A 55,528-nucleotide genomic window follows, 5' to 3' on the forward strand; every position below is an offset into this window, starting at 1 on the left:
CCGCCAGCGTGACAACGGTAATTCCATCCGTCACCTGACGCCCCCGGTCAGTCATCCCGGAAAAACCCCAGTGGCGCAATGCAAAGCCAAATGCAGCCGCCGCCAGAATGACGGCCAACAGACGACCTGCGGCCTGCAGCACCGACGCCAGCGCTCCAAACTGGGGCAGCAGTGTAAAAACCGGAATACAGGTCAGCGGCAGGATGGCAGTACCGAGGATCAACAGACGTAGGGCCGGGGAGGGATCATGGTTGAGCAGGATCGTCAGATTCGCAGACGCGGTGACCGACGGGGCCGCCAGCATCAGGGCAACAGCCAGCGCAAGCGGCGACAACGGCAGGTCGAAAATCGCCAGCACAGCGAGAAAAACCAGCGGCATGACCAATTGCAGAACCAGCGCCGTTGCCGAGGTCCTGGCCATTGCATGCAGGCTTTCCACAGTGTCGCGTGGACCGATGCGAAACGCCGTCAGAAACAAAAGCAGCGCCACCATCTCGGGGATCCACGCCCGCAGGGTGCCTGCAAGGCCCGGCAAGGCGATCCCCGCAACCAGGCCGCAAATCAGGGCCAACTTGCCGTGACGGGCAACGAATGAAAGTGCGGAATGAATCATGGGAGCTGGGACTTGGGGCTTGGAAAAGTCTGGAGTGGGCCAGACGGCCCACTCCATGCTCTCGCAGCAGGTTTATCCGCCACCCGGCGCCTGCCGGATATTTTCAGGCAACCACGTTGCGATCTCGGGGAAGGCGATCAGCACAAAGACCATCAACACCATGATCAGGAACATCGGAAACGCCGCGCGCGCGATGAAGCCCATTTCATGATGCGTCATGCCTTGCAGCACGAACAGGTTGAACCCGATCGGCGGCGTGATCTGCGCCATCTCGACGACAACGACGATGAAAATGCCGAACCAGATCAGATCGATGCCCGCCTGCCTCACCATCGGCTCGACCACAGCCATGGTCAGCACCACCGACGAGATACCGTCAAGGAACATGCCCAGGATGATGTAGAATACCAGCAAGACCATCAGCAACTGGAATTTGCTGAGTTCAAGCTGAGCAATCAGATCCGCCAATCCGCGCGGCAGGCCGGTAAAGCCCATCGACAGCGACAGAAAGGCGGCTCCGGCCAGGATCAGCGCGATCATCGCGCTGGTGCGGGTGGCCCCCATCAGGCTTTCAGTAAATGTCTGCCAGCTGAGCGAGCCCTGGCTGGCAGCCAGGATCAGCCCGCCGATGACGCCGAATGCTGCGGCCTCGGTCGCGGTGGCATAGCCCAGGTACATCGATCCGATCACCACCAGGATCAGGCAGATCACTGGCAGAAGAAATCGCGAATTTGCAAGCCTTTGCCCCAGTGTCAGCGGCGGTTCCTGCGCCGGGTTCCATGTCTTGGACACCCGCGAGGAGATTGCCACATAAGCCATGAACATCGTGGCCAGCACCAGACCGGGCAGGATACCTGCGAAAAACAGTTTCGAAATCGACTCGTTGATGGTCACGCCATAGACGATCAGCGTCAGCGACGGCGGTATCATCAGGCCAAGCGTGGCCGCGCCCGCCAGCGTGCCGATTATCATCGGTTCGGGGTATTGCCGTTTTCGCAGTTCGGGGATCGACATTTTGCCCACCGTTGTCAACGTTGCAGCGGACGACCCCGACACGGCGGCAAACACGGTACAGCCCACGATATTGGTGTGCACCAAACCGCCGGGCAGCCCGGCCATCCAAGGGGCCAGCCCCTTGAACATATCCTCGGATAGCCGCGTTCGATACAGGATTTCGCCCATCCAGATGAACAGTGGAAGTGCGGTCAGCGTCCACGAGGACGATGCTGTCCAGATCGTGGTCAGCATTACGTCGCCAACCGGGCGGGTGGTGAACAGCTCCATCCCCACCCAGGCCACACCCATCAGCGCAAGGCCGACCCAGACGCCGGTTCCCAGCAGAAGGAAGAGCACAAAGAGAAAGAGAATGATGATCGAGAAATCTTCCATTACCTTACTCCCCAAAGCTCTGATCGACGAGATCGCGTTTGATGCGGTGCTCGCCGCTGATGATCAGGCTGATCAGGTGGTCCGTCAGAGCGATGGCAAAGATTACTGCGCCCAACAGCATGACGGATTGCGGTATCCACAGGGCGGTTCTGTCTTGTCCCTGACTGATATCGTTGAACTTCCACGACCAGTAAACGAATTTGACGCAGTAGCGGACGAAGAACCATGCAATTGCCGTGCCGATTGCAAAACACCATATGTTGACCACGCGTTGCATGGTCGGGCCAACCGCATTCAAAAGGATCGAAACACGGATATGCGCACCGCGGTTCAGCGCGTTGGCAAAGGCCAGGAACGAGGCCGCCGCCATGGCGTAGCCCGCATAATCCGGTGCGCCGGGAAATACCTCGCCCGTCCAGCGGGCAATCATCTGGATCACGATCAGCACAAGGATCGCGATCAGGCAAAGCGCGGCAAGAATACCAGAGCCGAGGTACAGGAAATCTAGGGCGGAGCGAAGCCGCTGGGCCATTGTCATGATGCCCCCCTGTTTTTTGCTGATTGGGAATGGGGCAGGCACCATCGCCCGCCCCGGTCCGGAGTCATTCCGACTTGGACGCCTTGAAGGCTTCGACGATCGCCGCACCGTCGGCACCGGCGGCCTCCAGCCATTCGGCTGTCATGGTTTCACCGATCTGCTGCAGCTCGCCCTTCAGTTGATCGCTGGCCTTGGCCACGGTCATACCGCCGTCGCTGAGACCCTTCAGGGTAAAGTCGGTGTATTGGACTGCGCGCCAGGTACCCGCGTATTCCGCCAGTTCCGCACAGCCCTGGATCACGGCCTTGTTCGCGTCCGAAACGCCCGACCAGGTGTCCGAATTCACCATGACATAGTTGCGCGGCAGCCAGGCATCCACTTCGTAGAAGTAATTCAGGCTTTCCCAGACTTTGCGGTCATAGCCGGTTGCGCCCGAACTGACCATCGAATCCGCAACGCCGGTGGCGAATGCCTGGCTGATTTCGGCCGCCTCGATGGTGACCGGCAACATCCCGGTCAGTTCCGCCAAACGCGCGGTGGCGTTGTTGTATGAGCGGAACTTGATGCCCTTCATGTCAGCGACCGAATTCACTTCGTCCCGGAAGTAAAGGCCCTGCGGCGGCCACGGTACCGAATAGATCAGGGTCAGGTTCTGGTCGGCAAGTACCTTTTCAAGAGTTGGCTTTGCCGCCTTCCACAGTTTTTCAGCGTCGTCAAAGGACGTCGCCAGGAACGGGATCGAGTCGACGCCGAAGATTGCGTCTTCGTTCTGGTGACCCGACAACAAGCGTTCGCCGATCGGCACTTGTCCGGTCTGGATGGCGCGCTTGATCTGTGCGCCGGGGAACAACGAACCCGACGGGTGCGTCACGATCTCGATTTCGCCTTGGGTGCCGGTCGTCACGCATTTGGCGAATTCCGCGCCGGTCACCGAATGAAAGTTCGAGCCGGAATAGGCCATTGGCATGTCCCATTTCTCGGCCATGGCCGGCATCGCCGCAGCCGCAGTCAGGGCAGTTGCCGTCATCAGTTTCGCAAGTGTTTTCATGGTTTTCTCCCTGGTGTGAAGTGTTTGATTGCGTGGTTGTTAATGCCCGGCCTTCGTATAGCGTGCCGGTGAATAGACGCTCAGGTCAACATTTGGCTGTCGCCCCGAGATGAGTTGGGCCAGCAAACGGCCCGTTTTGGGGCCGCCTGTCAGCCCAACATGATGGTGTCCGAACCCGGTGAACGCGCCCTTGATGTGCGGCAACTCTCCGATCACCGGGATTGAATCCGCCGGGGCAGGGCGGTGGCCCAGCCATTCTGTCACCTCGGCGGCTTTCAGGTCTGGAAAGACCGCTTTGGCGCTTTTTCGCAGCAACTCGATGGGACCCTCCGAAGCGCCCGCTTCAAGACCACCGAATTCGACCACACCTGCCAATCGCAAGCGCCCATCCATCGGGGTTGCGACGATTTTCCGGGCTGCCACCATAACGGGGGCCTTCGGCATGATCGACGGTTCCCAGAATTCGATGTGGTATCCGCGCTCCGCCTCCAACGGGATGTTCAGACCCAGTTTCCTGGTCAACGGACCCGACCATGCGCCGGTAGCGATGACCGCTGCATCGCAGGCAATGTTCTGCCCGGCGGCACGTACTGCGATGACATGCCCGTTTTCATGCACGATGTCCTCGGCATCCGCCCTTACCAGCTGTCCGCCTTGTGCCTGAAAATGCCCGGCAAGGTCCTTGACATATCGGCCCGGGTCGGCGATTCGGCCATGATCCTTCAGGCGCACCGCAAAGGTCAGGTCGGAGGCGAATATGGGATCGTAGGCGTGGAACTCCTGCGCGTCGAACTCGTCCCAGGTGAAACCGTGTTTGCGCCGCAAGCCCCAACCGAACGCATCTTCCCGGAAATGCGGGCGATCATTGTAGACGAACAGGTAATCCGACGGCTTGATCCATTTCTCGGCCCCCGTTCCCTGTGCAAGTGCCAGATGGTCTTGCAGGCTGTCGCCCACGATCGGAGCCAGAGCCGCCGCCGCCCGTTCAGCACCACTGGTATTGGCGTTGCCCAGGTACTTGAGCAGCCACGGCGCCAGTTTCGGCAAATAGCCCCATCGCAGAAACAGCGGCTGATTAGGGTCGAACAACATGCGCGGCGCCTTGGGCAGCAGGCCGGGAACGGTCACCGGCACGATCGAGCAGGACGCCAAAATGCCGCCATTGCCGAACGAGGTGCCCTCGGCCGGGCCTTTCTTATCGATCAGGATGACCCTGTGGCCATCCCGCTGCAGCCATATTGCGGTCGAAACCCCGACGATGCCGGCGCCGACGATGGCAATGGTTTTGGGCGTTTCAGTCATGATGCCCTCCACGGGTTCGCTGCTGAACGGACCGATTCGATTGGACATAGAGTGCCACATAGGGAAAAAACGTCAACAAAATGTTGACAAAGTGACGGTGAATAATATTCTGACGTCATGTCAAAATCCATTCTTGGCCCCATTGTATCTTCTGCTCACCTGGCCGAAGGGAGCTTTCCGGAAGTATCCGAGTTTGAATTCGGGCTGATCATCGCCGGACATGCCTTTGCCCGCTGGACGGTGCGCGCCATGGCCGCCGCCGGTTATTCCGGCCTGTCCTCGCTGGACGTATTGGTGCTGCACACGGTCCGCCATCGGGACCGCCCCAAAAAGCTGGCCGATATCTGTCATGTACTGAACGTCGAAGACACGCATACGGTCAATTACGCGATCAAGAAACTCAGCGCGGCAGGGTTGGTCAAACAGGGCCGTCAGGGCAAGGAAAAGACTGTCGAAGCCACGCCAGAAGGCGCCGCTGCCTGCACGCGATATGGCGAGATACGCGAGGCGCTCTTGCTGGAAGCGATGCAGGAAATCGGTGTCGAAGCCGAACAGCTTAGCCGGGTGTCCGCGCTGATGCGCCTGATGTCCGGGCAATACGACCAGGCCGCGCGTGGCGCCAGCGTGTTCTGAACACCGCGCGTTCATGTCGATTTCCGAACGCTGTAGTGATCAAGCTTGTCCAGATCGGGTCGCCCTCCCAACCCCGGACCGTCCGGGACGACAACCTGGCCATCCTTGACGGCAAATGGCGTCTCCAGAATGTCCTCTTTCAGGAAATACAAAGCCTGATAGAACTCGCAGCCCAGCGTTATCTCGGGCGTCGCGGCGATCATGTGGGTTCCGGCCAGATGCGCCAGCCCGGCCTCGAACATATCACCGCCATAGGCCGTCAACCCGTGTGCCGCTGCCATCCGCGCAACCGTCTGAGCGCGGGACAAACCGCCTGATTTCATGATCTTGACCGACACGCCGTCGCAAATGCCCTCGCGCGCGGCGCGCGCCATGTCTTCCGGCCCGAACACGCTTTCATCCGCCAAAAGGGGAACATTGGTCAAGCCTCGCAGCTGCGCCATCATGTCGAAATGGTGGTACCTGACAGGCTGTTCGATGAAATCCGGGGTAAAGCGGGCCACATCCAGCACGCGCGGCACCGCTTCTTCGATCTCAAGCCCCTGATTGTAGTCGACCCGCACGCGGAACTCGGGAAAGTCCTGAGCGATCCGTTCAAGCCGCATGATGTCAAAGGCATGGTCCTTGAACCCGGTCTTGAGCTTGATAAGCCCGACCTTGTCGGTACGCAGGCGCTCCATCAACTCGATATCCGCCCCAAAATCCGGATTGGCGATAGAACAGCTTAGCGGAATCGTGTCGCGACACTTGCCCCCAAGCAGGGACCAGACCGGCTGACCGCTGATCTGCCCGGCCAGATCCAGCAACGCGGTTTCCAGCGCTGCCTTGGCCTCGGTGCAATGGGCCACCGCGCGGGCGGCTTGGGCCATTATTGCTGCCCTGTCACCAACACTCCGGCCAACCACCAGTGGGCGAAGGTACCGGTCCAGCGCGGCATAGCTTGCCTCGGGGGTTCCGGTGAAAACCGACCAGGGTGAGGCCTCGCCAAACCCTTGAGCACCACCCTCGGCGGTCAGGCGCAAAACGACGATTTCACAGGTTCCCTCGACCCGTCCGATGCCATGATCCCTTGCGGAAACGACGGGCAATTTCAGGTGCCACAGATCAAATCCGGTGATGGTTTGCAAAAGATCCACGCTGTCCTCCCCCAAGGTCAAGAACAGTGTGCGGCGTCATTTTCATCATTTCAAATACTAATATTTTTGCAATGCATCAGCAAAAATGATGTATAGTGTTATATGGCCTCCTTCTTTCGCCACTATCAGGCTTTTCACGCCATTATCGAAACCGGGACCGTGACACGCGCGGCCGAGCAGCTTGGCGTCTCGCAGCCGGCCATTTCCAACCTTCTGGGGCAACTGGAGCGCCACTCCAAGCTCAAGCTCTTCGAGCGCAGCAGGGGCCGCTTGCTGCCGACGCCCGAAGCGATGGTGCTGTACGAGGAAATCGATACCGTGGTCCGGGGCCTTGACCATGTGAATCAAGCGGTGGTGGACTTGCAGAACCAAAAGGCCGGCCAGTTGCAGGTGGCGACCAGCCACGCCATGGCCTTTGGGTTCATGCCAGGAGAAATCGCGCGGTTTGCCGAGGACAAGCCGAACCTGACCATCGCGTTTCAGTCTCAGTACTCATCGAAGATACAGGAATGGGTCGCCGCGGGCCTGTTCGAGATAGGGATCTGCGAACCCCCTTTGCGCCAGGACGGCCTGGACTATACGCCCTTCTTCTTCGAGATCCTTTGCGCGGTTCCGCAAAATAGCCCACTGGTCGAACATAAAGTGCTGACCCCGAGGCTGCTGGATGATATCCCGTTTATCGTGATGGGTGCGGATCACATGGTCACCCGGCGTGCGCGCGAGGCGTTCCATACCGACGGGGCCAACATGAAAACGAGATGCCACACTGATCTGTTCCGAAACGCGTTGAATCTGGTCAAGCAGGGGCTGGGAGTGACCTTTGTCGATCCCTTCACCCTGTCCAGTGACGACCGCGAAGGATATGTGCTGCGCCGTTTTGTGCCGCAGATCGTGCTGGACGTGGTCATCGTCACCGCGCGCGGGCGCCCGATTTCGGCGATCGGGGAACAATTCCTGTCGCAGGTCTCGGCCAGTATGAGTCGCCTTGCAATATCTCCTGCCGTCGCCAGGTTGTGACAGTTCATCGGCCATCTGATACGCGACTTATCCTGAGAGCACTGGACGTTCTGGCGATCTTGCCAGAGAAAGCATGTGCGCCAGGCAAGAGTTGAACCTTGCACGACATTGCCCGCCAGCCTGCCGCCGATCACATGATCGGCCAAGACACAGAGGGAAGACAGACAGATGACCAAACACAGCCATTCCACTCACGATGCCCAGGCAGACGATCGCAACGAGAACATTCTGATCTACGTCGACGGCAAATTGGTACCCAAGCGCGAAGCAGTGGTTTCGGTCTATGACAGCGGATTCATGCTGGGCGACGGCATGTGGGAAGGGTTGCGCCTGTATGACGGCGAATGGGCCTTTTTCGACGACCACATGGACCGGCTGTTCAATTCGCTGAAATCGGTCTCGATAGACATCGGCATGGGGGCCGAAGACATCCGCAAGATTCTTGATGATACCGCCACGGCCAATGGCATGACAGGCGATGCCCATTGCCGCCTGATGATCACGCGCGGGCGCAAGGCCAAACCGTTCCAGCATCCGGGTCTGTCGAAATGGGGGCCGACCATCGTGGCCATCGTCGAGCATTCCACGCCCGCCGATAGCCTGCAATCGCGCGGTATCAGGCTGGCAACGGTCCCGCAGGTGCGCGGCTTGCCGATGAGTCAGGACGCCAAATACAACAGCCACTCCAAGCTGAACTGCGTGATCGCCTGCCTGCAGGCCGAGCAGGCCGGCGCGGATGAAGCGCTGATGCTGGACCCGCACGGGTTCGTCAACACCACCAACGCCTGCAATTTCTTCATCGTGCGCCGCGGCGAGGTTTGGACTTCGACGGGCGATTACTGCATGAACGGGGTCACCAGGCAAAAGGTGATCGACCTGTGCCGCGCCAACGGCATTCCGGTGCAGGAAAAGAACTATTCACTTTACGAGGCCTATGGCGCGGACGAGGCGTTTCTGACCGGCACCTTCGGGGCGCAGACGCCAGTGGCGGAAATCGACGGCAAACCGATCGGCGACCATACGGGCGCAGGCCCCATGACCTTGCGCCTTCGCCAACTCTACAAGGATCTGGTTGCGCAAAACGTGGTCGAGCAGAAGGCATCGAAAACGAAATAAGGGGCAGTGATGGCGGATTGGCCCGGATTACACGCCGGAACGTGGTTGAAATACGCGACGCGCCCGACGGGTAGAATATTCGTGGGAGCGGGCGGGGTCGACCCTGCGTGGCCGAACTCCGAAACTCCGTAACTGTACTGCCAGATGCGATGTTTGATGCCGGATCTCGGTTCAGCAAGAAACAGTCCCATTTCATATCGGCGGCAGTAACAGAAAATACTGTCGACCAACTGAATCTCGCCGGTCCGAGCGGCGCACATCGGGTGCTGGCGAGCCGACACCGCATCAGACAGACGACAAATCCGTGCACGAAATTGCCGCTCGCCTCCGCCTTTCCGTGCTATTTCAAAGGGTTCGAGTGGTTCCGTAAAAAATTCCCAAAGCTGCCGAATTGGCCTTGAATTTCCGTTGCTTGCGCGGATATACCCGTCGGCGGAGACGTGGCCGAGTGGTCGAAGGCGCTCCCCTGCTAAGGGAGTAGACGGGAAACCGTCTCGAGGGTTCGAATCCCTTCGTCTCCGCCATTTCACGGCTAACCTGCTGATATAAAACGATACTGGTTTTCGGGAAGGCCGAAATCCGCGCCCTGGTACAGTCAACTGGTACAGTGAGGGCACCGAATGTGCTCAAGCTCAGCATGGACACAGGCACATCGCTTGTCGACTTGGCCGCGAACAACATCGCGGGGAAGCGGCTCGCACCCCGGACACAGGAAAAGCGGCTGCGTTTCTTCTTGTCCATGCTCCGCTGGGCGAAAAAGCGCGGGCTGATAAAACAGGTTCCCAGTGAAGGTGTGAGCACCATGGTCGAGCCGAAGTCAGCCAGGGACGCAGGGAGACCGTGTTGGCTAATGGGCAAGGCGCGAAAAAGAGCCACCACTTGCCCGCACCGCGAGTGCTTGTGCAGCATCGACTGGCGAAAGCGGCACGAGTATCGCTGCGTTGCAGCTAATGTCGTCAGACCGGTTATTCAAAGCATCGAAAAGCCGTAGTCTTAAATTGCACTTTGACCGCATTCAGGCGCGACAATTGAGACGCGGATTTAAGTTGCCGTTCCCTGCAGGTCCGACCCTAAATCACCACAACGGCAGATTGACGCTGGACAGAACATTTCGGTGTTTCACGAGGCAACTTGGCTACTGGCAGTCTCAAAAACTATCTGTCTTGGCGGTGCCAGCACAGCGACTGGGCCAACTTCCTTGACTCTATGCTGGCTAAGAACCACAAGAGTGTATTGGTGAAAATTACTCGTTGCCGCGATGCTGCCGGCTTCGATGATCCAATGGCCTTCAGACCAATTGTAGCATGTGCCCCAGCATAGGAACGGGTTTGGCTGGGGTCTTCGCTATGAGCTCGTTCCTCGCAAGCATTCGCAACTGTCACCTGACAAGCCCCAGTCATCGCGTGACTCATGAAAGAAGGCGCCGTATGAACAGCACATGGCCAATAAATAGCGTGCTTGATGCCCGATAGATCAGGTCTCAGGCTCCGTTTCAATCAGTCATTCATCGTGTTTTCGCACGGCGTTCTTTGTTTAATCCCGGCACTCTTGTTGTTGTTCACAGGAACGCAGCTTCCTGCCCAAGCCACAGGCAATGCCGACGGATCGGTTTGTGACGAAGGTTTCGAAAACAAGAATGGATCGTGTCAAAGAACAGACGTACCAGAAAACGCATATCTGACGGGCAGTTCCTATGGCAGTGGCTGGGAATGCAATCATGGTTTCCAGCATGTCGGGGAGTTTTGCGAGGAAATCAATGTTCCTGAGAATGCCTATCTTGCATCAACCGGAGATCGATGGGAGTGCAATCGGCTCTTCCGCCGAGTCGGAGAAGAATGTGAAGAACTGATTGCGCCTCAAAATGGGTACGTCGAAACCCGGTTTGGCGCACAGGAAATACACTGCAACTGGGGATTTCGTAAGGAGGACCAGGAATGTGTTGCAATTAATGTCCCAAGCAACGGCCGTCTGACTGACAAAAACAGCGCGGATGGTTGGGTATGCCTCAGAGGTTACAGGGCAGCAGAGAGCGGCTGTGAGCCTGTGGCTATTCCAAAGCATGCATATCTAGCATCTGGAACTTTTTCCGGATGGAAATGCGAACGCGGTTTTCGCGCAAACCGGGACAGGTGCGTTGCGATCCTTGTCCCTTCAAACGCTCACTTGAATCGAAGAGGTGACGGATGGGAATGCAATCGGTCGTTCACACGACAGAACGACAAGTGCACCGAAAATGTGCCGAGACAATAGGTCGGTGGAAATCAATACCTCCTGACATATCCGGAAGGACGAAGCCGTGAACCATAACTCGATTGATGAAAATCTGGGTAAAAGCCTCAAAGCCGAAAAGGCTCGTCGCCGGTCCCACGGGATTAAGATATCTATTGCGTCAGCGGTGTTTGTTGCGGCGATAATTGTAGTGGTGTTTCTCTGATGCGTAAAAATGCCCCTCAAGTAACACTTCCGGGCTCAAAGATGTCAGCTCGTGGTCTGGAACAAAGAGCATTTCAGGACCGCAATGTTCGTAAGACGCGGAACGCTGACGTATCGGGAGTGATTGAAGAAGAGTTCGGAAAGTACTTGATTAAGGCAGGAATGCTGAGCGGTAACAGCGTTGCGCGCGCATTCCCCAAGCCGCCTGCTAAAACGCAGGCAATGATCGCCGACGCAGTTGGTGAAACACCCGCATTGGCCATTGAAGCACTAAAAAACACTCTCAAAGAGCGAGACAGAAAACGAAGCGGTCAACGCCGTTTGGAGGGAAACTCTGGCACCTTCGTTCCCAGTGAAAGAGAATATGCCGAGGCATTGCGCCAGATCAGGCTGACCCCTGCACAGGTTACAATGCTCAAAGCACTGACAATAGCAGGCAAGGAAGGTCTGACCATTGGTCACTTGTCTCAGGCGGCCGGTTACAAATCGCGCGAGGCGTCCGTCAAGGTCTTCAAGAAAATCGGGTTTTTGATCGCAGAATATCTGGAACTCGAACTTCCCGAAGGCGGGTCTGCTCAGAATGATGGCGCTGCTCAAGTCCTGGCATTTTCTCACGTCGAAAATGACGATAAACCAGCCACTTGGATCATGCATCAGGAACTGCGCGACGCCGTGCGTTCTATTCTATGACGAAAAATCAAGCACCTAAATACGAAGAGAGTTCCTGACCGCTCCAAATGCACGAAAGGTTGCACGCATAGCTTATGCTGAAGAAAAAATCATACCCGCTCGACCTGATCTATGTACCTGTGAAACGTGCAAAAACACTTGATCAGCAAAAAGTCCTGTCGCTGGCCGAAGATATCCTGAAGAACGGCCAGAAAACCCCGATTCAGATACGCGCGGACAACAAAAGGTTCGTACTGATTGAAGGCCTTCACCGACTAGAGGCCATTCGCGCCCTCGGAGGAGACACTGTCGAAGCCTACTTGGTGCGCGCCAGGCTACACTAAATTTTTGTTGGGATTGGCGTTCGACAAAGCCTCGGAAAACGTCAGCAGGCGCTGACTTTCTTCATCCCAAAGATGCAATCGCGCGCAGTGAAAGCTCTCATACAGAGTAATACGCTGGCAGTTTTCCAACTCGGAATGGTCACGCAAAACCTCGTTTAGCCGATAAAACGGTATGCGGCTGGCAAGGTGGTGAACATGGTGCACACCAATATTGGCAGAGAACCATCGCAGGATGCCTGGCAGGGCATAGTGAGAACTTCCATAGAATGCGGCGTTCTGAAGATTCCACACTTCTTCCCGCTCCCAGGTCGTGTGTTCAAACTGGTGTTGAATATAGAATAGCCAAATACCAATCGATGATGCGACAATCATGGTTGGCAGATAAACATACGCCAACACGTCAAAGCCTCCGGCCCAAATAACCAGAGGCAATAACCCTGCAATCGCGGCGTTTGTTCCCATCGCACTTGCCCAATACAGCCAGCCCGACCGCATGAAACCAAGAGGTAAGCGGTTTTGAAGAAAGAACGTATAGATCGGCACAATACCCAAAAGGAAGATGGGATTCCGGGTCAGACGATAAGCGGCACGCCCGAACCATTTCCGCTTCAGGTATTCCTCAACAGTCAATGTAGGGATGTCACCCATGCCACGTCGATCAAGGTTACCCGTTGAGGCGTGGTGAATCGCGTGGCTTTGTCGCCAAACGTCGTAGGGTGTCAGGGCAAGAATACCCAGAACCCGGCCTGTCCAATTGCAAACGGTTCGGTTTCTAAAGAAAGATCCATGACCACAATCATGCATAATGATGAAGATACGGACCAGAAACGCGGCATTCAGGATGGACAGTAATATTGCGACCCAGACACTAAAAGATAACGCAAACCACGCTATAGCCCATAGCGCAAATAATGGGACAACAGTGACCGAAAGTTCAAAAACACTGCGCTTCGCATCGGCCACACGATATTGCGCGAGTACCCGCGTCCAGTCTTTTGGTTGCAACTTACGTGTTCTCCAACGGCTTTTAGTAGCCCATTGTGCAAACGGGCACCCCCAAAAGGGTGCCCGAAAAAGATCAAGCCAGTGCCAGATTGGCGGCGCTGTCGCGTCCGTCACGGCCGGCTTCAACGTCGAAGGTCACCTTCTGGCCATCCTTCAATTCGCTGATGCCGGAACGTTCAAGTGCCGAGACATGCACGAATACATCGCGCTTACCGTCTTCAGGCTCGATGAAGCCAAAACCTTTGGTCGAGTTGAACCATTTTACTGTGCCATTTGCCATGGTGGAAGTCTCCTAATAATTGCCGCCCGCATGATTGCGGCGACTCGGCGTGGTCGGTCTGAATCGAAAGACTGAACGCCGAATTGAGGAGACAGCAGGTCGAAAAAGAAAAACGTAAGCCTAATGTATATGGACTTCGAGTACGCACGATACAAGCCTTGATTCAGTGGAGTAAAACAGAGGATTTGAATCTCCCTGGCTCAAGTCAGGATAAAGAGCACCAGAGCCGTTGCTAAAGCACGCTTTGTCTGTGTCCTGCTCATTGCCGGACAAACGCTTGCTGCGCCCGGAATGAATGGTCCGTCTTCATGCCGCAGTGCCGCGCCAACGATGATGCACATGTGATAAAACCTATGCTGCGAGCGCGCGCAGCGAAAATCTCCAAGGTACAGTTTGGGCTCACGGACTAACCCGCTCTCGCGGCAAGGGGCAGCGTCACGGCCCTTGTTGAAACTGGTTGGAATCAGTCTGACAGCACCCTTCTTTCCACAAGCCCCTGTTCTTGCGGATCGGAAAGATTGGAACGGCATCGCGCTCGATGATGGCATTGTTACAGCGGCGCGTGTCGCAGGCGCCATCGGCGATCACGGTGCCGATCGGCTCGTCCGGCGGGGTCTGGCTGGGCAGGTCAGATAGTACTGGGCTGGCCGCCCCCAGGCCTGAACACCTAACCCGGAATGATCGTCAGCCGGTCGTTCAGCCACGGCAGCCGCGCCACCGCCGGATCGATCATATGCGCCTGCATCAGGCGGCGCATCATCTCGGCCACGTCGCGCGGCACCTGATCGGACCAGTCCGACCGGGTGTACAGGGAAATCCGGCGCGAGAAATCCCCGAACGGCACCGGAAACACGTCGATATCGTCGTGGAACCGTTCGGCGCGCATATATCCCAGCGGTGTCGTCAGCGCCCAGCCCAGCCGCCGCCCCACCATCGCCATCAGCGCCAGATGCGAGCCGATCTCGAACCGCTCCTCGAATTCCAGCTTGTGCCGCGCCAGTTGCGCCTCGATCTGGCGGCTGATCAGCTGCTCGCGCGCATAGCGCAGAAACGGCAGGTCCGCCAGCGCCCCGGCCACATCGCCGCCCTCGGGAACCGCCCCTTTGGGCGCCACCAGAATGAAGGGGTCGTTGACCAGCGGATATTCCACCACCCCTTCCAGCATCTCGCCGCTATGGGCCGAGACCGCCAGATGCAGCCGCTGCGAGGCCAGCGCCTCGAAGATTTCGAGGCTGGGCAGGGTGACCAGCTTGAACTTGCTGCGGGTCAGGCTGTCGGCCAGCAACGTCGCCAGCCGCGGCGTCAGGTCATTGTCGAAATCGTCGATCAGCCCGATCGACAGCATGCTCAGGTGGCCCAGATCCATCACCATCAGCTCGCTCTGGGCCTGTTGCAGTTCCGACAGCACCGCCTCGGCGCGGGTCTGGAAACCGCGCCCCGCCTGCGTCAGCCGCATCGGCCGCCGCGTGTGATCGACCAGATCGACGCCAAGCGCCTGTTCCAGATTGCGCAGCTGCTGGCTGACCGATGGCTGGCTGAGCCCGGTGACCTCGGCCGCCTGCGCCACCGAGCCGGTGCGCGCCAGCGCCGCGAACACTTCCAGCCCCCGCAGGGTCACACCCTTGATCACCATTCAACCGTCCCTTTCCGCTGCGCCATTTCTGAAAGGCCCCCGGCGTCAGGTCAAGCACTCAAACCCGGCACACCGCACTGGGGTGGCCGGGCAAACCCGTCAACACTGGGATCAAACCTTAGCGGCAGGCGGCCTGCGCCAGCTGCCCAAAGACCTCATACCGCTCCCACAGTGTGTCGTCCTCGGCGGTTTTCGACATCTTCACTTCCTGCGCCTGATGCGGGTCGGTGAACCACTTGGCCACGGTGCGCTGGTCGCCGCGTGACAAGGTGTCGTTGGCCACGCCCTGAATACAGTTGCACCGCTGACGCGTTGCCGCCTGACTGCCCGAGGCCATGCAGGCCCGCTGGATGTCGCCGCGCGCCGCAGAGGCGGTCGGAATCGCCGATGCCAGCAAGGCTGCGCCGAATGCGATGGTAAAGAGATGTTTCATGACTCTGCTCTCGTTTTGCCTGCCCGGAGGAATCTGTGCCCCTCTCGGCCGTGGGCAAAGTATGAATTAAACGGTCGCGTGGATCAATCATACGTTGCGAAAAAGTGATTACTCGATCCGGAAACGATACATTCCCACCATCCCCCGTAGGCCGGGCTTCAGCCCGGCACCGGTCAGGACAGGAAGGGGAGCCACCTTTCAATCGCCTTGATTAACGCTTCGATTTTTTCCGGATACGTTGCAGCATACCCCGCTCCGGTCGCCGGAATACCCCACTTGATCAAAGTATCGACCGCAAGATCGCCTTTGCCTGCGCACCATTTGAGAAAGCTTGCCAACCCAGATTTAAGCTTAGCAAGAATAGCCTCAATCCGCTCACGAGCAGGGCGTTCCTCTTCCAAAGCCGTCGAGAGTTCTTCGGTGGCTTCCCAGATCAAGGTTATCGCGCCGGACAAACGTTCATCTTCGATGCTCTCAGGAGGGTTGTTGCCTCCGATACCGTGGCGCGCAGACGTTCGAACCGTCAGGCTGTCTTTCATGTCCGATAAGGCTTTTTCGACGTCCCACCGCGCCTGAATTTGTTCGATTTCGCCAGCGACAGCTTCGGGACCGGCCTCCCAAACGGCATCGTCGATCAGCGCAACACGGCGCTGCAAGTCCCAGTCGAGGGGTTTGCCATCAAGGAAACCGGCGTACCAGTTCTGAAACCAGTCGGTCCCGATTTCACGTGCGACAATGTCGAAGAAAAATGCTGCGCGTTTGGACGCATGAGGGCTTTCCAGCAACCACAGTTTCAGAAGGAAAGGATTGTTTGCGTTGAAATCGTCGTTGAGCGCGTGATGCAGGTATTCTGTGGCCAGATTGCGAAGATCACCATCGGCATTGGCCGCGCCGCGAAAGTAGTTGTTCAATCTGCTGATCGAAGCACGACAGCAAGGCTCCGGCGCGCGCTCGCCGCTCAGCGCCAAAACGGCCTCGCCAATCGCGCCGAACCGAAAATCAAACGCGCCGACCTCTTCTCTAAAGGCGCGGTCGAATTCTTCGCCACGACGCCCCAACGTCTTTGGCAAATCCTTGCCCTCATACCCCACCACGCTGACCAGAAGGCGCAGGTATGAGCAAAGAAAATCATTCAGACGCTGCACCTTGTTGTCGCCCGACAGGTGCAACGCAACCGCAGCCGCCGCAGGCACCGACCGGAGGGCATTGCGCCTCAGAACATCGCGCAGCTTGATTTCATCGGCGCTCAGCAGCCAAGTATCAATCGTTTCGTTGCTCAGGGTCGGTGCGCCGTCGTTCTCCACCTTGACCGCCTTAAAAAACCCGCTAATACGCGGAACATGACAGACCTCGCTCATATCCGCAATTTCTCCATCGTCGCGCATATCGACCATGGCAAATCCACCCTTGCCGACCGGCTCATCCAGGAGACCGGGACGGTGCAGGATCGTGACATGAAGGAACAACTGCTCGACGCCATGGATATCGAGCGCGAGCGGGGCATCACCATCAAGGCCAACACCGTCCGCATCGACTATACCGCCGACAATGGCGAGGCCTATGTGCTGAACCTGATCGACACGCCCGGCCATGTCGACTTCGCCTACGAGGTCAGCCGCTCCATGCGCGCGGTCGAAGGCTCCCTGCTGGTTGTGGACAGCACCCAGGGGGTCGAGGCGCAGACGCTGGCGAACGTCTATCAGGCCATCGACGCCGATCATGAAATCGTGCCGGTGCTCAACAAGATTGATCTGCCCGCCTCCGATTGCGACCGCGTGGCCGAACAGATCGAGGACGTGATCGGCATAGACGCATCCGGCGCCATCCGGGTCAGCGCCAAGACCGGGCAGGGCATCCACGAAACGCTGGAGGCCATCGTCGCGCATCTGCCCGCGCCCAAGGGCACGCTTGATGCGCCGCTCAAGGCGATGCTGGTGGATTCTTGGTACGACAGCTATCTCGGCGTCATCGTTCTGGTCCGCATCATGGACGGCGTGCTGAAAAAGGGCATGCGGGTCAAGTTCATGTCGAACGGCACCCTGCACCATGTCGACCGCATCGGCGTCTTCCGCCCCGCGATGCAGGTGGTCGACCAGCTTGGCCCCGGCGAAATCGGCTTTCTCACCGCCTCGATCAAACAGGTCCGCGACACCCGCGTTGGCGACACCATCACCAATGACCGCAACGGCACCGAAAAGGCGCTGCCCGGCTTCAAACCGGCGCAGCCGGTGGTGTTCTGTGGCCTCTTCCCGGTGGATTCAGCCGAATTCGAAGACCTCCGCGACGCGATCGACAAGCTGGCGCTGAACGACGCCTCCTTCAGCTTCGAGATGGAAACCTCCGCCGCGCTGGGCTTCGGCTTCCGCTGCGGCTTTCTGGGCCTTCTCCACCTCGAGGTGATCCGCGACCGCATCGAACGCGAATACGATATCGAACTGATCACCACCGCGCCGTCGGTGATCTATCACGTCTTCATGAAGGACGGCGAAAAGATCGAACTGCACAACCCCGCCGACATGCCCGACCTGTCCAAGGTCGACCACCTTGAGGAACCGCGCATCAAGGCCACCATCCTTGTGCCCGACGAATTCCTCGGCGACGTGCTGAAACTCTGCCAGGACCGCCGCGGCATCCAGATGGACCTGACCTATGCGGGCCAGCGCGCCATGGTCGTCTATGACCTGCCCCTGAACGAGGTCGTCTTTGACTTCTACGACCGCCTGAAATCGGTGACCAAGGGCTATGCCAGCTTCGACTACCAGCTCACCGGCTACCGTCAGGACAATCTGGTCAAGATGTCGATCCTTGTGAATGACGAACCGGTCGATGCGCTGTCGACCATGGTTCACCGCGACCGGGCCGAGATGCGCGGCCGCGCGATGTGCGAAAAGCTCAAGGACCTGATCCCGCGCCACATGTTCAAGATCCCGATCCAGGCCGCCATCGGAGGCAAGGTCATAGCCCGCGAGACCCTGTCCGCCCTGCGCAAGGACGTGACCGCCAAATGCTACGGAGGCGACGCCACCCGGAAACGCAAACTGCTGGACAAGCAGAAGGCGGGGAAGAAGAAGATGCGCCAGTTCGGGAAGGTCGATATCCCGCAGGAGGCGTTTATTTCAGCGTTGAAGATGGATAGTTGACGCGTGTCTGATTTTCTTTGCCCTATTTGGGGAACTAAAGCGGAGCCTCGCATCAGCCACGGCGACAATAATGAACTTGTGTCTTTCCGAGCCGGGGGTCATTACAAGATAACTGGCACCGCTCTTGCGATGATGCGAAGCTGGGGTGAAGATAAGGATCAAGAAAGAGCCGCCTTGTCTCAGGCAATCTTGGAAGCAAACATCAATGGTGGCATATTTCTAATCACTTCTAATGATCTTAAGGTGGGGGCGAGCGTACTTAAGCCACGCACTTACCGAGATAACCTAAATCTACTTCTGAAAGCGGCGGCACATAAAGTCCCAATCCTGGGTGAGTCCGTTTTTACCCATGGCTTTGTAAACTACGATCCAGATTGGGACTATGTTGTCGCCCTAGCTTGGCAGGAAACTCGTCCCGATGAGAGGTTTGAGCCATATGTTTTGGAGTATTTTGATTTTGCCGCAAGGCATGGCTTAGCTCGCATCGAAAAGAATGAATGCTACCTGACGCTCGAAGGCTATGAATTCATCGAAAGCTTGGGGATAAGTAGCAATTCCGGCGACTCGATATTTGTTGCGATGTGGTTCGGAAGCGCTGAGGTAAATTCATTCTACGAGAATGCTGTAAAACCCGCGATCGAAGGCGCTGGCTACAACTGTGTAAGGATTGATCAAACTCATCACAATGAGCGGATTGATGAGATGATTCTGGCTGAAATTCGAAAGTCAAAAGCCGTATTAGTCGATGTGACTTGTGGACTTGCTAAACCTCTAGAGTGGTCAAAATCCGACACGGTCGGAGCGCCAAGAGGCGGAGTCTACTTTGAAGCTGGTTTTGCGGCGGGGTTGGGACGTCCAATCATCTGGTGTGTGCAACAAGAAGTTGCTGACACGGAAAACGTCGTTCATTTTGACGTCAGGCAATACAATCAAATTCGATGGCAGCAAGACCACGAAAGCAATAGAGAATTGATCAAAGCCAGAATAGAAGCCACGCTTGGGCGCGGGAACGCATTTCCACATTCTAGCTAAGGACCAGTTGCTTAAGCTCCACTTGGTCCTCTAAACCCACATTTCAACCCACCCGCCCGGCGGCACCGCCGGGCCGCGTCATGCTGAAAGCATGCCTCCGGCATGACCCGCCCGTCGAACCGAAGGTTCGCCTTTGGCGAAACAAACCAAAGGTTTGCCTCCGGCAAAACGGGCGGCGCGTTTGCGCCCCGGGGCTCCGCCCGTTCGCGGCCTTCGGTTCCGATCACACCCGTTGCATTTATCTCCGTAGGGCGGGCTTCAGCCCGCCATCCAACCCGGGCAACAGGCGCCAATCCGATGCATTGGCGGCACATATTGGCGGGCTGAAGCCCGCCCTACGCTACCGGATCACTGACGGGCCTCCGCCCGGTCGGCCCTGAAACGGTCCACTGGACCGTTTCCAAGACGGGCCTCACCCCCTCCGCCCGGTCGCGGCCCTCGGTTCTGCCCACGCCCGTTGCATTTTTCTCCGTAGGGCGGGCTTCAGCCCGCCATCCAACCCGAGCAACAGGCGCCAATCCGATGCATTGGCGGCACATATTGGCGGGCTGAAGCCCGCTCTACGCTACCGGATCACTAATGACGCTCCGCCCGTTCGGCCCTGAAACGGTCCTCTGGACCGTTTCCAGGACGGGCCTTACCCCTCATAAGCCAACCACCGCCGATCCCAAACCCTCCGACCAAAGTCCGCAGTACCGCCCGCCGGAAAAGTGGTATCATTCCGACACCTTTGTGGGAGGATACCCTGATGAAACATCTGACAATCGCTGCCGCCTTCTGCCTGCTGGCCATGCCCGCCCTTGCCGGGCAATGCCCCACCGACATTGCCGCCATCAACGCCGCGCTGGATGCGGGCACCGACCTGACCGACGAGCAGATCGTACAGGTCGAGGCATGGCGCGACGAGGGGCAGCAACTGCATGACGCGGGCGATCACAGCGCCTCGGTCGAGACGCTGGCCCAGGCCAAAGAGATGCTGGGCCTCAACTGACACCGGCATCATGGGGGCGTGCGGCGTCACCCCGCCGCGCGACCCATCAATCGGCGCCACCACCGGATCTGGTCGCGCTGCATCACCTCTCCGCCCTCCACCGGGTCCAGCCCGCCGCGCTGCAGGATGCGCCGTTCCTCGGCGCGGGTCATCTGCACCTCGCGCACCCGCAGCGCCGCCTCGCGCGCGGTGACATAGGTGCCGTCCGGCCCCGGCTCCATCCCCGGAATGCCCCTGCCGCGCGACCACCAGCCGCGCAGCCCGCTCAGCGGGTGCCGCCAGCCGATCTGTTCGTTGTCCGACAGGTCCCAGATGCGCTCTGCCTCGGGGATCGAAACCAGCGCCGCCAGCGCCCGCCCGCGCCGGGTCAGGATGATCACCTCGCGCGGGTCCTGGGCGCGGGTCACAAGCTGGCTCAGCTCGGCGCGGGCGCGGGAAATCGGGATGAGCATGGGCGAATCTCCTTTGTACGATTCGGACAACCGGGGGTCTGAAACTGGGACATTTCGGTAAATTCGGCCCTGCCGCGGCGTACGATCGCCTTTGCACCTGCAGAAAGACGCGATTTTCAGGCGCAGAAAAGGTGCCCCGGTTTTTCCAGTTTTAACCGCGCGTGGCAGCACCGGTTTTCAGGTTGTCCACATATTCGTACAAGTGGATATCAACACGTTATCCCCGTCTAATTTTCATGCTGCAGTGCTATTTTCTTGTCTGGCGGCAGGGCCGGTGCAACAGTTGGTCCATCGCAAGGGTTCTTAGGAACCGGAGCGGGACGCACAGGCCAAGGGGGTCGGAGTTGACGGAAGGCAGGTCTTAGGATTTGCGTTTCATCGCAAAGGCTTACCGGGAACAGGTCGGTCGCGAGGGGTCTTCGGGCTCATGGCGAAGGATCGGTTTTTCATAAGGGTTGTGCGGGTCGTGTGGGGGCCCTCGGGTCTCATGCGGCGGCACCGGTCCTTCGGGATCGGGGCAAACGGTCAGGTGTACTTTTCGGAGGAAGCCAGGCCACTAAGGCGTCAGGGGTATCCGTCTGGATGCATGCGAAGACCGCGTCTGAGCACCTGACGCCTTTTCCTTTTTCAGGTCGGGATCATACAGGCCACCACTCGTAACCCATTGAAAAGAAACGGGGATCAACTGCATGAGCAGTCAATCCCCGTCGTCAGCGTCTGCTGATGCATTACCGCGTCCATGCACCTGTGATGCCATGGCTACCCGGTTTGCGGGACTGGTACAACCACATATTGCGGGCCATGCGGTTTTGGTGACCATATTTTGTTGAATGAGGCGTCAGGGCAACAGGCCGTCCGGTTGCCCGGAGCCGGGGTCAGAATTTCTTCTGAATATCCTCGGCCACATCCTCGATTGCGTCCCCGGCCTTCTGTACATCACGCCCCGCCCCCTTGGCGGTCTCGCAAGCGGCCAATGAAATAAGGGCAATGCCAACCAAAATCGCGCGGATCATGCTGCTCTCCGTTTCTTCTGTTTGCCGATCCCGTAGCACCTCTTGTACAACAAATCCAGCTTTGTCGCGCTGCCGTCACTTCTGTCGAAACAACGGCGCAAACAAAGCTGTCAAAATGAACAAAAGCGCCGCAGCACAAACAATACTAGGCCCCGCCGGAGCATCACCAAGATAAGCTGCGCCTAGCCCACCCACGGCAGCCATACCGCCGAGGAGAGCTGCGGTCATGGCCATGGCCTCTGGCGTTCTGACCAAGGGCCGTGCACCCGCTGCCGGGATGACAAGCAAAGCGGCGATCAACAAGACCCCAACGACCTTTATTGCAACAGCAACCGTCAGGGCGAGGGAAAGCGTCAGCCACAGCTCCTCACGCCTTGGATTCACACCCGAAGCGCGGGCGAGGTCCGGGTTTAGCGTGGACACCAGCAGAGCAGACCAGCGCCATGCGGTTCCTCCGACGATCAGTATTGCCCCGCCCCATATAGCGGCGAGGTCGGCGCGGGTTACGGCGAGAATGTCGCCGAACAGGAACGCGCTAAGGTCCAGGCGGACATCCGAAAGCAAGGTCACCGCTACCATTCCCGCTGCCAGCGCGGTATGGGCCATAACTCCCAGCAACGTGTCCATCGCGTATCCGCGGCCGCGGAAAGCAGTAATTGCAAGGCCCATTGCAAGCGCCGCCGCGATCACTGAGGGTAAAAGTGGTAAAGAAAAGCTGAGCGCAAGCGCCACGCCCAGGATCGCGGCATGGGCCGTTGCTTCTCCAAAATAGGCCATCCGGCGCCAGACAACGAAACAGCCCAAGGGGGCGGTCGCGACTGCGACGCCCAATCCGGCGAGAGTTGCGCGAACCATGAAATCATCGAGCATCAGTGCGTCTCATCATGCGAGTGCGGGTGGTCGTGATCATGCGAGTGGCTGTGCTCGTGCCGATAAAGTGCCATGGTTCCCTTGGTGCCACTTCCGAAAAGCGCGCGGTATTCCGGCGCGTCGGCAACCATCCGCGGAGAACCTTCGCAGCAGATATGGCCATTCAAGCACAGAACGCGGTCTGATGCGGCCATGACGACATGGAGATCATGACTGACCATCAAAATCGCGCATCCCAAATCGTGCCGAACCTGCTCGATCTGCTCATAGAACGCGGCGGAACCGGGTTGATCCAGGCCTTGTGTTGCTTCATCCAACAGCAACAGTTGCGGCCTTTCCAGCAGGGCGCGCGCCAAAAGAACACGCTGGAACTGGCCGCCGGAAAGATCTGCCATCTGGCGGTGTCGGATGTCCGAAACTCCGGCTCGTTCAAGCGCATCCAAAGCTATCGTGGACGCGATGCGCCGGGGCAGGCTCAGGAAGCGCTCTACGGTCATCGGCAGGGCCGCATCCAACGCAAGTTTTTGGGGTACATATCCGATGCGCAGCCCAGGTGCCCGGACAATGTGTCCTTGCGCCAGGGGTACCGCGCCAATCAAGGCCCTCAGAAAGGTGGATTTGCCCGACCCGTTTGGTCCCACGATGGTGACGATTTCACCCGCCGAAATTGCGACGTCGATATTGTCAAGGATCGTGCGGCCCTCCAACTCGATCCTGACGCCCTCGGCGGCAATGACCGGAGGGCTCATGCCACACCTGTTGCGCAAGTGGGGCAAAGACCCTCGGCTTCGACAACGACACGTTCGATGACAAACCCGGTCTTGTCCGCAGCGGTACCCAACCGGCCTTGTTTCAGTTCCGTTTCAGCTTCGGCTACAGCCTTGCATTCTCGGCAGATCAGAAAGGCCGGGATGTGGTCATGGGTGGGGTGGGCACAGGCGGTGTAGGCGTTCAACTGTTCGATTCGGTGGACGAAGCCGTTTTGCACAAGGAAATCCAGTGCCCGATACGCGACTGGCGGTTGCGAACCCAACCTCTCAGACGCGAGGATTTCGAGGATGTCATAGGCCCCCATCGCACGGTGCTTTTCCAGCAGGATTTCCAGTACGCGACGCCTGACGGGGGTCAGTTGTAATTTTTGTTGCCGGCATTTCGCTTCCGCTTCATGCAACGCGGTCGCAATGCAGGTGCCGTGATCGTGGTTGTGAAATCCTATGGCGGTCAAGGGGCTCTCCGTCATTTTAGTGGTTGATATGTTATAACGTCGGAACTATCAAGCTGACCTGAATGTAATAACATATCAACTGAGGCGCCATGTTTAGATTCCCGATCCTGGTGACGTTGCCCTTCTATGCCGGTTCCGTAGCGGCTGAAGTGCCGGTCGTCGCAACGGACATAGCACCGGTTCATTCTTTGGTTGCGCAGGTTATGGAAGGCGTAGGAGAGCCAAAACTGATCATCCGCCCCGGAGTATCGCCTCATGCCTATGCGCTGCGCCCGTCAGAGGCGCGTGTGCTGCAGTCGGCAGATCTGGTGATCTGGATCGGAGAGAGCCTGACGCCCTGGATGGAGAAACCATTGGCGGCACTGGCAGGTGATGCGGAGCAACTGGAATTGCTGGAAATGGATGGAACCATCCTGCACGAGCTTCGCGAGGCGCACGAAGAAGATGACGGGCATGGTCACGAAGGGATAGACCCCCATGCCTGGCTGGATCCGCGTAATGCGCAGGTTTGGGTGGACCACATCGCCAGAGCGTTGGCCGAGGCCGATCCGGAAAACGCGGAGACATATCAGCGTAACTCGGCGGTGGCCAAAAAACGGTTGATACAATTGGAGACGGATATTTCCTTGCATCTTGCCCCGATGCAGGATCGCCCATTTGTGACGTATCACGATGCTTATCAGTATTTCGAACAACGGTTCTCGCTCAACCACACCGGATCGATCACCCTCGGAGACGCCGGTTCTCCCGGCCCCGCGCACCTGGCGGAAGTTCGGGAACATGTGCAAGGAAATTCCGTGACTTGCGTATTTTCCGAGCCCCAATTTGACACACGGTTGGTGGATGCCGTGGCCGAGGAAGCTGAGGTGAGTGTGTATATCCTCGACCCGTTGGGAACAAAGCTTGAACCCGGCGTGGGGATGTATTCCGCTATTCTGAACCAGATGAAAGACAGTTTTTTTGCTTGCGCCAATGGCAACTGACTGGCTGTCAGGCGATCCGGAAACCTTCGATCAACTGCCGCAGTCCAAGCGCTGCCCCTGCGAAGATCGCGGCAAACGTGACCGGTGCGCTGAGTGACAGCACGCTGAACGCGGACATGCCTTGACCGACGGTACAGCCGATTGCCAGCACCGCTCCGATCCCCATGATTGCGGCACCGAGAATTTGCCTGCGCAACTCACGCGGATCTTCACAGGCTTCCCACCTGAAATGGCCCCGGATCATCGATCCAATCAACGCACCGGTCCAGACACCCGCCACCGATCCCACAGCAAAGGAGAGGGGGCGCAAACTGCCGGTCATGGCGAAGAGAATTGTTTCCCCAAGAGGGGCCGAGAAACTGTGTGAAACGACGGGAAGTGCCTCGAACCCGTGCTGAGTAACCCAGAAAGTTCCGGCCCAGCCGGACACAATGGCAAGCGCCACAATCAAAGACCAAAAGATGGATTTCGGGTTTTGCCGCAGCGACGGCGCCCACAGGGCGGCGATGCAAATCGCTGCACCCATCGCTAGACCGATGGTATTTGACGGCAGACCAGTCGCGTTGGCTGCGTGATGGGCAAGGCCGGGCAGGGTTTCACCAGACACCGGGATTTGGGGGAACAGGAAGTTTCGGATCGGGGCCAGTGGGCCGCTAAGTGTGACATAGGTAAATACCCCCATGACCAGCACGATAACAAAGGCGCGCAAGTCACCCCCGCCCAACCGCGCAATCGCGCCGAAACCGCAATTGCCGGACAGCGCCATGCCGTATCCGAACATCAGACCGCCGACAATGGACGCCAAAGGATTCCAACGGATAGACAGGTAGTAGCTGTTGCCAGGGTCAAAAAGACCGAGTGCGGCCAGAGCAAAACTTCCCATCACGGCGCTGCCGATGGCCAGTGCCCACATCCGCAGTCGCAGGTCAGAGCCGCCATAGAGCAGGTCTTCAATGGCGCCCAGTGTGCAAAACCGCCCCAATCGGGCGGCCAGACCCAACAGAATGCCGCCGCCGAAACCGATAGCGGTGACGATTTGATGGTCGGTCAGTAACTCGAACATGGACCATCTCCCCTTGATCGCATGTGGAATTGACTTGGAGCATGCAGAAATAGCCCGGCCACCGCAAGCGGTCACAAAAGCTGGGTGCGCTGGCAGAAACCGAGTTTTTCAGTCAGTGTCTTTGCAAAAAAGGTCATAAACCGTTTCCAGCATGCGCCGGGGGCGGTCGTCAGCAAGACGGTAATAGATTGCCTTGCCATCGCGGCGCGGTACAACCAGCCCTTCAAGCCTCAAGCGCGACAATTGCTGAGAGACTGCTGCCTGACGGGCCGCGAGCAACTCTTCCAGTTCCGTGACGGATTTCTCGCCGGACACCAGATGGCACAGGATCATCAGCCGCCCCTCGTGGCTGATTGCCTTTAGAAAATTCGACGCCTTGGTCGCATTATCGACCATCTTGTCGAGTTCGTCTTCGGCCATATCGCTTGAAAACTTTGGCAGCGCCATCTTTCGAGTTCCCTACATTCCCAGTGGACGCTTCGAGCGGCTCCCCTCCGCCTCGGTCCAGTGGTCAAATCCGTTACACTTCTTGTCCAGACATTTCCAGCTACAAGTCCAATATTGTTGCAAATGCGCGACCGTTCGGGCTCACCCACCTGCCAGGGATGCGATTCGGAACTCCGTGTACTCGACCAGCAACCGTTCAAGCAGCGGCCAGAAGAAATCTTCACCAGGGTATCCTTCGAGCCGCGCCAATTCGCGGCCTTGGTCGACCAACAAAAAGGTGGGGGTAAAGGACACGGGGCGATTGATCTGCAACTCATCAGTCACGGTGCGGATGTCGATACGGCGCAATGGAGCAAACTTGCCCTCGTGCGTTTTTGGATAGATCGGCGCGATTTCGGCGTCCCAACGGGCGCACCAACTACACCCTTTCTGTTCGACCATCACCAACTCAGCGGCCGCTGCGGGAAGGACCCACAGCAGAGCAAAAGCAATCGAAAGCAAGAGGCGGCGTATCAGCATGTGCAGTTGTTGACCTGATCTTTCCCATAATATAATTTGAATGTATGAATTTTGCAACCTGCCGTTTGGCCTGCCAATTGCTTGGATGGTGCAATGCTTGAAATTTCTCTGGTCGGAGCATTGACCGCAGGATTGCTCAGCTTTTTTACGCCCTGCATTCTGCCAATGGTCCCGTTTTACCTGTCCTATCTTGGTGGATTGAGCATTGCAGAGTTGCGCGGCGATGGCAGGATTGCCTCTGGCGCGCAGAAGAGGCTGCTTGTTTCTGCTCTGATGTTTGCCCTTGGCGTGACGACTATATTCATGCTGCTGGGGATGGGGGCCACTGCGCTGGGCAAGCTGTTTGGGCAGCACATCGACGCGCTGTCTTATATTGCAGCGGCGGTTCTACTGGTATTCGGCCTGCATTTTCTAGGAATAATCCGAGTTCCCTTTCTCTATCGCGAGGCAAGGCTGGAAAGCTCGGCCGAGGCGTCCACTGTGTTCGGGGCCTATCTGATGGGGCTGGCCTTTGGGTTCGGCTGGACGCCCTGCGTGGGGCCAGCACTGGCATCGATCCTGATGATTGCCTCGGGGATGGGGGATATTTGGCGCGGCGCGCTTTTGTTGTTCGTCTACGGAGCGGGCATGACGGCGCCATTTGTAATCGCCGCGTTGTTCGCCAAACCGTTTCTGGCATGGGTGCAGCGTCACCGCGCCGCGTTTGCCTGGGTCGAAAAGGCGATGGGCGCGATGCTGATCCTGTTTGCTGTGCTGATTGCAACCGGCGGGGTCAATTTGATCGCCGATGCAATGATCCGGTGGGTTCCAGGATTTGCCAGCATAGGTTGAATTAATAGGAGAGAGAAATGACAAGACTGGTTGCCGTGTTTTTTGCCGCCCTGCTTGCTGTACCCGTGTTGAGTGCTGAACTGGGTGATGACGGTCTGCATAAGGCAGACTGGATGCGGGATACATTCAAGGACCTGAGCGAGGATTTTGCCGAGGCCCAGTCCGAAGGAAAGCGCTTGCTGCTGCTGGTAGAGCAGCGCGGGTGTCTGTATTGCAAGGATATGCACGACAATACTTTCCCCGACCCGCGGGTGATGGCGATGTTGGAGGACACCTATTTCCCGGTGCAGATCAACCTGCATGGAGATACCGAAATCGTCGATGTCGATGGTGAGGTTTTGTCGGAAAAACAGGCAACCCGCCGATGGGGCGTTTTGTTCACGCCCACAATGATCTTTTTGCCAGTCGAGATGGACGCCGAACGCTCGGCAGCGGAACAGGCGGTTGCCGTTATGCCCGGGGCGTTTTCTCCGGGAACCACGCTGGATCTTTTGACCTGGGTTGCCGAGGAGCGCTATCTGGATCAGTCCGAGGAAGATTTCCAGCGCTATCACGCCCGCATGATTCGTGAACGAAACGATGGTGATACACGCTGAGATGCGCGGGCTGAAAGAACTCTGTACAGAATTTTCAATCGAATTCACGGCTGAGGCGTGAAATAAAACAAAAAATTCACAAACATGAATTTGTTGTTGCGTTCCATCTGTTCGGTGGCCTACGGTATGCAAAGCGAGTTTCGCCGCGCCCTGCGCGGCAGCCAAGGGGAGGACACATGAAAACTGCTTCACTGACATTGGCCGCAATTGTGGTTGCAGGCGCCGCGCTTGCAGAAACCGGCCCCAACGACGTTGCTTTCACAGAGGATGGCGCTGTCGAGGCTTCGTTGACCGGAAAGCCCGGCGACGCGTCCAACGGTGCGATGGTAGTAGGCGAAAAATCCATGGGAAATTGCGTTGCCTGCCATCAGGTTTCAGCCCTGCCCGACGTGCCTTTCCAAGGTGAAGTTGGCCCGTCGCTTGACGGCGTAGGGGATCGTTGGACCGAAGCCGAGCTTCGCGGTCTCGTCTCAAATGCGAAGATGACCTTCGAAGGAACGGTCATGCCTGCTTTCTATAAAACGGACGGCTTCGTTCGGCCAGGTGACGCCTATACGGGCAATGCGCCAGAAGGGCCGCTGCCGCCTATCCTGGCCGCGCAGGATATCGAGGATGTGGTCGCATTCCTGGCGACCCTGAAGGAAGAGTGAGGCGCGTCGCCTGTGTCTTTCAGCATGCAAAGGAGAATAACGATGGAATTCACACGTCGTGACACCTTGGGCCTTGCCCTAGGCGCAGCGGCCCTTTCGGTCCTCCCGTTCCGCGCAAATGCGGCGGCCGAGGATTTGATTGCGGAATTCACCGGAGGCGTCGAACTTGCGGATGCCGGAGTAACCCTGACCGCACCGGAAATCGCAGAGAATGGCAATACCGTTCCGATCGAGGTGTCGGCGCCGGGCGCATCGGCGATCATGGTTCTGGCTACCGGCAATCCGACACCGGGCGTGGCGACCTTCAACTTTGGGCCATTGGCCGGGGCGCAAGCGGCATCTACGCGCATCCGTCTGGCGGAAACGCAGGATGTTGTTGCAATCGCCAAACTGGCCGACGGCTCATTCGCCAAGGCCAGCGCGACCGTGAAAGTGACCATCGGGGGGTGCGGCGGTTGATTGCCGTCCATCCGATAAACAGGAGAATTCACAATGGCATCTGGTGTTAAACCCCGCGTCAAGGTCCCGAAAAGCGCGGCTGCGGGCGAAGCAGTGACAATCAAGACTCTGATCAGCCACAAGATGGAAAGTGGTCAGCGGAAGGACAAAGAAGGCAACGTCATTCCGCGTTCGATCATCAACCGCTTCACCTGCGAGTTCAACGGGCAGCTTGTGATTGACGTTAAAATGGAACCGGCAATCTCGACCAATCCGTATTTCCAGTTCGAGGCGACCGTGCCGGAGGCAGGGGAGTTTGCCTTTACCTGGCATGACGATGACGGCTCGGTCTACGACGAGAAAAAGTCGATCGCCATCGCCTGATACATGGCGCGAGAACAATGGCCATGCCGCACGGAACCGGCGCGGCCGACCACCCAAGGGAGGATATTGAATGAATTTCAAGGCAATGAGTGCGATTGCCGCATTGGTCGCCGCGCCGCTGGCAGCGGGTGCCGGTCCTGACGAGGACAACCTCGTTGTGAATGGCGAGATCGAGATGGTCACAAAAACTGCAGCTCCGGCGCATCTTTCCGATGCAATGGATGAGATTTATTCGGGTTGGCGTTTTCGTTCGGATGAAACTCAGGCGCTTCAGATGGATGATTTTGACAATCCCGCAATGGTGTTTGTGGATCAGGCGCAGGAAGCGTGGGACACGGTCGAAGGAAGCGAAGGCAAATCCTGTGCGTCCTGTCATGGAGCTGTCGAAGAGAGCATGGCCGGTGTGCGGGCCGTGTATCCAAAGTGGAATGAAAAAGCAGGCGAAGTCCGCACTCTGGTGATGCAGGTGAATGATTGCCGCGAGAACCAGATGGGGGCGGAAAAATGGAAGTATGACGGCGGAGAAATGACCGCTATGGAAGCTCTGATTTCTGTGCAATCCCGAGGAATGCCGGTCAACGTGGCCATCGACGGCCCCGCCCGGGAAACCTGGGAGAAGGGCAAGGAAGTATACTATACGCGGTACGGCCAGCTGGAGTTGAGTTGCGCCAATTGCCACGAACAAAACTATGGCAACATGATCCGTGCCGACCACCTGAGTCAGGGGCAAATCAACGGGTTCCCGACCTATCGGTTAAAAAATGCCAAGTTGAACAATGCACACGCACGCTTCAAGGGTTGTGTGCGTGACACCCGTGCCGAGACCTTCAAACCGGGTAGCGATGAGTTCGTCGCTCTGGAGCTTTACGTTGCTTCGCGCGGCAATGGCTTGTCGGTCGAAGGTCCGTCTGTCCGTAACTGAAACCGAAAAACCCCGCGTCATTGTACGCGGGGTTTTTCCGTATCAACAAATTCAATAAAGCGAATGCAATCAATATTTATAGGGAAAGTTGGTCCAGATGATCTCGCGTCGTGATTTTCTTCAGGTCTCAATGGCGGCTTCGGCCCTTGTGGGGGCGTCGGGTTTCGGCAACTGGGCCCGACTGGCCGCGCAGCAAAGCCTGACGCAGGACCAGTTGTTGGAGTTCGAAACCTACGGAAACATCAGCCTGATCCATGTCACGGACATTCATGGCCAGCTGAAGCCGATATATTTCCGTGAACCCGAAATCAACCTGGGCGTTGGAGAAAACAAGGGATACGTGCCTCACATTACCGGCGCAGATTTCCGCAAGACCTACGGGATCGTAGATGGAAGCGCGTCGGCTTATGCCCTGACGTATGATGATTTTTCGGCGCTATCCAAGGCCTATGGTCGCGTGGGTGGCATGGATCGTGTCGCTACTGTCATCAACGCCATTCGCGCCGATCGACCTGATGCTCTTCTGCTTGATGGCGGGGACACATGGCACGGATCTTACACGTGCTTCCAGACCGAGGGTCAGGACATGGTCAACGTCATGAACGCCTTAAAGCCCGATGCCATGACCTTCCATTGGGAGTTCACTTTGGGCAGCGAGCGGGTGAACGAGATTGTCGAAAGCCTGCCTTTTGCCGCACTGGGACAGAACATATTCGATGCCGAATGGGACGAACCGGCCGAGTTGTTTAAGCCCTACAAGTTCTTCGAACGTGGCGGGGCCAAGATAGCCGTAATCGGGCAGGCTTTCCCCTATATGCCCATTGCCAACCCACGCTGGATGTTTCCCGAGTATTCGTTCGGCATACGCGATGAAAACATGCAGGCCACGGTGGACGAGGTTCGCGCCGACGGCGCCGACGTGGTGGTCGTGTTGTCCCACAACGGCTTTGACGTCGACAAGAAGATGGCGGGCAAAGTGCAGGGGATCGACGTGATCCTGTCAGGCCACACGCATGATGCGCTTCCCGACCCGGTGCTGGTCGAAAAGACCCATATCATCGCGAGCGGATCGAATGGCAAGTTCGTCAGCCGGGTAGACATGGATGTGCGCGATGGCCAGTTGATGGGACTGCGCCACAAACTGATTCCAGTCTTTTCAAACGTAATTGCGCCCGACCCGGCGATGACGGCGCTGATCGAAGAACAGCGCGCACCGTTTGCTGCCGATCTGGCCGAGGTGATTGGCAAGACCGACTCGCTGCTTTTCCGGCGCGGCAATTTCAACGGCACCTGGGACGATCTGATCTGCGACGCGCTGATCTCGGAACGAGAGGCCGATATCGCCATGTCCCCCGGCGTTCGTTGGGGGCCGAGCCTTGTTCCCGGCGACGATATCACCCGCGAAGATATCTGGAACGTCACCTCGATGAGTTACGGGCAGGCCTATCGGTCAGAGATGACTGGCGAGTTTATCAAGGTCATCCTCGAAGACGTGGCCGACAACATCTTCAACCCTGACCCATATTACCAGCAGGGCGGCGATATGGTGCGGATCGGTGGGATGGGGTACCGGATCGACATCAACAAACCGCAGGGCGAGCGCATCAGTGAAATGACGCTACTCAAGACCGGTGAGGCGATCGATCCAGCCAAAACTTATGTCGTCGCCGGATGGGCCAGCGTCAACGAAGGCACCGAAGGTCCGATGATATGGGACGTGGTAGAGAGCCACATCCGCAAGCAGGAAACCGTCACGGTCAACCCCAAAAACTCGGTCAATGTCGTGGGTGCCTGAGCGCCCGCCAGCTCATTTACGCACCCAAGACAACAGGTGTGATGAAGTTTAAGGAGGCAAGTTTGAGATGAGTGAGAACTTCCTAAAAAACGCCCCGTCCCGCCGTCAGTTTCTTACCGGCGCTGCTGCTGCCGGGGCAGGGGCGTTTTCTGCGGGTGTGGTGCAGGCGGCAGAGCCTGACCCGCTGATCACGGAAATTCAGGAATGGGCGCGCTCGACAGGTGAAGGCGTGGATGTCACCCCATACGGATTGCCTATACAGTTTGAATCTGACGTCGTGCGCCGGAACGTGGAATGGCTGACGGCGGATACGATCAGTTCCATCAATTTCACTCCGATCCATGCCCTTGACGGCACCATAACGCCTCAAGGATGCGCGTTTGAACGCCACCATTCCGGTGCCATCGAGTTGAGCAAGCAGGACTACCGGCTGATGATCAACGGTCTGGTGGATACACCACTGGTATTCACCTATGCCGACCTGGAACGGTTTCCGCGCGAAAACCACGTCTATTTCTGTGAATGTGCCGCCAATACCGGGATGGAATGGGCCGGTGCGCAACTGAATGGCGCGCAGTTCACTCATGGCATGATACACAACATGGAGTACTCCGGTGTGCCGTTGCGCACCTTGCTGGAAGAGGCCGGAGTGAAGCTGGAAGGCAAGTGGGTCTATGTCGAAGGTGCGGACGCCAGTTCGAACGGTCGGTCGATCCCGCTGGATAAGGCTATGGATGACGTATTGGTGGCGTTCAAGGCCAATGGCGAAGCGCTGCGCAAAGAACACGGCTATCCTGTCCGTCTTGTGGTTCCCGGCTGGGAAGGGAACATGTGGATCAAGTGGCTGCGCCGGGTCGAAGTGACAGAAGGTCCAGTGGAAAGTCGCGAAGAAACCTCTAAATACACCGATACTCTGGCCAATGGGATCAGCCGCAAATGGACCTGGGTGATGGACGCCAAATCCGTAGTCACGTCGCCGAGTCCGCAGGCGCCGATTACCCATGGTCCGGGGCCCTTGGTGATCACCGGATTGGCTTGGTCGGGCCGAGGCGCGATCACGGGTGTTGATGTGTCGCTTGACGGTGGCAAGAACTGGATGCCCGCTCGTCTGGCCGCGCCGGGCACCGACAAGGCGCTGACGCGGTTCTATCTCGACTATAACTGGGATGGTTCTGAAATGTTGCTGCAAGCGCGCGCCAAAGATTCGACCGGATATGTGCAACCCAGCAAGGCGCAATTACGCGAGGTGCGGGGCGAAAACTCGATCTACCACAACAATTGCATCCAGACCTGGTGGGTCAAGGCGAATGGGGAGGCCGAGAATGTCGAAGTTTCTTAATGTTCTTGTCGGAACCGTGCTTGGCTCTGTTTGTGTCGCCGCGCCGGTATTGGCTGGGACATATGGTCTTGGCCGCCCGGCACTGCCCGAGGAAATTGCTGCCTGGGATTTGGACGTCTCGCCAGACGGTACCGGCCTGCCTGCGGGATCCGGTTCAGTGGAAGACGGCGAAATGGTATTTGCTGACAACTGCGCTATCTGCCATGGCGATTTTGCCGAAGGCGTCGACAACTGGCCCAAGCTGGCAGGCGGTGAAGGCACTCTTGCCGACAAGGACCCGCTCAAGACAGTTGGGTCCTATTGGCCCTATCTGTCGACCGCGTGGGACTATGTCCATCGATCCATGCCATTCGGCGACGCCCAGACAATGAGCGTGGACGATACCTATGCAATAGTGGCCTACATCCTTTACTCCAACGACTTGGTCGAGGATGATTTCGTCCTGTCGAACGAGAACTTCCTTGAAGTCGAAATGCCCAATGCGAACGGGTTCATCGTCGATGATCGGGAGGAGGCCGAGGCGCATTTCTGGGACATCGAACCCTGCATGGAAAACTGCAAGGACAGCGTTGAGATCACCATGCGCGCCATGGTGCTGGATGTAACGCCTGAAGAGGAAGGTGAAGCTGTGGAAGCATCGCCGTCCGAACCGGTCGTGGATGAACCGGTTCAGGAAGCAGCCCTTGATCCGGCTTTGGTTGAACATGGTGAGAAAACATTCAAGAAATGCAAAGCCTGCCACCAGGTCGGAGAAGGTGCGCAGAACAAGGTTGGACCGGCGTTGAATGGAGTTGTCGGAGCCGCCGCTGCGAGAGCCGACGGTTTCAAGTATTCCAAGGCCCTGCAAACAGCCGCCGAGGGTGGCCTAATCTGGTCTGAGGAGGAGCTGGCGGCGTTTCTAGCCAAGCCAAAAGCTTACATGAAGGGCACCAAGATGTCCTTTGCCGGACTGAAGAAGGAAAAGGATGTCGAGGCGGTCATCGCCTATATCCAAAGCTTCGGGAACTGAACAATGCGCTGGACAGCAGTGGCATTGTTGGTCTGGGTGGTATTCAACATGTCCGCTCAGGCTGATGAAACAGCGATCGCGATCGGCGACGTCTGACGGGGCGAGCGGCTGTTCCTCCAGAAATGCGGAAGCTGCCACCAAGTGGGTGAAAACGCCGAGCACGGTGCCGAAGAAGGCACCGCCCGCATCTGAACAACGTTTTGATCGCATTATCGCCCAATTCGATGATTTCGCTTATTCCGAAGGCAACTATCGCGCACGCCGCGATTGTATGGTTCAGGGAAAAGCATGCGTCATCGTGGTCGGCGGTGGTGCAGGTGGGGCAACCACCGCGTGTTATATCGCCAAAGATTCCACGGATGCCATAGCCGTGACCCTTTCAGGAGGCGGAACGCTGAGTTATGACCGGCCGGTCCTGTCGCCCGGGACCGGTTTCGTCGGTGGTTCTGTCGAAGGCTGGGACCTGACCGCGCAGAATATCTGTGTTCTGGGTGACGCGGGCGCGCAATGTGACATGCGCAAATCCGGGTTTTCCGCCAATTCGCAGGCTAAAGTCGCGGCCATGGCTGTTCGCGCGGCGCTTACGGGTTGAAAGCCGTTCCTGGTGAAGTTCTCGAACACCTGCTGGTCGCTAATCGATACCAATGATGGGGTCAAGGTTGGCGCGACTTATGAGGCGACCGAAGAGAAATCACAAAGGACGACGGCTTTATCAGCCAGACCGGAGAAGGGGCGGAACTGCGGCGGGCCACATACGAGGAAAGCGTTGGCTGGTACGCAGGTATCACCGCGGATATGTTTGGCTAGGTCACGAACCTACGACCACGCCTTGCGAAAGGAATGCGGCGGCGCACCGTATTTGGCGCGAAACTGTCGCGACAGGTGACTGGTATTGGCAAAACCGGTAGCTGCTGCAATTTCGGCCACCGTCATGTTAGTTTCGTTGAGGTATGTAAATGCCCGGGACAGGCGCAGATCAAGATAATAGGCCATCGGCCCCTGCTGTAGATACCGCTTGAACAACCGTTCCAACTGGCGTCTCGATATGCCGAGCCGCTCGCTCAGTTCGATGCTTGAAAGAGGATCTTCAGACTCCTTTTCCATCAACTGGATCGCCTTGAGAAGCGCAGGGTTTCGGCTGCCGATGATTACGGATTGTGCCGATCGCTGCGGTGATCGGTTTCCAGATCGCATGTGAATGCACATGTCCGCGACCATGATCGCCAGTTCCACCCCATGACGCTGTTCGATCAGGGCCAGCATCATGTCAATGGCCGAGTTTCCTCCACCACACGTGGTGATGCGCCCATCAACTTCGAATATATTCGGCGTCGGTGTCAGGTTTGGAAACGCTTCGACGAAACCGGGCTGGTTTTCCCAATGCAGAGTGAATCTCCGTCCCTCAAGCAACCCTGACTTCGCCAACGCAAATGCACCCGTGCAAATTCCGCCCAGCGACCGGCCAAACCGGTATTCCTTGCGCAGCCAATTCAGGACTGCTGGCGAGTAGCTCCGTTCCGGCTCGACCCCGGCGCAGACAAATCCCAGCGCGTCAGAAGGTAGTGGTTCCAGTACTTTGTCCGGTGTAATCCGCAACCCGTTGGAACAGGTTATCGGCTCGCCGGTTTCTGTCATTGTGTGCCATGTATAAAGCTGTTTCTTGGTCAGTTGATTAGCGATGCGCAACGGTTCGATTGCTGCAGCCAAGGCAAGCATCGTGGTGCGCGGAAGCAGCAGAAAGCAGAACTTTTGCGGAGGCCCATCAAAAGCAAGTTTGAGATTGGCGGACGCTCCTTTCTGAATAAAAGGATCTCGTGACATGATTTCGACACCGGTTTTGGCGACATCAGATCGGTCTGCGCCGCGATTGTGTGACGTGACGTCGTTTGGGCTTCTCTAAACTGGTAACTCGAATGCCGATCGTCAACGTTGCGACGTCTTGCAACAGAGTTGCGACAGACATCGAAACATCCGAAACGCAGGAATTCTATCTGCGGGCCTTGCGGCCCCTCAGAGGCGGCACTAAGACTCGTGTAATCCTTTGTCGGGTACGGTCCCGATCCAATCGCAAAGAGCAGGCAGGTTTCTATGTTCGATCCAGTTGACACCTACATGAACACCCTCGTCCCCATGGTCGTCGAGCAAACCAGCCGCGGCGAGCGGGCCTATGACATCTTTTCTCGCCTGCTCAAGGAGCGGATCATTTTTATCAATGGCCCCATCCATGACGGCATGAGTCATCTGGTGGTGGCGCAATTGCTTCATCTTGAAGCGGAAAACCCGAACAAAGAGATCTCGATCTACATCAATTCTCCCGGCGGCGTTGTGACCAGTGGTTTGTCCATTTACGATACAATGCAGTATATCAAACCGAAATGTTCAACATTGGTCATCGGTCAGGCCGCTTCGATGGGGTCGGTTCTGCTGGCTGGCGGGGAGAAGGGAATGCGGTTCTCGCTGCCCAATAGCCGCATCATGGTACATCAGCCATCGGGCGGATATCAAGGACAGGCTAGTGACATCATGATCCATGCCGCCGAGACGCAAAAACTCAAAGACAGGCTTTATGACATTTACGTAAAGCACACCGGACAAACCAAAAAAGCGGTTGAAAAGGCGCTGGACCGCGACAATTTCATGTCGCCGGAAGAAGCCAAAGAATGGGGGCACATCGACGAAATCGTCGAAAACCGTGCCAAGGCAGGCGATGACGAAGCCTGACACGGCATTTCGCCAAACCTCAGGCCATCAGCGGCGCGGGGTGGCAATTTGAGATTGTAGCGGTCGGTGTGCTGGCCTAAGCTGGGTACACACGCAGCAGAGCGCCGCCCTTGGACAGGGTGGCAAAGACGGAGCCCGAAAGGTAAATCATGGCGACGAATTCAGGCGGTGACGGCAAAAACACGCTTTACTGCAGCTTCTGCGGCAAAAGCCAGCACGAGGTGCGCAAACTGATCGCAGGACCGACCGTGTTCATCTGTGATGAGTGTGTCGAACTCTGCATGGACATCATCCGCGAGGAAACAAAAGCAAGCGGCCTGAAATCCACCGACGGTGTGCCAACACCAAAGGATATCTGTGAAGTCCTGGATGACTATGTAATCGGACAAACCACTGCTAAACGCGTGCTGTCGGTCGCGGTTCACAATCATTACAAGCGTTTGAACCACGCTCAGAAGTCGGGCGGGGATATCGAGTTGGCAAAATCCAACATCCTCCTGATTGGTCCGACGGGTTGTGGCAAAACGCTGTTGGCTCAAACGTTGGCGCGCATTCTGGATGTGCCCTTCACTATGGCCGACGCCACAACGCTGACCGAGGCCGGTTATGTAGGTGAGGACGTCGAGAACATCATTCTCAAGCTGTTGCAGGCATCCGAGTACAATGTCGAGCGCGCGCAGCGCGGCATCGTCTATATCGATGAGGTCGACAAGATCACCCGCAAGTCCGAAAACCCCTCGATTACACGCGACGTGTCGGGCGAGGGTGTTCAGCAGGCATTGCTGAAGCTGATGGAGGGCACTGTGGCCTCCGTTCCGCCGCAGGGCGGGCGCAAGCATCCGCAACAGGAATTCCTGCAAGTGGATACGACCAACATCCTGTTCATCTGCGGCGGCGCATTTGCTGGTCTTGACCGGATCATTGCGCAGCGTGGCAAGGGGTCCGCGATGGGGTTCGGTGCCGATGTGCGTGACAATGATGAGCGCGGTGTAGGCGAGATATTTAAGGATCTGGAGCCCGAAGACCTGCTGAAATTCGGACTGATTCCGGAATTTGTCGGTCGCCTCCCGGTTCTTGCGACACTGGAAGATCTGGACGAAGATGCTCTGGTGACAATCCTCACTCAACCCAAGAACGCATTGGTCAAGCAATACCAACGCCTGTTCGAACTGGAAGCTGCCGAGCTTGATTTCACCGATGACGCGCTCAAGGCCATCGCCAAACGGGCAATCCAGCGCAAGACCGGCGCGCGCGGGCTGCGCTCGATCCTCGAAGACATCCTGCTGGACACCATGTTTGAACTGCCGGGCATGAAAAATGTGACAAAGGTCGTGGTGAACGAAGAGGCCGTGACCTCCGACGCGCAGCCGCTGATCATCTATGCAGACGCGGGTAAGGAATCGGCCTCTGCCGGTTGATCTGCCGGATACAACAGCTTCAACGGCGCGGATTGATCCGCGCCGTTTTCTTGTGAGGTAATCAAAGTGATCAAACGCATTTCATCCGGGGGCGAGTTCGAAGCGAAAGTCGGTTATTGCCGCGCGGTGGTGGCGGGCGGCTTTATTCATGTGGCTGGCACGGTTGGGCAGGGTGAGACGATTGTCGAACAATGCCGATCGGCGTTGGGCATCATTGAAAAGGCGCTCGCCGAGGGGGGAGCCACCTTCGATAACGTTGTACGCGTGACCTACATGCTGTCCGACCGTCACGAGTTCGCGCCGTGTTGGCCCATTCTGGCGGAAACGTTTGGCGAAAATCCGCCAGCTGCGACCATGATCGAATGTGGGTTGATCGACCCGAAATACCGTATCGAAATTGAAGTCACCGCAGTTCTGCCGGAATGAGGTTTGCGGCCTTTGTCGCACTGGACCTTGGCGCGCCTTTGGTCCATACCTGCCAAGGACAAAATTCCGGAGGCAGCCGATGGGAATCCTGAATACTCTTCTGAAAGCCGTAACATGGTGGAACGGTGCGACCCTGAACACGCAAATCTATACTGCGCGCAAGGGCGTCAAGGTTGGCGAGGATGACCAGGGCAACGTGTTTTATCGCAATGCCGATGACAGCAAGCGCTGGGTGATCTTCAACGGCGAGGCCGAGGCCAGCCGGATCGACCCGAATTGGCACGGCTGGCTGCACCGGACCTGGGACGAGCCGCCGACCGACAAGCCACTTGCACACAAATCCTGGGAAAAACCGCACCAGGAAAACATGACCGGTTCGGCACTGGCCTATGCGCCGGCCGGTTCGCTTCGCCGTCCCGATCCGATCAAACGCAGCGACTATGAGGCGTGGAGCCCGGAATAGGAAGAGGCAGAGCAATGTCTAGCCACAACATGACCGAAGTCGTGGTCGGCGGGGTCGTACTGGCCTTTGCGGTCGCATTCGGTGTCTATGCCAGCCAGTCGGCGGGGCTGTCGCAAAACCGCTCCGGTTACGAGTTGGGCGCATCCTTCCGTTCGCTCGAAGGAGTGACCGTTGGCACCGATGTCCGCTTGGCCGGGGTCAAGATCGGTACCGTAACGGATGTGGTGCTGAACCCGGAAAGCTATCGCGCGGATACGCTTTTTTCTGTCGCCGACGGCATTCAAATCCCCGACGACAGTGCGGTTGTGATTTCCTCCGAAGGGCTGTTGGGGGGCAACTTTGTCGAGGTGATGCCTGGCGGCTCGCCATTTTTCTTTGAACCGGGCGACGAAGTCGAGGACACGCAAGGCGCGGTCAGCCTGATTTCCCTGCTCGTCAAATTCGTCGCCGGAGATGGGAGCAGTTCCGAGTGATCCGTGCGACTGCCCTAATCCTTGCCTTTTCATGCTGCGGCGGAGCACTGACGCAGGAAGCGGTAACCTCTGGTACCGGTGCCATTTTACGCGGCTTGGACAAGGTAAACGGTCAGACTATCGACGTGAAAGTGGCGTCAGGTGAAACGACGCCGGTTTTTGGATTGGAAGTCGCGCTTGGCGATTGCCGGTATCCTCCGGACAATCCCACGGGCGACGCTTTCGCCTATCTCACCATATGGGAACAGGAGAAATCCGACGAGTTGTTCGATGGTTGGATGATTGCAACGTCACCCGCATTGAACGCGCTGGATCATGCGCGTTACGATGTCTGGGTTATCCGTTGTATGACCCCCTGAGGGGTCTGCTCGATCTCGGCGGCAAAGTTAGCTTTGCCCTCAATCGCTTCCTTCAGTTCGCGTCGGTATTGCGCGCGCGGAACTTCGATTGCCCCGAGCGAGGCAAGATGGGCGGTCAGGAACTGAGTGTCAAACAGTTTGTAACCCGTCTGTCGCAGACGATCGACCAGATAGGCCAGTGCAATTTTTGATGCGTCTTCGCGGCGAGAAAACATGCTTTCACCAAAAAAAGCTGCTCCGAGAACCACGCCATAGACACCGCCCATCAGCCGCTCATCCTGCCACACTTCGACCGAGTGGGCATGGCCGCGTTGAAACAACGATTGGTAGAGGTGCCTCAGTTCGGCGTTGATCCAGGTTTCTGCCCGATCTGCGCAACCCTCGATCACACCTTGAAAGTCCTGATTGATGGTGACCCGATAGTCCGCCCGACGGATGCGACGTGCGAGTGAGCGTGAGATGTGAAACCCGTCCAGCGGGAATACACCGCGGTGCTGCGGATCGACCCAGAACAGTTCCGGGTCGTCGCGATGTTCGGCCATCGGAAAAATTCCGATGGAATAGCCATGCAACAAAAGTTCTGGCGACAGGCTCATGACGGATGCCCCAAGGTCGGACGAGTCGCCCGACCTGTTTTGCTATTGGGCCAAATTCTCCGCAAGCCAGTGTTCCAGCCAGTGGATGTTATAGTCGCCGCTGTGGATGTCCGGCTCCTGCAGCAGGGCGTGGAACAGGGGAACGGTCGTGTCCACACCGTCCACGATCAGTTCGCCCAGAGCGCGTTGAAGACGGGCCAGAGCTTCGTCCCGGTCACGCCCCTGTACGATCAGTTTGCCAATCAGCGAGTCGTAGTAGGGTGGGATCGAATACCCGTTATAAAGCGCCGAATCCATCCGCACACCCAGACCGCCGGGGGCGTGATAGGCTGTGATCTTGCCCGGACAGGGCGAGAAATTCGGTAATTTTTCGGCATTGATCCGCACTTCGATGGCGTGGCCATTGATCTTCAGATCGTTCTGGCCAAACGACATCGGTTCTCCTGCCGCAACAAGGATCTGTTCGCGCACCAGATCGACCCCAAAGATGCCTTCAGTAACGGGATGTTCGACCTGAAGGCGGGTGTTCATCTCGATGAAGTAGAACTCGCCCTTTTCATAGAGAAACTCGATGGTACCTGCGCCGATATAATTAATCTTGGCCACGGCGTCCGCGCAGACTTTGCCGATCCTCGTGCGTTCTTGCGGCGAGATACAAGGGCCGGGGGCCTCTTCAAAAACTTTCTGGTGGCGACGTTGCAGCGAGCAGTCTCGTTCGGCCAGATGAACCGCGTTGCCCTTGCCGTCGCCAAAGACCTGAATTTCGATATGGCGCGGCGTGGTCAGGTATTTTTCGATATAGACTTCGTCATTGCCAAAAGCGGCCTTGCCTTCGGCCCGCGCGGTCAGGAATGCGCTTTCCATTTCAGCGGCGGTCTTCGCCACTTTCATGCCGCGCCCGCCGCCGCCAGCGGTGGCTTTGATAATGACCGGATACCCGATCTCTTCACCAATCCTTTTCGCAGTCTCCAGGTCGGGAACGCCACCATCCGAACCGGGCACGCAGGGCACACCCAGGGCCTTCATCGTGTCCTTGGCGGTGATTTTGTCGCCCATGATCCGGATATGTTCGGCGGTGGGGCCGATAAATGTGATACCGTGATCTTCGACGATCTGAACGAAATCCGCGTTTTCAGATAGAAAGCCGTATCCGGGGTGGATTGCCTGAGCGCCGGTAATCTCGCAGGCCGAGATGATGGCGGGCATTGACAGATAGCTTTTCGGACTGGGGGGCGGGCCAATACAGACGGATTCGTCGGCCATACGCACATGCATTGCATCGCTGTCGGCGGTGGAATGCACGGCGACCGTCGCAATCCCCATCTCGCGCGCGGCGCGGATTACGCGCAGGGCGATCTCGCCTCGGTTGGCAATCAGGATTTTGTCAAACATCCCGCACCCTTACTCGACAATGACCAGGGGCGTGCCGAACTCGACCGCATCGCCATCGCCCACGAGTATGCGCTTGACGGTTCCAGACTTGGGAGCGTGGATGTGGTTCATGGTCTTCATGGCTTCGACGATCAGAAGAGTGTCGCCCTCGGATACACTGGCCCCAACAGACACGAAAGGTGCCGCCCCGGGCTCGGCTTGCAGATAAACAGTTCCGACCATGGGCGAGGTCACCGCGCCGGGGTGGCTGGCCGGGTCTTCGGCGGGCGCCGGTGCCGCGGCAGATGCGGCGGTCGGTACCGCAACAGGTGCTGCTGCCGGAGCGTGCGAGGGTGCCGCGATCTGAACCGGCGCGGCCACGGTCTGTGTAACGCGGCTGACGCGAACATTCAGGCTGTCCTCTTCGCCGTATTCACGCTTGACCTGTAGCTCGGTCAGATCGTTTTCACGCAGCAACTCGGCCAGAGCCTTGATGAACGCCACGTCCGCTTCGTGTTTGTTGTCTGTCATGAGTGTCCTCGACGGTTCCCCTTTGGCCCGTCTGTTCTTGCGGGCTCTGGTAAATTACCCGGCGTTATAGGCCATGAAATCAGCCATGAAAAGCGCCGTATGGGCCGATAGATGGGGGAAAACCTCAAAGAATACCAGTGGCCGAGGGCCTCAAAGAGGCATGCCAGACATCTTCGCGACCAGTTCCGGCAATTTGCGCGCACCAAATTTCTCCAAAAGTCGCGCTCGGTGCGCCTCGATAGTGCGATAGCTGAGTCCAAGCTCAGCGCCAATTTCCTTGGCGGACAGGCCACGGCAGGACAAGATCGCAACTTCGCGCTCTCGGGTGGTTAATTCCACGATCGGGCGCTCTTCGGATATGTCAGAAAAACTCCAGATACTGTGACGGAACGGATCATCCGGGGTCAACGAGCGACCACGTGCGCGGCACCAGAACAGATCGCCATTGCGCCTACGCATGACACGTTCGTCAGTATAATAACCGGTTTCCTTCATCACCTGCAGGCCACGTGCGCCGATCCTTTCCCAATCGGCAACCGACGGATACAGGTGCAGCAGTGGCATGTTACGATATTGTTCTTCCCCGCCGCCAAACATGCGGGCAAACTGCAGATTGCAGCGCCGGATGACCCGGTTTTCCAATTCGACCAGGCCGATCGGGGCATATTCAAAGGCGGCGTCGCTCATGTATTCATGGTGACGGGTATTTCTACGGAATTGAAGCGAAAAGGTTTGGATGACTAGGATTTTGCAACTATCGGAATGGGCAAGCGGCGAGATCACGGCGAAAACACCGCAGCCGATCGCCTTCGGGTTCGGTGATGTTGTGGGAGGGTGGGAATGAATATTGGTCTTTGGCTTGCGCGCCAGGCACAAATTAGCGGATCGCGGCCAGCACTTTATCTGGGGCGGGACAGGGTGGCCAGCTATCAGGAGTTTCATGACCGCGCAGCACGATTGGCGGGCTGGTTGCTGAGTCAGGGGATCAGGCCTGGCGACCGGGTTGCGATCTTTATGAAGAATTGTCCGGACTACCTGATTGCCAAATACGCGATCTGGTATGCCGGTGCGGCGGCCGTGCCGGTCAATGCCAAACTGCATGGGCGTGAGGTGGCTTATATCCTGGGAAATTCCGGTACCGGCATTACGTTCACCTCTCCCGGTCTGACCGAGGCTTTGCTGGAGGCAGATGTGCAAGGCCGTGTCATCGATATTTCCAGTGCGGATTATTCATCGGCGATGGAACACGAGCCGATTGCCGAGGTGGCACATCGCTCGCCGCATGATTTGGCCTGGTTGTTTTACACCTCGGGAACCACAGGTAAGCCCAAGGGGGTGATGATCACGCACCGCATGCTGATGGCCGTTTCGCTGACCTACAGGGCCGATGTCGACAAGGTTTCAGGGAAAGATGCCATCCTCTATGCCGCCCCGATGAGTCATGGCGCGGGTCTTTACAGCATGGTGCATGTGCTTGCCGGCGCGCGCCACGTTTGCCCCGGATCAGGCGGGTTTGATGAGGCGGAAATCTTTGACCTTGCCCGCCATTTTGATCGAATCCAGTTGTTTGCCGCGCCGACGATGGTCAAACGCATGACCGACGTCGCGAAAAGCATGGGGGAAACAGGAACCGGGCTACGAACCATCGTCTATGCGGGCGGGCCTATGTATCTGGCCGACATCACTGAAGCTGTCGCGCATTTCGGGCCGGTCTTCGTACAGATCTACGGTCAGGGGGAATGCCCGATGGGGATCACCGCGCTGTCGCGGGACAACGTGACGGACCGTACCCATTTCCGTTGGAAAGAACGGCTGGCCAGCGTCGGGCGTGCGCAATCGACTGTCGAAGTATGCATCGGCGATGCGGATGGCAATGCGCTGCCGCCTGGAAGTCATGGCGAGATCATGGTTCGCGGCGATGTTGTTATGCCGGGTTATTGGCAAAACCCCGAGGCCACGGCAAAGACGCTCGTGAATGGTTGGCTGCTAACCGGCGACATGGGTTACATGGACGAAGACGGGTATGTCACGCTTCAGGATCGATCCAAGGACCTGATCATTTCGGGCGGCTCGAACGTCTATCCAAGAGAGGTCGAAGAGGTGCTGCTGTCTCACCCCAAGGTCTCCGAAGCGTCGGTTGTCGGACGGTCGCATCCGGATTGGGGCGAAGAAGTTGTCGCCTTCATCGTGGGCGATGCTCATCCGGACGAGTTGGACCTTCTATGCCGTGACAACATCGCGCGGTTCAAGCGGCCAAAGGCCTATTACTCCCTCAGCGAACTGCCCAAGAACAATTATGGCAAAGTCCTGAAAACCGAACTGCGCAAGCTTTTGGAACAGATGGCGAAGTCAAATTGAAAAAAATCCCCTCAAAAACAAGGCGCGCTTTAAAGTAAAAAAATGCCGGCTCAATGTGAACCGGCACCCAAGTTGGTCTACACGGCCAACCGGCCATGCGACGGGGAGAATTGATCAGATAGCCAGATATTCGGCACGCAGTTCCTCGTTCTCCAGAACTTCCGACGCGGTGCCGTCGAATACGATCCCACCGGTGTCGAGAATGACGGCCCGGTCGGCCAGTTCCAGCGCGCGGACAGCGTTCTGTTCGACGATGATGGTGGTCATGCCCTGTTCCTTGATGTGGATGAGGGTCTTTTCGATCTCGTCCACGATCACTGGGGCTAACCCTTCATAGGGTTCATCTAGAAGCAGCACTTTGATGTCTCGGGCAAGAGCGCGGGCGATCGCCAGCATTTGCTGTTCACCACCGGACAGGGTTACGCCTTCCTGTTTGCGGCGTTCGCCGAGACGGGGGAACAGTTCATACAGGCGATCCAGAGACCAACCGATTGGAGGGGCGATCTGGGCCAGTTGCAGGTTTTCCTCGACCGTGAGGCCAGGAATGATGCGACGGTCTTCGGGCACAAGTCCCAGACCGGCGGCTGCGGCCTCATAGCTGGTCATCCGATGCAGCGGCTTGTGATCCAACCAGATCTCGCCATGGCGAACTTCGGGATCGCCGACACGCGCGATCGAGCGCAAAGTTGACGTCTTGCCAGCGCCGTTCCGGCCCAGCAGCGCAAGAATTTCACCTTCGTGAACGTTAAAGCTGACGCCCTGAACGATATAGCTTTCGCCGTAGTACGAGTGCATGTCCCAGACCGACAGAAATGCCGGGGCTGTCTGCGCCACGTTGGCGTTTTTGGAGAAATCGGGTTTGACGTTCATATCTGATCCTCCTTACGCCGACTCGCCCAGATAGGCTTCGCGTACCTTGGGGTTGCCACGGATGTTCTGCGGGTCGTCCTCGACCAATGGTGTGCCCTGTGCCAGAACGGTAATCCGGTCGGCCAGGCTAAAAACCACATGCATGTCGTGTTCTATAATGGCGATGGTGATGTCGCGCTCGTCCTTGATTTGCTTGAGCAGGTCGATGGTGTTGTTGGTGTCGGCACGCGCCATCCCGGCGGTGGGTTCGTCCAGCAACAGCAGCCGCGGTTTCTGACTGAGGCACATGGCGATTTCCAGTCGGCGCTTGTCACCGCGCGACAGCGAGGCCGAATGCATGTGGCGCTTGTCGGCCATGCCCATTTCTTCCAGCATCTCTTCGGCCTGCTTGATGACCTCACGCTCGTTAGCGACAGTTTCATAAGCGTGCAGGCGGAAGGCTCCGTCGCGCATGGCGAAGATCGGGATCAGCATGTTCTCCATCACCGAAAGATCGCCAAAGATCTCGGGTGTCTGAAACACGCGGCTGATGCCCATCTGGTTGATTTCGAACGGCGCCCGACCCAAGACCGATTGGCCATCGAACATGACCGATCCTGTGTCCGGGATCAGCTTGCCGACCAGGCAGTTTAGCAGGGTCGATTTTCCGGCTCCGTTCGGCCCGATGATCGCGTGGACGGTGTTTTCCTTGACACTGAGGTTCACGTCGCTCAGCGCCTGAAGGCCGCCGAACCGTTTGCCCACGTTCTTGACTTCGAGAATACCCATCTTTCCGTCTCCTTATTCCGCGGGTTCGGTCTTGCGTGCGGTCTTGTCGTCAGACCCCGAGCGCTTGCCGCGCACCCAGTTCAACAAACGTTGACCGCCTTCGACGAGGCCACCCGGCAGGAAGATAACCACAAGCATGAACAGGATGCCCAGTGTCAGGTGCCAACCCTTGCCAATGAAAGGATGTACGATGAAGACCATGAAATCCTCCATTCCGTCCGGCAGAAAGCTGAACCAGCCGTGCAGAATGTTGTCGTTGATCTTCGAAAAGATGTTCTCGAAATACTTGATGAAACCTGCGCCCAGAACCGGACCGATCAGGGTGCCGGTGCCGCCGAGAATGGTCATCAGCACTACCTCGCCCGAGGCGGTCCATTGCATCCGCTCGGCGCCGGCCAGTGGGTCCATCGCCGCCATCAGGCCGCCGGCCAGACCGGCATACATTCCCGAGATCACGAATGCCGCCAGTGTATAGGGGCGCGAGTTCAGCCCGGTATAGTTCATCCGCTGCTGGTTGGATTTCACGGCACGCAACATGATGCCGAAGGGCGAACGGAAGATGCGGATTGCCAGATAGAAGACAATGATCATGATGACGGCGCAAAGGTAGTAGCCGTTGTTGAACGTAAAGGTCCAACCTCCAATGCTCGGCTCCCAGAAGCTGTCGCGCATTGCGATACCAAAAAAATGCGGGACATCGGGCAGGCTGTCGCGGTGGAACATCTGAGGGTCGTTGGCATAGACCTGCAGTCCGGTTTCGCCATTGGTCAGGTTGAACTTCGGGTTCGACAGAACCGAATAGGCCAGCGCAAAACTCATCTGTGCAAAGGCCAGCGTCAGGATCGAGAAATAGATCCCAGACCGGCGCAGGCTGACAAAGCCGATCAGCAGCGAGAACAGACCTGCGATAATCACACTCAACGCGATTGCCGGAACCACGTTATAAGTGAACAGCTTGAACACCCAGACTGCCGAATAGGATCCGATACCCAGGAACGCGGCGTGCCCAAACGACAAATATCCGGTCAGTCCAAACAGGATGTTGAAACCAATTGCGAAGATGCCGAAGATGACGAACCGCTGCATCAAGTCCGGGTAACCCGCGTTGAACTGCGCCATGGCGCTGCCTGACGGGAAGGGGTTCAGGATCAGTGGCGCAAACAAAGCGAGGATGGCCACGATGATCAGAAGGGTGGTATCTTTCTTGTCCAGACCCAGCATGGTTTAGTCCTCCATCACGCCTTTGCGGCCCATCAGACCCCGCGGACGGGTGAGCAGAATTATGATTGCGACCAGATAGATGATGATCTGGTTGATGCCGGGTATCGTGGTGGTGGCCCAGGTGGTCGACGCAAAGCTTTCCAGAATGCCCAGCAGGAACCCGGCCAATACGGCGCCTGGCAGCGATCCCATGCCACCGACCACGACCACAACGAAGCTGAGCACCAGAAAATCCATGCCCATGTGGTAGTTCGGTGGATTGAGTGGCCCGTACATTACCCCGGCCAGTCCTGCGACGGCGGCGGCGACGCCAAACATAATCGTGAACCGCCGGTCGATGTTGATGCCCAGCAATCCGACGGTTTCACGGTCTGCCATACCGGCCCGGACGACCATGCCGAATGTAGTGAACTGAAGAAAACAGAAGACCCCGGCGATGATCAGTGCAGCAAAGCAGAAATAGATCAGCCGCCAGATCGGGTAGATGATGGCGTTAGGATCGAACCCGATCATCACACCAAGATCCAGCGAGCCGCGCAACGCATCGGGCGGCGGTGTCTGGATCGGATTAGCGCCGAAGAAATACTTGATGATCTCCTGCAGGACGATGGCCAGACCGAATGTCACAAGTATCTGATCGGCATGGGGGCGCTTGTAGAAGTGTTTGATCAAGCCCCGCTCCATGGCGTAGCCGACAAACAGCATGATCGGGATCGTGAACAGCACGGCCAGGGGAACGGACCAGTCGATGATCGACGCGCCAACCTCCGGGCCGAACCAGCCCTCGACATAAGGGACCTTGATCTTGAGAGGATTGCCCAAGAAGTCCTTTTGGGTCTCGTCGACCATTTCATAGGACAGGCCCAGCAGCCTTTGCAAGGTAACAGCACAGAAGGCGCCGATCATGAACAACGCGCCATGTGCGAAATTTACGACCCCCAGCGTGCCGAAGATCAGCGTAAGGCCCAGAGCGATCAGAGCATATGCCGATCCCTTGTCCAGCCCATTGAGAATTTGCAGAAGGAATGCGTCCATCGTTACCCACCGTCGTTTGGGTCTTGCCGCTTTCACCCATCCGTTTCAGGGGGCGTCAGGGCACGTCCGAATTTGAAAAGGGCGCGAGACCCGGACCCTGTTTCAGGGTCCGGGTCGAAAGTCGCTTATGCGCCGTCGTTGCACTCGCCCAGAGTTGCCTCGGCACCACCAAACATCGGATGGTCCGGTGCATAGGTGACTTGATCGACCGGGGTGATTTCAACGATTTCCAGCGTGTCGTAGGCGTTGGAGGGGTTTGCCGCTCCGCGCACGACCAGAACGTCCTTGAAGCACTGGTGGTCTTCGGCACGATACAGCGTCTTCCCGTTGCCCAGCCCGTCGAACTCGAAGCCTTCGAGCGCTTCGCCCACGCCACAGGGGTTGAATGTTCCGGCGCGTTCGCAGGCATCAGCATAGAGAAGAACCTGCGCATAACAGGTCTGCGCCGAGTTGGACGGCGGTTTGCCGTACTTTTCACCGAACGACTTGACAAACGCCTTCGAACCTTCGTTGTCCAGCTGCCAGTTGTAGTTCATCGAACCCAGAACGCCTTTGATGTTGTCGCCAGCACCTGCGGCCATCAGTTCCGAATACAGCGGAACAACGATCTTGAAATCCTTGCCGTTGGCAATTTTGTCAAGCAGGCCGAACTGGATGGCGTTGGTCAGCGAGTTGACCATGTTGCCGCCATAATGATTCAGAACAAGTACGTCCGCGCCCGAATTCAGAACCGGCGCGATATAGGACGAAAAGTCCGTTGCCGCCAGCGGGGTTAGCACGTTGTTGACGGTTTCCCAGCCCATCGCTTCGGTTGCGGCTGCAATCGATTCCTGCTGGGTCCAGCCCCAGGTGTAGTCGGCAGTCAGGTGATAGGCGCGGCGGTCGGCGCCGTATTCTTTTGCCAGCACAGGTGCGAGCGCCGCACCGGACATATAGGCGTTGAAGAAGTGACGGAAGCCGTTCTTCTTGCGGTCCTTGCCGGTAGTGTCGTTTGAGTGGGTCAGACCAGCCATGAACATGACGCCGGCGTCCTGACACAGGCCCTGCACAGCAACGGCCACGCCCGAGGACGATCCACCGTTGATCATGATGGCGCCGTCCTTTTCAATCATCGACTTGGCCGAAGCACGCGCGGCATCCGATTTGGTCTGGGTATCACCGGTAACGAATGTGACCTTCTTGCCAAGGATGCCGTTGCCCTGCAGCGCCTTCGACGTGAAGGTATTAAGACATCCGCCGTCTCCTTCGCCATTCAGATGTTCGACGGCAAGCTGTTGTGCCAAAAGCTCGTCATTACCTTCGTCGGCGTAAGGACCGGTTTGCGGCACGTTAAAACCAAGCGTCACGGTTCCGCCGGTCGGCTCATTCGTGAATGCTGATGCGGACGACGCGGTAAAGATCGTCGGCAGGGCCACACCGGCACCGGCAACGGCACCCGATTTCAGCACGCCACGACGCGTAACGGATTTATTGGACATTCATTCCTCCCATTTCCCTGTATGCGCCCCTTGGCTCCTCTTCCGCAGGGCGCGGGCACGGTATGTGCAAAGCGAGTATGGAGGCAATATGGAAAATCACGCAATAAACCCTTTTAATTGCTGTATAATTCTGAAAATATATCAACACAATGTGCGTGATACTTGTAAAGTATCTTATGTCGCGTTGCAGAAAGTCGTTGAAAATGCGCAATAAAGGAAAGCAATAACCAATGGCCCGGGACACTTTGACTGGCAGCCGAATTCGCGAGCGACGGCAGATTGTTGGCCTGCGCCAAGCCGAGCTGGCCCGCGATGTGGGGATTTCAGCTTCTTATCTCAACTTGATCGAGCACAACCGGCGCAGAATCGGCGGAAAGCTCTTGGTTAATATTGCTTCGGTTCTGGGCGTGGAGCCATCTATGTTGACTGAAGGCGCCGAGGCTGCGTTGATAGCGGCTCTGCGCGAAGCGGCAGCGGATGCAGTGAACCAAAAGGCCGAGACAGATCGCGCAGATGAGTTTGCCGGGCGTTTTCCCGGCTGGGCCAGCGTCATGTCTCAGATGCACAGGCGGATCAAATCTCTTGAGCGCACCGTCGAGACATTGTCTGATCGGTTGACACACGATCCTCGGCTTGCTGCGTCATTGCACGAGGTTCTCTCGACCGCGGCCGCAATTAGATCGACAGCGGCCATTCTAGCTGAGCCCGGCGAGTTGGAGGCGGAATGGCGCGATCGCTTCCACAAAAACCTCAATCAGGACGCCGAACGCCTCGCTGGCAGCTCCAAGGCGTTGGTCAACTACCTAGACGAAAGCGAATCGTCCGAGGATCACCGGGGCGTTCCGCTGGAACAGATTGAAGCCTTTTTCGTCGAGAACGGTCATCATTTTCCGGTAATCGAGACAGGCGGGGAGGTGAGTGATGTCGCGCTTGATGCATTGCCGTCCGGAGCAGCTCGAGCGATCGGGCGTGACATGCTGAGAACTTATGCCGCCGACGCCCTGGCCATGCCGCTCGACGAACTACGTCAGGCTTTGGAGGCAGGTGATCCCGATCCACTTGCTCTGATGCGCCGCTTCGATACCGATCTGCCAACGGTTCTCAGGAGGTTGGGGTGCTTACCAGAGGATGTATTGCCCAGGCCCACAGGGCTGGTGATCTGCGACGCCTCGGGTAGCATCCTGTTTCGCAAACCGGTGTCCGGCTTCGCCTTGCCACGCCACGGGGAATCCTGTCCGCTCTGGCCTTTGTTTGTTGCTTTGAATCGACCGTTGGTCCCAGTGCACCGCAGGGTGTCACAACTCGGCCGGACGGCAGCTGAATTCGAGTGTTTTGCTGTCGCCTGGCCGCGGGAAATAACGGCTTTCGGTCAAGACCCGGTGTATCATTCGGTTATGCTGATCCTGTCCCGGGATCGCTCGGAGCACCAAACCAGCGAGACATTGCCGGTCGGGAGCAGTTGCAGAGTTTGCCCACACCCGACCTGTAACGCCCGTCGCGAACCTTCGATTTTGAGCGAAGGTTTTTGACAGTTCGGTGAACGCAGGGATAGTCTGTTTATACACAATGAGCGGCATTGCCGCCGAAAGGCAAGACGGGGGAGGACGCGCAAGAATGAGCCGCAAGGTTCTGCTTATAGAGGATGAACCCAACATTACCGAGGCGATCCGTTTTTTGCTGACCCGAGAAGGTTGGCAGGTACAAACCCATGCCGAAGGCTCCGACGCGGTCGAAGTCATCAAAAGCGCGAACCCGGATCTGGTGATACTCGACGTGATGCTGCCCGGCAAAAGCGGCATGGACATCCTGCGTGATCTGCGGGAGGAGGCCGATTTGGAAAATCTGCCGGTACTGATGCTGACCGCTAGAGGTCAAAGTCGAGATAGGGAAATGGCGGAAAAAGCTGGGGTGAGCCGTTTCATGACCAAACCATTTTCCAATACCGAGGTGGTGACTGCTGTTCGCGACCTGCACGCACAGGCGTCTCGGACATGACGGGCGGGTCCGAGCCCGAATCCGGCAATACGGTGGCGCCGCCACCGGTATTTCTTGAACGGCAAAGCTATCGCCGACGCAGGCTGTCTGACGCGGCCCGGCTGCTGCCCATTTTAGGTGCTGGTCTGTTTGCCATTCCGCTGTTCTGGCCATCGGGCACCTCCGATACGGAAACCGTGCCGACCTCTTCCGCGATCTCGTATGTGTTTCTTTGTTGGGCGGGACTGATAGCCCTTAGCTTCGGCTTCGGTATTGCGGCGCGGCGATTGTCAGTGCGAGAGGGCCAGGACGGAGACGAAGGTTGATGGCGACGCTCAACCTGTTGATCTTGGTGTGCCTAGGCTATGTTGTACTGTTGTTCGGCGTGGCCTTTGCCGCCGACCGGTTGGCCGCTACGGGTCGCAGCACCTGGCTGCGCTCGCCCTTGGTCTACACCTTGTCCCTGTCCATCTACTGCACTGCCTGGACCTTCTATGGCGCGGTCGGATATGCGGCGCGTTCCGGGCTGGAGTTCGTCACCATCTATCTTGGGCCTACGCTGGTCATGGTCGGGTGGTGGTGGGGACTGCGAAAGCTGGTTCGCGTTGGGCGCAGCCAGCGGGTGACCTCTATTGCCGACCTGATTTCGTCCCGTTACGGCAAATCCAATACCCTCGCGATCTGCGTGACCATTCTGGCGGTTCTGGGCGTGACGCCCTACATCTCCCTGCAACTCCAGTCGATCACTCTGTCATTCAGCATTTTTGCCGAGAACGATCCGTCCAGCATATATCGCGAAGGATCGAGTGTGTTCTGGGTGGCCGCAGGTCTGGCCGTATTCGCCATTCTGTTTGGCACCCGCAATCTGGATGCAAATGAACGTCACCATGGTGTGGTGACCGCAGTTGCCATCGAGGCGATCGTCAAACTAATCGCGCTACTTGCTGTCGGCATCTTTGTTGTCTGGAGGATCGGCGGCGGAATTGGGCCGATCATGGCGCGGATTGACGCGTCGGAAATCGGGCAGTGGCAGGTCAACCACGGGCGTTGGGCCGCGATCACCTTTCTGTCCGCCGCCGCTTTTGTGTGTCTGCCGCGAATGTTCCAGGTGATGGTTGTCGAAAACGATGACGAACGACACTTGCGTGTAGCAGCTTGGGCTTTTCCACTTTACCTGCTGCTGATGAGCCTGTTCGTGGTGCCGATCGCGGTTGTTGGGCTGGACCTGATGCCGGAAGGCGCCAACCCGGATCTTTTCGTTCTCACCATTCCGCTGGCGCAGGGAAACGACGCTTTGGCGATGTTGTCCTTCCTCGGTGGGTTTTCATCCGCAACATCCATGGTCATCGTCGCCGCAATGGCGCTTTCGACAATGGTTTCGAACCATATCGTCATGCCGATCTGGCTGAGCGCGCAGGGCGTACGCGCCTCGGTGTCCGGGGATGTTCGCAGCATCGTCCTGTTTTCGCGCCGGGTTTCGATTGCGGTCATCATGGCGCTGGGGTTCTTCTATCACCAGATGTCCGGTGGAGGCGCAGCGTTGGCCTCGATCGGTCTGATCGCCTTTGCAGGCATCGCCCAGATTCTGCCAGCACTGGTTGGCGGCCTGTTCTGGCGCGGAGCGACCCGTACCGGAGCCCTGATTGGGTTGACCGTCGGTTTCGTTCTGTGGACCTACACCCTGTTGCTGCCGGATATGAGCGGTTGGATCGTGTCTGAGCGCTTGTTGACCGAAGGGCCGTTCGGATTTGGCTGGTTGCGACCCCGCGCCCTCTTCGGGATCGAAGGAATCGATCCGATGGTTCACTCGGTGATGTGGTCTTTGACGCTGAACACTGCAGCCTTTTGCGCGGCATCGCTTGCGAGCTTTCCCAGCCCTTTGGAGAGGTTGCAAGGGGCGCAATTCGTCAATGTCTTCGAACATTCCGCCGGTCCGCGTGGGTGGACCGGGTCGGTGGCGCAAAGCGAGGATCTGATGATCATGTCCCAGCGGATACTTGGCAGTTCCGAAGCGCATGACTTCTTTCACGCAGAGGCAGAACGTCAGGGCGGTCGCGGCTATCTACCAGAGCCGACACCAGCCTTTTTGGAACGGCTTGAGCGGGAGTTGAGCGGTTCCGTGGGCGCGGCCACGGCTCATGCCATGATCGGGCAGATTGTGGGCGGGTCGTCCGTCTC

At 57.6% G+C, this 55,528-nt stretch carries 58 protein-coding genes, 1 tRNA gene and 2 pseudogenes (1 of these 61 cut by a window edge); 31 read left to right on the forward strand and 30 right to left on the reverse strand.

What is annotated here, in order from left to right; genetic code table 11:
• From AC2FLX_RS06395 to AC2FLX_RS06415, 5 genes are all read right to left on the reverse strand, one after another.
• On the reverse strand, positions 1-613 hold a 613-nt coding region (locus tag AC2FLX_RS06395; RefSeq protein WP_496875395.1), incomplete at its 3' end, for a hypothetical protein.
• 72 nt (positions 614-685) lie between these two features.
• Positions 686-2,002: a TRAP transporter large permease gene (locus AC2FLX_RS06400; protein ID WP_480749378.1), complete on the reverse strand. Its 1,317-nt coding sequence runs from the start codon at positions 2,000-2,002 to the stop codon at positions 686-688.
• Between the two features lie 4 nt (positions 2,003-2,006).
• Positions 2,007-2,540 carry a TRAP transporter small permease gene (locus tag AC2FLX_RS06405; protein WP_480749377.1) on the reverse strand — a complete coding sequence of 178 codons (534 nt, stop codon included), beginning with the start codon at positions 2,538-2,540 and terminating at the stop codon, positions 2,007-2,009.
• 64 nt (positions 2,541-2,604) lie between these two features.
• Complete coding sequence (locus tag AC2FLX_RS06410; RefSeq protein WP_480749376.1) at positions 2,605-3,588, reverse strand: TRAP transporter substrate-binding protein; 984 nt, start codon at positions 3,586-3,588, stop codon at positions 2,605-2,607.
• Between the two features lie 39 nt (positions 3,589-3,627).
• Positions 3,628-4,890 (reverse strand): NAD(P)/FAD-dependent oxidoreductase, encoded by a 1,263-nt coding sequence (locus AC2FLX_RS06415; protein WP_480749375.1) that lies wholly within the window; start codon positions 4,888-4,890, stop codon positions 3,628-3,630.
• Between the two features lie 117 nt (positions 4,891-5,007).
• Here AC2FLX_RS06415 and AC2FLX_RS06420 point away from each other — a divergent pair, with 117 nt between their 5' ends.
• Positions 5,008-5,523, forward strand: a complete 516-nt coding sequence (locus AC2FLX_RS06420) for a winged helix DNA-binding protein (RefSeq protein ID WP_480749374.1) — start codon at positions 5,008-5,010, stop codon at positions 5,521-5,523.
• 11 nt (positions 5,524-5,534) lie between these two features.
• On the opposite strand, the gene AC2FLX_RS06425 is transcribed toward AC2FLX_RS06420, so the two are convergent.
• A complete protein-coding gene (locus tag AC2FLX_RS06425; protein ID WP_480749373.1) occupies positions 5,535-6,659 on the reverse strand; it encodes an enolase C-terminal domain-like protein in 1,125 nt (374 codons plus the stop codon).
• Between the two features lie 102 nt (positions 6,660-6,761).
• Here AC2FLX_RS06425 and AC2FLX_RS06430 point away from each other — a divergent pair, with 102 nt between their 5' ends.
• The 5 genes from AC2FLX_RS06430 to AC2FLX_RS06450 all read left to right on the forward strand — a co-directional run bounded on the left by AC2FLX_RS06430 (position 6,762) and on the right by AC2FLX_RS06450 (position 12,238).
• Positions 6,762-7,676, forward strand: a complete 915-nt coding sequence (locus AC2FLX_RS06430; RefSeq protein WP_480749372.1) for a LysR family transcriptional regulator — start codon at positions 6,762-6,764, stop codon at positions 7,674-7,676.
• A 168-nt stretch (positions 7,677-7,844) separates the two neighbouring features.
• On the forward strand, positions 7,845-8,792 hold the full coding sequence (locus tag AC2FLX_RS06435) for an aminotransferase class IV (protein ID WP_480749371.1): 948 nt from the start codon (positions 7,845-7,847) through the stop codon (positions 8,790-8,792).
• Between the two features lie 434 nt (positions 8,793-9,226).
• A tRNA-Ser gene (locus AC2FLX_RS06440) sits at positions 9,227-9,316 on the forward strand.
• 1,909 nt (positions 9,317-11,225) lie between these two features.
• Positions 11,226-11,915, forward strand: a complete 690-nt coding sequence (locus tag AC2FLX_RS06445) for a hypothetical protein (protein WP_480749076.1) — start codon at positions 11,226-11,228, stop codon at positions 11,913-11,915.
• Between the two features lie 74 nt (positions 11,916-11,989).
• Positions 11,990-12,238 (forward strand): ParB N-terminal domain-containing protein, encoded by a 249-nt coding sequence (locus tag AC2FLX_RS06450; RefSeq protein ID WP_480749077.1) that lies wholly within the window; start codon positions 11,990-11,992, stop codon positions 12,236-12,238.
• On the opposite strand, the gene AC2FLX_RS06455 is transcribed toward AC2FLX_RS06450, so the two are convergent.
• The 6 genes and pseudogenes from AC2FLX_RS06455 to AC2FLX_RS06480 form a co-directional block, all read right to left on the reverse strand.
• Positions 12,230-13,243 (reverse strand): fatty acid desaturase, encoded by a 1,014-nt coding sequence (locus tag AC2FLX_RS06455; RefSeq protein ID WP_496748291.1) that lies wholly within the window; start codon positions 13,241-13,243, stop codon positions 12,230-12,232. The genes AC2FLX_RS06450 and AC2FLX_RS06455 overlap by 9 nt on opposite strands.
• Before the next feature lie 73 nt (positions 13,244-13,316).
• Positions 13,317-13,523 carry a cold-shock protein gene (locus AC2FLX_RS06460; RefSeq protein WP_480749079.1) on the reverse strand — a complete coding sequence of 69 codons (207 nt, stop codon included), beginning with the start codon at positions 13,521-13,523 and terminating at the stop codon, positions 13,317-13,319.
• 474 nt (positions 13,524-13,997) lie between these two features.
• Positions 13,998-14,168: pseudogene (locus tag AC2FLX_RS06465) on the reverse strand (IS5/IS1182 family transposase); the annotation flags it as partial.
• 22 nt (positions 14,169-14,190) lie between these two features.
• Positions 14,191-15,156, reverse strand: a complete 966-nt coding sequence (locus AC2FLX_RS06470) for a LysR family transcriptional regulator (RefSeq protein ID WP_480749080.1) — start codon at positions 15,154-15,156, stop codon at positions 14,191-14,193.
• A gap of 118 nt (positions 15,157-15,274) precedes the next feature.
• Entirely contained in the window at positions 15,275-15,589 is a 315-nt protein-coding gene (locus AC2FLX_RS06475) for a hypothetical protein (RefSeq protein ID WP_480749081.1), read from the reverse strand.
• Positions 15,590-15,762: 173 nt separating this feature from the next.
• Positions 15,763-16,947 carry a hypothetical protein gene (locus tag AC2FLX_RS06480; protein ID WP_496810052.1) on the reverse strand — a complete coding sequence of 395 codons (1,185 nt, stop codon included), beginning with the start codon at positions 16,945-16,947 and terminating at the stop codon, positions 15,763-15,765.
• Between AC2FLX_RS06480 and lepA the strand changes: the two genes are divergently transcribed.
• From lepA to AC2FLX_RS06495, 3 genes are all read left to right on the forward strand, one after another.
• Complete coding sequence (gene lepA / locus AC2FLX_RS06485; protein WP_496810051.1) at positions 16,930-18,729, forward strand: translation elongation factor 4; 1,800 nt, start codon at positions 16,930-16,932, stop codon at positions 18,727-18,729. The two genes, AC2FLX_RS06480 and lepA, sit on opposite strands and share 18 nt — an antisense overlap.
• Positions 18,730-18,732: 3 nt before the next feature.
• Positions 18,733-19,761 (forward strand): hypothetical protein, encoded by a 1,029-nt coding sequence (locus AC2FLX_RS06490; protein ID WP_496810050.1) that lies wholly within the window; start codon positions 18,733-18,735, stop codon positions 19,759-19,761.
• 748 nt (positions 19,762-20,509) lie between these two features.
• The gene (locus AC2FLX_RS06495) at positions 20,510-20,752 is read left to right on the forward strand and encodes a PA2433 domain-containing protein (RefSeq protein WP_480749085.1); all 243 of its coding nucleotides are present in this window, start codon (positions 20,510-20,512) and stop codon (positions 20,750-20,752) included.
• Between the two features lie 26 nt (positions 20,753-20,778).
• Here AC2FLX_RS06495 and AC2FLX_RS06500 read toward each other — a convergent pair whose 3' ends face one another.
• From AC2FLX_RS06500 to AC2FLX_RS06520, 5 genes are all read right to left on the reverse strand, one after another.
• Positions 20,779-21,234 carry a type II toxin-antitoxin system Phd/YefM family antitoxin gene (locus AC2FLX_RS06500; protein WP_496810049.1) on the reverse strand — a complete coding sequence of 152 codons (456 nt, stop codon included), beginning with the start codon at positions 21,232-21,234 and terminating at the stop codon, positions 20,779-20,781.
• An 845-nt stretch (positions 21,235-22,079) separates the two neighbouring features.
• Positions 22,080-22,217 (reverse strand): entericidin A/B family lipoprotein, encoded by a 138-nt coding sequence (locus AC2FLX_RS06505; RefSeq protein ID WP_480749087.1) that lies wholly within the window; start codon positions 22,215-22,217, stop codon positions 22,080-22,082.
• 75 nt (positions 22,218-22,292) lie between these two features.
• The gene (locus tag AC2FLX_RS06510; RefSeq protein WP_480749088.1) at positions 22,293-23,087 is read right to left on the reverse strand and encodes a metal ABC transporter permease; all 795 of its coding nucleotides are present in this window, start codon (positions 23,085-23,087) and stop codon (positions 22,293-22,295) included.
• A complete protein-coding gene (locus AC2FLX_RS06515) occupies positions 23,087-23,836 on the reverse strand; it encodes an ATP-binding cassette domain-containing protein (RefSeq protein ID WP_496744571.1) in 750 nt (249 codons plus the stop codon). Before AC2FLX_RS06515 ends, AC2FLX_RS06510 begins: the two co-directional genes overlap by 1 nt.
• On the reverse strand, positions 23,833-24,312 hold the full coding sequence (locus AC2FLX_RS06520; protein ID WP_496810048.1) for a Fur family transcriptional regulator: 480 nt from the start codon (positions 24,310-24,312) through the stop codon (positions 23,833-23,835). Before AC2FLX_RS06520 ends, AC2FLX_RS06515 begins: the two co-directional genes overlap by 4 nt.
• A gap of 89 nt (positions 24,313-24,401) precedes the next feature.
• Here AC2FLX_RS06520 and AC2FLX_RS06525 point away from each other — a divergent pair, with 89 nt between their 5' ends.
• Positions 24,402-25,295 (forward strand): zinc ABC transporter substrate-binding protein, encoded by an 894-nt coding sequence (locus AC2FLX_RS06525; protein ID WP_480749091.1) that lies wholly within the window; start codon positions 24,402-24,404, stop codon positions 25,293-25,295.
• Positions 25,296-25,302: 7 nt separating this feature from the next.
• Here AC2FLX_RS06525 and AC2FLX_RS06530 read toward each other — a convergent pair whose 3' ends face one another.
• The 3 genes from AC2FLX_RS06530 to AC2FLX_RS06540 all read right to left on the reverse strand — a co-directional run bounded on the left by AC2FLX_RS06530 (position 25,303) and on the right by AC2FLX_RS06540 (position 27,324).
• The gene (locus AC2FLX_RS06530) at positions 25,303-26,358 is read right to left on the reverse strand and encodes a YeeE/YedE family protein (protein WP_496810047.1); all 1,056 of its coding nucleotides are present in this window, start codon (positions 26,356-26,358) and stop codon (positions 25,303-25,305) included.
• Positions 26,359-26,466: 108 nt separating this feature from the next.
• Complete coding sequence (locus AC2FLX_RS06535; protein ID WP_480749093.1) at positions 26,467-26,805, reverse strand: ArsR/SmtB family transcription factor; 339 nt, start codon at positions 26,803-26,805, stop codon at positions 26,467-26,469.
• Positions 26,806-26,946: 141 nt separating this feature from the next.
• On the reverse strand, positions 26,947-27,324 hold the full coding sequence (locus tag AC2FLX_RS06540) for a hypothetical protein (RefSeq protein WP_480749094.1): 378 nt from the start codon (positions 27,322-27,324) through the stop codon (positions 26,947-26,949).
• A 93-nt stretch (positions 27,325-27,417) separates the two neighbouring features.
• On the opposite strand from AC2FLX_RS06540, the gene AC2FLX_RS06545 reads away from it, so the two are divergent.
• The 10 genes and pseudogenes from AC2FLX_RS06545 to AC2FLX_RS06590 form a co-directional block, all read left to right on the forward strand.
• Complete coding sequence (locus AC2FLX_RS06545) at positions 27,418-28,155, forward strand: cytochrome c biogenesis CcdA family protein (protein ID WP_496744579.1); 738 nt, start codon at positions 27,418-27,420, stop codon at positions 28,153-28,155.
• Positions 28,156-28,172: 17 nt separating this feature from the next.
• A complete protein-coding gene (locus AC2FLX_RS06550; protein ID WP_496810046.1) occupies positions 28,173-28,751 on the forward strand; it encodes a thioredoxin family protein in 579 nt (192 codons plus the stop codon).
• A 176-nt stretch (positions 28,752-28,927) separates the two neighbouring features.
• Positions 28,928-29,401, forward strand: a complete 474-nt coding sequence (gene soxX / locus AC2FLX_RS06555; protein WP_496810045.1) for a sulfur oxidation c-type cytochrome SoxX — start codon at positions 28,928-28,930, stop codon at positions 29,399-29,401.
• Positions 29,402-29,443: 42 nt separating this feature from the next.
• On the forward strand, positions 29,444-29,860 hold the full coding sequence (gene soxY, locus AC2FLX_RS06560; RefSeq protein WP_496810044.1) for a thiosulfate oxidation carrier protein SoxY: 417 nt from the start codon (positions 29,444-29,446) through the stop codon (positions 29,858-29,860).
• A gap of 33 nt (positions 29,861-29,893) precedes the next feature.
• On the forward strand, positions 29,894-30,223 hold the full coding sequence (soxZ, locus tag AC2FLX_RS06565; RefSeq protein ID WP_480749099.1) for a thiosulfate oxidation carrier complex protein SoxZ: 330 nt from the start codon (positions 29,894-29,896) through the stop codon (positions 30,221-30,223).
• 70 nt (positions 30,224-30,293) lie between these two features.
• Positions 30,294-31,145: a sulfur oxidation c-type cytochrome SoxA gene (gene soxA, locus AC2FLX_RS06570; RefSeq protein WP_496810043.1), complete on the forward strand. Its 852-nt coding sequence runs from the start codon at positions 30,294-30,296 to the stop codon at positions 31,143-31,145.
• A gap of 97 nt (positions 31,146-31,242) precedes the next feature.
• Positions 31,243-32,940 carry a thiosulfohydrolase SoxB gene (gene soxB, locus AC2FLX_RS06575; protein WP_496810042.1) on the forward strand — a complete coding sequence of 566 codons (1,698 nt, stop codon included), beginning with the start codon at positions 31,243-31,245 and terminating at the stop codon, positions 32,938-32,940.
• Between the two features lie 67 nt (positions 32,941-33,007).
• Entirely contained in the window at positions 33,008-34,279 is a 1,272-nt protein-coding gene (soxC, locus tag AC2FLX_RS06580) for a sulfite dehydrogenase (protein WP_496810041.1), read from the forward strand.
• On the forward strand, positions 34,263-35,288 hold the full coding sequence (locus AC2FLX_RS06585; protein WP_496807353.1) for a c-type cytochrome: 1,026 nt from the start codon (positions 34,263-34,265) through the stop codon (positions 35,286-35,288). Before soxC ends, AC2FLX_RS06585 begins: the two co-directional genes overlap by 17 nt.
• Before the next feature lie 475 nt (positions 35,289-35,763).
• A pseudogene (locus AC2FLX_RS06590) lies at positions 35,764-36,095 on the forward strand (FCSD flavin-binding domain-containing protein); the annotation flags it as partial.
• 9 nt (positions 36,096-36,104) lie between these two features.
• Here AC2FLX_RS06590 and AC2FLX_RS06595 read toward each other — a convergent pair.
• Positions 36,105-37,109: a GlxA family transcriptional regulator gene (locus AC2FLX_RS06595; protein WP_480749104.1), complete on the reverse strand. Its 1,005-nt coding sequence runs from the start codon at positions 37,107-37,109 to the stop codon at positions 36,105-36,107.
• A gap of 267 nt (positions 37,110-37,376) precedes the next feature.
• On the opposite strand from AC2FLX_RS06595, the gene AC2FLX_RS06600 reads away from it, so the two are divergent.
• From AC2FLX_RS06600 to AC2FLX_RS06625, 6 genes are all read left to right on the forward strand, one after another.
• Positions 37,377-38,009: an ATP-dependent Clp protease proteolytic subunit gene (locus tag AC2FLX_RS06600; RefSeq protein ID WP_480749105.1), complete on the forward strand. Its 633-nt coding sequence runs from the start codon at positions 37,377-37,379 to the stop codon at positions 38,007-38,009.
• Between the two features lie 149 nt (positions 38,010-38,158).
• Positions 38,159-39,427 (forward strand): ATP-dependent Clp protease ATP-binding subunit ClpX, encoded by a 1,269-nt coding sequence (gene clpX / locus AC2FLX_RS06605; RefSeq protein ID WP_480749106.1) that lies wholly within the window; start codon positions 38,159-38,161, stop codon positions 39,425-39,427.
• A gap of 66 nt (positions 39,428-39,493) precedes the next feature.
• Complete coding sequence (locus tag AC2FLX_RS06610) at positions 39,494-39,853, forward strand: RidA family protein (RefSeq protein WP_480749107.1); 360 nt, start codon at positions 39,494-39,496, stop codon at positions 39,851-39,853.
• A 79-nt stretch (positions 39,854-39,932) separates the two neighbouring features.
• Positions 39,933-40,316, forward strand: coding sequence for an NADH:ubiquinone oxidoreductase subunit NDUFA12 (locus AC2FLX_RS06615; protein WP_480749108.1), 384 nt, complete (start codon positions 39,933-39,935; stop codon positions 40,314-40,316).
• Between the two features lie 14 nt (positions 40,317-40,330).
• Entirely contained in the window at positions 40,331-40,789 is a 459-nt protein-coding gene (mlaD, locus tag AC2FLX_RS06620; protein ID WP_496744594.1) for an outer membrane lipid asymmetry maintenance protein MlaD, read from the forward strand.
• Positions 40,786-41,148 carry a DUF2155 domain-containing protein gene (locus tag AC2FLX_RS06625; RefSeq protein WP_496744596.1) on the forward strand — a complete coding sequence of 121 codons (363 nt, stop codon included), beginning with the start codon at positions 40,786-40,788 and terminating at the stop codon, positions 41,146-41,148. The genes mlaD and AC2FLX_RS06625 overlap by 4 nt, the downstream gene beginning before the upstream one ends.
• Here AC2FLX_RS06625 and aat read toward each other — a convergent pair.
• From aat to AC2FLX_RS06645, 4 genes are all read right to left on the reverse strand, one after another.
• Positions 41,112-41,744: a leucyl/phenylalanyl-tRNA--protein transferase gene (aat, locus tag AC2FLX_RS06630; RefSeq protein ID WP_480749111.1), complete on the reverse strand. Its 633-nt coding sequence runs from the start codon at positions 41,742-41,744 to the stop codon at positions 41,112-41,114. The two genes, AC2FLX_RS06625 and aat, sit on opposite strands and share 37 nt — an antisense overlap.
• Before the next feature lie 42 nt (positions 41,745-41,786).
• Positions 41,787-43,136 carry an acetyl-CoA carboxylase biotin carboxylase subunit gene (gene accC / locus AC2FLX_RS06635; RefSeq protein WP_496744598.1) on the reverse strand — a complete coding sequence of 450 codons (1,350 nt, stop codon included), beginning with the start codon at positions 43,134-43,136 and terminating at the stop codon, positions 41,787-41,789.
• A gap of 9 nt (positions 43,137-43,145) precedes the next feature.
• A complete protein-coding gene (gene accB / locus AC2FLX_RS06640; protein ID WP_496809946.1) occupies positions 43,146-43,646 on the reverse strand; it encodes an acetyl-CoA carboxylase biotin carboxyl carrier protein in 501 nt (166 codons plus the stop codon).
• A gap of 150 nt (positions 43,647-43,796) precedes the next feature.
• The gene (locus AC2FLX_RS06645) at positions 43,797-44,333 is read right to left on the reverse strand and encodes a LuxR C-terminal-related transcriptional regulator (protein WP_480749115.1); all 537 of its coding nucleotides are present in this window, start codon (positions 44,331-44,333) and stop codon (positions 43,797-43,799) included.
• A gap of 153 nt (positions 44,334-44,486) precedes the next feature.
• Between AC2FLX_RS06645 and AC2FLX_RS06650 the strand changes: the two genes are divergently transcribed.
• The gene (locus AC2FLX_RS06650) at positions 44,487-46,004 is read left to right on the forward strand and encodes a class I adenylate-forming enzyme family protein (protein ID WP_496809947.1); all 1,518 of its coding nucleotides are present in this window, start codon (positions 44,487-44,489) and stop codon (positions 46,002-46,004) included.
• 114 nt (positions 46,005-46,118) lie between these two features.
• Here the strand turns inward: AC2FLX_RS06650 and AC2FLX_RS06655 are convergent, their stop codons facing one another.
• The 5 genes from AC2FLX_RS06655 to AC2FLX_RS06675 form a co-directional block, all read right to left on the reverse strand.
• Positions 46,119-46,874, reverse strand: a complete 756-nt coding sequence (locus AC2FLX_RS06655; RefSeq protein ID WP_480749117.1) for an ABC transporter ATP-binding protein — start codon at positions 46,872-46,874, stop codon at positions 46,119-46,121.
• Between the two features lie 12 nt (positions 46,875-46,886).
• Positions 46,887-47,642, reverse strand: coding sequence for an ABC transporter ATP-binding protein (locus tag AC2FLX_RS06660; protein ID WP_480749118.1), 756 nt, complete (start codon positions 47,640-47,642; stop codon positions 46,887-46,889).
• 12 nt (positions 47,643-47,654) lie between these two features.
• Positions 47,655-48,863 (reverse strand): branched-chain amino acid ABC transporter permease, encoded by a 1,209-nt coding sequence (locus AC2FLX_RS06665; protein WP_496744603.1) that lies wholly within the window; start codon positions 48,861-48,863, stop codon positions 47,655-47,657.
• A 3-nt stretch (positions 48,864-48,866) separates the two neighbouring features.
• The gene (locus AC2FLX_RS06670) at positions 48,867-49,898 is read right to left on the reverse strand and encodes a branched-chain amino acid ABC transporter permease (RefSeq protein ID WP_496809948.1); all 1,032 of its coding nucleotides are present in this window, start codon (positions 49,896-49,898) and stop codon (positions 48,867-48,869) included.
• 125 nt (positions 49,899-50,023) lie between these two features.
• Positions 50,024-51,376 carry a substrate-binding protein gene (locus AC2FLX_RS06675; protein WP_496809949.1) on the reverse strand — a complete coding sequence of 451 codons (1,353 nt, stop codon included), beginning with the start codon at positions 51,374-51,376 and terminating at the stop codon, positions 50,024-50,026.
• A gap of 230 nt (positions 51,377-51,606) precedes the next feature.
• On the opposite strand from AC2FLX_RS06675, the gene AC2FLX_RS06680 reads away from it, so the two are divergent.
• The 4 genes from AC2FLX_RS06680 to AC2FLX_RS06695 all read left to right on the forward strand — a co-directional run.
• Positions 51,607-52,905: a helix-turn-helix domain-containing protein gene (locus AC2FLX_RS06680; protein ID WP_496809950.1), complete on the forward strand. Its 1,299-nt coding sequence runs from the start codon at positions 51,607-51,609 to the stop codon at positions 52,903-52,905.
• 85 nt (positions 52,906-52,990) lie between these two features.
• Positions 52,991-53,371, forward strand: a complete 381-nt coding sequence (locus tag AC2FLX_RS06685; RefSeq protein WP_496809951.1) for a response regulator transcription factor — start codon at positions 52,991-52,993, stop codon at positions 53,369-53,371.
• The gene (locus tag AC2FLX_RS06690) at positions 53,368-53,676 is read left to right on the forward strand and encodes a hypothetical protein (RefSeq protein ID WP_496809952.1); all 309 of its coding nucleotides are present in this window, start codon (positions 53,368-53,370) and stop codon (positions 53,674-53,676) included. Before AC2FLX_RS06685 ends, AC2FLX_RS06690 begins: the two co-directional genes overlap by 4 nt.
• Positions 53,676-55,528, forward strand: the 5' portion of a protein-coding gene (locus AC2FLX_RS06695) for an ATP-binding protein (protein WP_496809953.1). Its footprint extends 826 nt past the window's final position; 1,853 of the gene's 2,679 nt are visible here — the first part of the coding sequence; its start codon is at positions 53,676-53,678; its stop codon lies off the right edge, out of view. Before AC2FLX_RS06690 ends, AC2FLX_RS06695 begins: the two co-directional genes overlap by 1 nt.

This window comes from Ruegeria sp. YKSF57 (assembly GCF_059612585.1).

Excerpts from the sequence above, each read along its gene's own strand:
- AC2FLX_RS06400 (WP_480749378.1), bottom strand. The coding sequence starts at position 2,002 with ATGGAAGATTTCTCGATCATCATTCTCTTTCTCTTTGTGCTCTTCCTT.
- AC2FLX_RS06405 (WP_480749377.1), bottom strand. The coding sequence starts at position 2,540 with ATGACAATGGCCCAGCGGCTTCGCTCCGCCCTAGATTTCCTGTACCTC.
- AC2FLX_RS06410 (WP_480749376.1), bottom strand. The coding sequence starts at position 3,588 with ATGAAAACACTTGCGAAACTGATGACGGCAACTGCCCTGACTGCGGCT.
- AC2FLX_RS06415 (WP_480749375.1), bottom strand. The coding sequence starts at position 4,890 with ATGACTGAAACGCCCAAAACCATTGCCATCGTCGGCGCCGGCATCGTC.
- AC2FLX_RS06420 (WP_480749374.1), top strand. The coding sequence starts at position 5,008 with ATGTCAAAATCCATTCTTGGCCCCATTGTATCTTCTGCTCACCTGGCC.
- AC2FLX_RS06430 (WP_480749372.1), top strand. The coding sequence starts at position 6,762 with ATGGCCTCCTTCTTTCGCCACTATCAGGCTTTTCACGCCATTATCGAA.
- AC2FLX_RS06435 (WP_480749371.1), top strand. The coding sequence starts at position 7,845 with ATGACCAAACACAGCCATTCCACTCACGATGCCCAGGCAGACGATCGC.
- AC2FLX_RS06445 (WP_480749076.1), top strand. The coding sequence starts at position 11,226 with ATGCGTAAAAATGCCCCTCAAGTAACACTTCCGGGCTCAAAGATGTCA.
- AC2FLX_RS06450 (WP_480749077.1), top strand. The coding sequence starts at position 11,990 with ATGCTGAAGAAAAAATCATACCCGCTCGACCTGATCTATGTACCTGTG.
- AC2FLX_RS06460 (WP_480749079.1), bottom strand. The coding sequence starts at position 13,523 with ATGGCAAATGGCACAGTAAAATGGTTCAACTCGACCAAAGGTTTTGGC.
- AC2FLX_RS06470 (WP_480749080.1), bottom strand. The coding sequence starts at position 15,156 with ATGGTGATCAAGGGTGTGACCCTGCGGGGGCTGGAAGTGTTCGCGGCG.
- AC2FLX_RS06475 (WP_480749081.1), bottom strand. The coding sequence starts at position 15,589 with ATGAAACATCTCTTTACCATCGCATTCGGCGCAGCCTTGCTGGCATCG.
- lepA (WP_496810051.1), top strand. The coding sequence starts at position 16,930 with ATGACAGACCTCGCTCATATCCGCAATTTCTCCATCGTCGCGCATATC.
- AC2FLX_RS06480 (WP_496810052.1), bottom strand. The coding sequence starts at position 16,947 with ATGAGCGAGGTCTGTCATGTTCCGCGTATTAGCGGGTTTTTTAAGGCG.
- AC2FLX_RS06495 (WP_480749085.1), top strand. The coding sequence starts at position 20,510 with ATGAAACATCTGACAATCGCTGCCGCCTTCTGCCTGCTGGCCATGCCC.
- AC2FLX_RS06505 (WP_480749087.1), bottom strand. The coding sequence starts at position 22,217 with ATGATCCGCGCGATTTTGGTTGGCATTGCCCTTATTTCATTGGCCGCT.
- AC2FLX_RS06510 (WP_480749088.1), bottom strand. The coding sequence starts at position 23,087 with ATGCTCGATGATTTCATGGTTCGCGCAACTCTCGCCGGATTGGGCGTC.
- AC2FLX_RS06515 (WP_496744571.1), bottom strand. The coding sequence starts at position 23,836 with ATGAGCCCTCCGGTCATTGCCGCCGAGGGCGTCAGGATCGAGTTGGAG.
- AC2FLX_RS06525 (WP_480749091.1), top strand. The coding sequence starts at position 24,402 with ATGTTTAGATTCCCGATCCTGGTGACGTTGCCCTTCTATGCCGGTTCC.
- AC2FLX_RS06530 (WP_496810047.1), bottom strand. The coding sequence starts at position 26,358 with ATGTTCGAGTTACTGACCGACCATCAAATCGTCACCGCTATCGGTTTC.
- AC2FLX_RS06535 (WP_480749093.1), bottom strand. The coding sequence starts at position 26,805 with ATGGCGCTGCCAAAGTTTTCAAGCGATATGGCCGAAGACGAACTCGAC.
- AC2FLX_RS06540 (WP_480749094.1), bottom strand. The coding sequence starts at position 27,324 with ATGCTGATACGCCGCCTCTTGCTTTCGATTGCTTTTGCTCTGCTGTGG.
- AC2FLX_RS06545 (WP_496744579.1), top strand. The coding sequence starts at position 27,418 with ATGCTTGAAATTTCTCTGGTCGGAGCATTGACCGCAGGATTGCTCAGC.
- AC2FLX_RS06550 (WP_496810046.1), top strand. The coding sequence starts at position 28,173 with ATGACAAGACTGGTTGCCGTGTTTTTTGCCGCCCTGCTTGCTGTACCC.
- soxX (WP_496810045.1), top strand. The coding sequence starts at position 28,928 with ATGAAAACTGCTTCACTGACATTGGCCGCAATTGTGGTTGCAGGCGCC.
- soxY (WP_496810044.1), top strand. The coding sequence starts at position 29,444 with ATGGAATTCACACGTCGTGACACCTTGGGCCTTGCCCTAGGCGCAGCG.
- soxZ (WP_480749099.1), top strand. The coding sequence starts at position 29,894 with ATGGCATCTGGTGTTAAACCCCGCGTCAAGGTCCCGAAAAGCGCGGCT.
- soxA (WP_496810043.1), top strand. The coding sequence starts at position 30,294 with ATGAATTTCAAGGCAATGAGTGCGATTGCCGCATTGGTCGCCGCGCCG.
- soxB (WP_496810042.1), top strand. The coding sequence starts at position 31,243 with ATGATCTCGCGTCGTGATTTTCTTCAGGTCTCAATGGCGGCTTCGGCC.
- soxC (WP_496810041.1), top strand. The coding sequence starts at position 33,008 with ATGAGTGAGAACTTCCTAAAAAACGCCCCGTCCCGCCGTCAGTTTCTT.
- AC2FLX_RS06585 (WP_496807353.1), top strand. The coding sequence starts at position 34,263 with ATGTCGAAGTTTCTTAATGTTCTTGTCGGAACCGTGCTTGGCTCTGTT.
- AC2FLX_RS06595 (WP_480749104.1), bottom strand. The coding sequence starts at position 37,109 with ATGTCACGAGATCCTTTTATTCAGAAAGGAGCGTCCGCCAATCTCAAA.
- AC2FLX_RS06600 (WP_480749105.1), top strand. The coding sequence starts at position 37,377 with ATGTTCGATCCAGTTGACACCTACATGAACACCCTCGTCCCCATGGTC.
- clpX (WP_480749106.1), top strand. The coding sequence starts at position 38,159 with ATGGCGACGAATTCAGGCGGTGACGGCAAAAACACGCTTTACTGCAGC.
- AC2FLX_RS06615 (WP_480749108.1), top strand. The coding sequence starts at position 39,933 with ATGGGAATCCTGAATACTCTTCTGAAAGCCGTAACATGGTGGAACGGT.
- mlaD (WP_496744594.1), top strand. The coding sequence starts at position 40,331 with ATGTCTAGCCACAACATGACCGAAGTCGTGGTCGGCGGGGTCGTACTG.
- aat (WP_480749111.1), bottom strand. The coding sequence starts at position 41,744 with ATGAGCCTGTCGCCAGAACTTTTGTTGCATGGCTATTCCATCGGAATT.
- accC (WP_496744598.1), bottom strand. The coding sequence starts at position 43,136 with ATGTTTGACAAAATCCTGATTGCCAACCGAGGCGAGATCGCCCTGCGC.
- accB (WP_496809946.1), bottom strand. The coding sequence starts at position 43,646 with ATGACAGACAACAAACACGAAGCGGACGTGGCGTTCATCAAGGCTCTG.
- AC2FLX_RS06645 (WP_480749115.1), bottom strand. The coding sequence starts at position 44,333 with ATGAGCGACGCCGCCTTTGAATATGCCCCGATCGGCCTGGTCGAATTG.
- AC2FLX_RS06650 (WP_496809947.1), top strand. The coding sequence starts at position 44,487 with ATGAATATTGGTCTTTGGCTTGCGCGCCAGGCACAAATTAGCGGATCG.
- AC2FLX_RS06655 (WP_480749117.1), bottom strand. The coding sequence starts at position 46,874 with ATGAACGTCAAACCCGATTTCTCCAAAAACGCCAACGTGGCGCAGACA.
- AC2FLX_RS06660 (WP_480749118.1), bottom strand. The coding sequence starts at position 47,642 with ATGGGTATTCTCGAAGTCAAGAACGTGGGCAAACGGTTCGGCGGCCTT.
- AC2FLX_RS06665 (WP_496744603.1), bottom strand. The coding sequence starts at position 48,863 with ATGCTGGGTCTGGACAAGAAAGATACCACCCTTCTGATCATCGTGGCC.
- AC2FLX_RS06670 (WP_496809948.1), bottom strand. The coding sequence starts at position 49,898 with ATGGACGCATTCCTTCTGCAAATTCTCAATGGGCTGGACAAGGGATCG.
- AC2FLX_RS06675 (WP_496809949.1), bottom strand. The coding sequence starts at position 51,376 with ATGTCCAATAAATCCGTTACGCGTCGTGGCGTGCTGAAATCGGGTGCC.
- AC2FLX_RS06680 (WP_496809950.1), top strand. The coding sequence starts at position 51,607 with ATGGCCCGGGACACTTTGACTGGCAGCCGAATTCGCGAGCGACGGCAG.
- AC2FLX_RS06685 (WP_496809951.1), top strand. The coding sequence starts at position 52,991 with ATGAGCCGCAAGGTTCTGCTTATAGAGGATGAACCCAACATTACCGAG.
- AC2FLX_RS06690 (WP_496809952.1), top strand. The coding sequence starts at position 53,368 with ATGACGGGCGGGTCCGAGCCCGAATCCGGCAATACGGTGGCGCCGCCA.